The following is a 57,671-nucleotide window of genomic DNA, read 5'->3' as shown; positions in this document are numbered from 1 at the left end:
TACGGTGAGGTGTAAGCTATAAGTTTTTTATCTTCACCAGCAGACTCGGAAAAGAGGTTCATCAGGGAAAACGTACCTGTTCTTTTTTGATAAGAAGAATGATGTGGAGTTTTTGCATGAAACTTCATGGATAGAATAAAGAATCTTTTGGTACAACGTTTAGTATAGGCTACGAACGAGGCGTAGCCTGTACTAACCTGTAATAGTCAAGATATAGTGTAATTGCCACTACTTGACCTGACACTACTGCTAATTTTTGTAGCAGAAGGCTAACAGGTTCATTTTTCTTTCTCAACCCCTCCATGGTTTAGTGAGAGGGGATTATGAAAGAAAAATGTTAAGTGGAGAATGTCAGGTAAACTATTGTTTGATGCCTGAGAATGTCGGCTTACATCCTGACTGTCATAAATAAACTGAGTGAGTTTAACATAAACTCGCTTACCGGCTTCTCATAAGCTCAGTTATGCTAAGCAAAAGAAAGTTTACGGCTTCGGCTTCAGTTTGAGGATCTCTATACTTATACAGCGAAGACCGCGAATACCACACAGTAGCTGTTTTCTCCAGATGTGTTCTGCTGCCTTGTTTCAGCTACCCTTGCTAGACAAGGAACCCCGTGTCTTCAACCTACTGCATTTATTTTGCTGCCACCTTCACCATTCAAGATTTAATTTAAAACTCTGGCTCTAGGGTTTTATTTAAAACTTTGGCTGTTGAAATTGGCACAGTAATTACGAAGTAGTTGGCGCGTTCAGCTTGTTGAGGGTGTATGTTAAAGCTAAAGGAGACGTTCTTTTTAAGAGCGGCTTCTAGCTCGGCTAACTTCTCTGGACTTAGCCTGGTATCCTTCTTCAACAAGAAGCTTATTTCCCTCACCCTACCGTAAGGATTTACATAGAACATTGCCAGGATGATTTTCTCAGGAAGCAATTCTTTTAGATCTTCTTCATTGAAAGTACTCCAAAAGCTATTCAACAGGCTCGCAGGCTGTGTAAAATGCGTTCCTCCTAACACATCTGAACTAACTATCATCCTTGTTCCAGCTAAGGAATTTTTAGCGTTCGTTACTCCGATCATTGGGAAACGCCCTTCAAAAACTTCCACCTTATAAGTTGTTTCCCCTGTTTGTACCTCAGGTTTATCGTACAGACGCTGCGCGTAGCAGTAAGAGGCACTGAAAGGGAGCAGGAGAATAATGCACAGGAAGTATTTCATAGCTGTGGTAGGTTGTATGTAAACATAGAGAGGTTAAACAACACCTGCTAATTAACATATTGTTAAACAGCCTTGTGCCTACTTGTTCTGCTATACTGTATATCTACTTAGACACAATGGTCTGATCGTAAAGCTTTAACTGCTGCTTTGGCATCTTGCGCAAATTCTGCTATAGTGGTACCCGTATAATTTCCGGTAGAGGTTCCTACACCCCATTCATCATAGCGCATTACGGCAAAGTCCCCACGGGTACGTTCATCGGCTAATACGCGAAAGGTTTTATGATAAGTATACTAAGGTGCCTCAGTTATCATAATTATATAACAGTACCCGTACTATCTATTTATTATAGGGCGGGACAACTCAAAAACAAAAAGCCCTTCCATTTGGAAGGGCTTTTTGTTTAGTAGAGCGTGTTTACTATTCCTTCACAAAGACATAGGTTACAACTTCACCTGGCCCTCCGGCAGGCAAAGTTCTTTCCAGTACCATTTGAGTTGGGCTAAGGCCTTGCACGATGTAGTCATGTGTTAAGGTCAATACATTTCCTTCTGCTTGCCATTTAGGGTCATTATAATATGTTTCACCTAGCAAAGCCCCACTGAAGGTGCCATCACTCCTGATGTCAAAGTAAGAGTTGTCCAGTTGATACACCTGGTCATAGGCAGCAGTAAAGTCTGCACCATCTAATTGCACCTGCTGTAACTGCCATACAAGGCCCGTTGAGAGGCTATCGGTTACCAGCATCTCTAAAGGAGAGGGTGCTTCAGGTTCTGGCTCAGGCTCTTCAGTACCTGGAACTGGAAGCATGTCCTCAATTAGTTCGCAGCTTGCAAAGCTAAACATCATTAGTGTGAGAAATAGTAGTGTAATTGGTTTAAGTGTTCTCATGTGTTTTGTAGGATTAAATGAGTAATGAATTTGGACTCTATACTGTATTTTATAATAAGGGTTATATTTTATTAAAAAATATGGCTATACTGTTGCGTTTGGGCACTATAAAATGCAAAATGCTACTTTAATATGTTTTAGGGTGTTTGATGTTATCTTTTCAGGAGAACAAAAAGAATAGCTAAAAACCACCAAAGCCACTTTACTGTCTTGCAGGCGATTCAGAACAGGCAGCAGCAATCCCCTATCAAAATTGGCCTTAGAAATAAGTATAAGGGATAGGGAGCGGTGTCAGTTATTCCTGTATGAATAAACCTGTATCTAAATCCTGTTATTTCTTTGGGTGAGGTTTCGCATAAAAAAAGTTAAAGAACCAGTGTCATTGACAACATCGGTTTAAGATTTCCTAAACCCATCGTAACATAATAGTACCAGTCCTTCTTTTGCTGTTTTGAAAATTATCCTTACATGACCTGCCTCGATATACTGCCTGGATTACTCAGATCCACAGTAAACTGGTAGACAGGTTGAACACATTTTCTATCAGTTGGAATGTAATCTCTGCTAAGTGCAGTTTGGGTACAATATACTGAGCCGGAGAGAGTGATTCTTTCCGAATGTTTTCACTTCTTTTAGTCACCTTTAAGGCAAATTGAACGTAAAAATAAATACGGAGCCCTTCGCTTTTCACCCTAAAAAAAGTCCAATTATGATAATAAACGACTACCAAAATAAGCCCACGGACAGGAAAGAGAAGAAGCGTGGGGGCATCCTTAAGTGGACGTTAATTGGAATACTGATGCTGGGCGTTTGCGTCGCCATAGCTGCTGTGGCTTATGAGATGCATACCTCCAGGTTTCAGTCGGAGGAGTTCTCGCAGTATGCAGCTTCGCTTACTTACAGCGTGAAGCCGGGGCCAAGCGACACTATTACTTATCCGAAGAACGGGCCGTTTGACATGCGCCTTGGTTATGCCCAATTGCCACGGCTGCTGGAACGCGCGCAGCTACAGGGCTTGGAGATAGAGTACCAGGCCCGATTCTCGCCAGCTTTAATGGAATATACGTCTAAAGGGTTCTTCACACCTTATCAGGAGAAATCCCAGACAGGCCTGAATATCGTTGACTGCGGGGGGCAATCTGTTTATCACTCTCCTTACCCGAAGCGCGTCTATGCCTCCTTTGCGTCTGTTCCGCTTCTAACCGTGCAATCACTGGTGTTTATTGAAAACAGGGAGCTTTTAGATACAGACAGACCGTTCATGAACCCGGCCATTGACTGGGGGCGTTTCACCAAGGCTATTATGCAAGAGGCCGCCAAATCCATTGGCCTGGAGTACGAAACAATAGGAGGCAGCACCCTCCCCACCCAAATAGAGAAATACCGCCATTCTCCTGCAGGGCTTACAGCCGGACCCCGTGATAAACTTATGCAAATGGTCTCTGCGAGTGTGCGGGCTTACCAGGGAGGTCCTGAAACACTTCCTGCGCGCCAGGCAGCGCTCCTTTCCTATGTTAACACGGTGCCCCTCTCAGGTGCTCCGGGATATGGTGAAGTGCATGGCTTAGGTGACGGACTCTGGGTTTGGTTTGGCGCTGATTTCGACGAGGTAAATCACCTTTTGAACCTCCCCAGTGCTCAGGGAGACACCCTCGCTGCACAGGGCCAGGCGCTGCGCCAGGTAATTTCCCTAATGATTGCCCAACGCCGTCCGTCTTATTACCTGGGGACACAGGGCCATGCTGAACTGAGCAAACTCACGAGAAGCTACCTGCGCCTGATGGGGGAAAATGGCTACATCAGTCCCGCTCTGCGTGAAGCGGGGCTTGCGCAGGAAGTCACCTTCCGTGACTTCAGCAAAGCGCCGGCAGTAACCCCTGTAGATACAGACAAGGGTGTTTTGATGGTTCGCACCCATCTCTCCGAACTGCTGGGCACCTCGCTGTACGACCTGGACCGCCTCGACCTTGCCGCCACAACCACTTTACAACATGATTTGCAGGAACAGATCAGTTCTTATCTTGATCGCCTGAGCGATCCTGAGTTCGCCAGCACTGTTGGCCTGTTTGGGGAACGCTTGTTAACCCCTAGCAGTACAGAACAGGTGCGTTATAGCTTTACCTTATTTGAACATACCCCGCAAGGCAACCTGGTACGGGTACAGACAGATAACACGAACCAGCCATTTGATATCAACGAAGGTAGTAAACTGGAGTTGGGCTCGACTGCCAAACTGCGGGTATTGGTTACATACCTGGAAATAATGGCGGAAATACATGAACGTTATGCTGATAAGCCTCTGGAAACGCTGCGAAATGCTTTACAGGAACCGAATGATAACCTGACCAGTTGGGTGCTGGTGTATCTGCTTAGGGAAAAAGACAGAAGCCTGCCGGCAATGCTACAGGCGGCACTGGAGCGCCGCTATTCAGCCAATCCGCGGGAAGTGTTTTTTACAGGAGGGGGCCTGCATAAATTCCATAACTTCCGGAACGAAGAAAACTGGAGCAATCCTACTGTGCGGGAGGCATTGCTGAAATCTATTAACCTGCCCTTCGTACGGTTGATGCGGGACCTGGTACGCTACACTACCTACCAGAGCACTGGCAGCAGAGCCCAGCTAATGGGAGACGACCGCGACCCGCGCCGTCGCGAGTACCTGACTCAGTTCGCTGATCGGGAAGGCAAGACGTTCCTGCTGCGCTTCTGGCGCAAGTACAAGGGCAACACGCCTGAGGAGCGTCTGGATAAATTCTTGGACGGACTTCGCCAGAACCCTGTACGTTTAGCCGCCGTGCACCGCTATCTGTACCCTGAAACCGACTCCGTCAGCTTCGCGGCATTTCTGCGCGAGCGCCTGCCCAACGAGAAGATTACGGATGACAGGGTTTTAGAATTGTACCAGCGGTATGGCCCTAATGCCTATAACCTTCCGGATCAGGGCTATATTGCCCGTGTTCATCCGCTGGAACTGTGGGTGCTGGGCTACCTGTTGCAGCACCCCGGTGCGGAGTGGGCTGAGGTAGTGGAAGCAAGTAAGGAACAACGCCAGGAAGTTTACGCCTGGCTGTTCCGCACACGCTATAAGAACGCACGTGATTCCCGCATCAGCACCATGCTGGAAGTGGAGGCTTTTGCCGATATCCAGCAGCGCTGGGAACGGCTCGGTTATCCTTTTGACCACCTGGTGCCGTCTTTCGCCACAGCACTGGGTTCCTCCGGCGACCGCCCGGCGGCGCTGGCAGAACTGATGGGCATCATTCTGAACAACGGTGTGCGCCAACGAACGCTTCGCATCGAAAAGCTTCACTTCGCGGCCAACACACCTTATGAAACTTCTCTCAGGCGCCCGCCCCTGGAGGGGGAGCAGGTGATGGTACCCGAGGTAGCCGTCACCCTGCGGGAGGCATTGTCAGAGGTGGTGGGTTTGGGAACTGCCCGCCGCCTGCAGGGTGGTTTTACCAGAGCCGACGGTCATCCTCTGGCGATGGGCGGCAAAACCGGCACGGGAGATAATCGGCTTGTTACGGTTAACTCCGGGGGGCACCGCATGACCTCCCGTGCTGTTAACCGAACCGCTACCTTTGTCTTTTTCCTCGGCGACAACCACTTCGGCACACTAACTGCCTTTGTGCCCGGCCGTGAAGCGGCAGGGTACAGCTTTACCTCGTCGCTGCCGATACAGGTGCTGCGTGGCATGGCTCCGATACTGGAGCCTTACCTGGAGCCGGGGAGCAGTACCTTATGCGTTGGTGCACCTGAGGTTCCTCCGGTGGCTAAACCTTTGATTACGGTAGGTGGGGATGTCTCTGCTTCAACTGTTGCGCTGCCTGCCCCAGTTCACACAGAGCAATAATGATAATATCATGCTTAACCTGAATTCAACGCCAGGCTGGGCAGTTAAAAGCAGGTCTTTAGAAAAATGCAGCTGGTTTTGAGTTAATCAGAGGGGATATAAAGTAAAAGGGAATAGCCTTCAAGCAGCTATTCCCTTTTACTTTATATCCCCTCTCTTTCATAGCGCGAGCGTCTTCGCTCGTGCTGCCTATTCAGCGGCCTCTGGCCGCATGCAAAAGCTACAGGGGCGGATACACTTCAGAGGCTGCTCTATGCTTCACGGGCCAGAGGCCCTGCGATACCAGACACGAGGGTGGACCCTCGCGCCATAGGTTACATTTTAATGTAACAGCCTGCCTTTAAAGGGGCTTCATGAAGTCTGACAAATGCCTGTTAATAATCAAGTTTATACGCGGCTACCCTGTTTTTGAGGAAAGTAGGAACCAGCACCAGTTGCTCTTCTTCTATGTAATCAATATCCGCTGTGTTGGATTCTTCTCCCTTTGTATCCAGCAGTAACTGCTCATTCCCGTTACGGATCAGGTAAACTTCTCCCTGCCAGCGGCTCGCGATGTAGGTGCTGTCGTCAATAATAACCAGGCCATCGCCGCCGGTAACTGTTTCATTTACAGGTTCAGCGGTTTTATCCTGCATGTTGTACTTTCGGAGTCCTTTTCCGTCCAGCACAAACATTTCACCTGCATCATTAAAGGCAAGTCCGTTAATGCCTTCCATCCCTTCGGCAACAGTATTCACGCTGCCGTTTTCCAGCACATGCACTTTGCCTGTCTCTGAGTCAGTAAAATAAACTTTCTCTCCATCGGTAGCTGCATCGTTCAGGAAGGCAGCGCCCTGCACAGGATAACGGTTCGTGACAGTGCTGTCGGCTATGTTAATTTCAACCAGTTCATCAATATCCGTCACATAAAGTTTGCCGTCCATGATGGCCATACCCTTTGGCGCATTCAGTCCTGTTACCCAATTCATCTGGCTGACAGACCCATCAGGCCGCAGGATGGAAATAAATCCCTCCCCGTCTTTTTCTGAGTGGTTCCCCTGTATGTTGCTGACATAGATAATGTTATTTTCTTCGTCATACAAGGTAGACTCAGCGGTGGTCATAACCGTGTCTGTTTCCCAAACCTTTGTGAGGCTGGGTTCTGTTGCTGTTTCAGTTGCATTCGTTTCTGCGGTTTGCTGGGTTTCTGTTTCACCTGAACAGGAAAACAAAACAGCAGCGAGTAACAGAAGGGAAAAGGTGCTCTTCATAGTCAGAAAGTTTTAGTGTGTGAAAAGATTTTGATATCTAAATTAAGGAATATTATATATAATACGAAAGACAGAATAGTCTGTACATCATCTGTCTGTAAAAGAGTCCATATTTGTCCCGACAGATACTCAAGAAGTGGTTTAAAAGCCAGTGCGCCACTATCCCTGGAAGTAATTATAATATACTTAATTCTTTAATTCTATGGCTGATTTCGATCAGGAGACCTTAGCATACATCAGGAACAACAACCTTATTGGTATCAAAGCCGGAAGTGAAAGAGAAAAATTCCTTCCTATCTGGAAGGTGCTTGTAGATGACAGAGTATTTGCGCGTTCCTGGGGATTTGGTAAACGTAGCTGGTTCAATACCTTCTTAAACAATGCCAATGGGCAAATCCAGTGCGGTGATAAAATTACTGCTATCAGGGCCAGTATTCCCGAAGAAAGTGAAAATCTACAGGAGCGAATCAGCCAGGCCTATTTAGATAAATACGACAAAGGGGAAAATTCCTTCTATGCCAGAGGAATCATCAAACCGGAACATGTCGCTAAAACCATGGAGTTTAAGCCAGTTGATTAAAAGGAATCATTTTACCTCCTCTTACAGCCGTTAAAAGGCAGGAGAATAATAGGGCAGTAGTTGTATTTGTGTGCAGCTGTACATCCCGCTTAATAGCGCTTTTAAAACTGATTTAATGCCTGCTTCGGGATTTGTGCCGTATGCTATCTCAATAAGATTACAATACAGAAGAAATTGACTGAATGAAGCAAATAGAGAGAGTTTTAGTTATAGATGATGATGAAACCAGTATTTTCCTCACGAAGCGTTTGCTTCACAGTGTTGGCGTTGGGAGCCAGATACAGACTGCGCTTAATGGATTAGAGGGACTGAATAGTATAAAGAAAGCAGTTGCTGAGGAGCTGCTTCCGCAGCTTATTCTGCTGGATATTAAAATGCCCGTAATGGACGGCTTCGCTTTTTTAGAAGAACTGGAAAGGCTCCCGAATATGGACTTCAACGACACGAAGATAGCTTTGCTCAGCAGCTCACATAACCCATGGGAGATGGAAAAGGCAAAGAAGTACCCGGTATCCGCGTTCCTGCATAAGCCTTTAACAAAAGAAAAGCTGCAGCGGGTTTTAGAGCATGCTTAAATTAGAGTTTACACCGCAAGGGTAGGAGCTACTCTAACGGTATTTCAATGTAGAAAGTGGTGCCTGTGCCTTCCTTGCTCTCAAAGGAAATCTTTCCGTTATGCAACTCCACAATGGTCTTGATAATAGACATGCCAAGCCCGGTGCTTTTCTCGCCGCGCACGCCCGCTCTTCGCGCTCTCGTAAACCTGTCAAACAGGTATGGTTGCATCTTCTTTGGAATACCGATGCCGTTATCAGCTACCTTCACTAGCACATGGTCCTCTTTGTCTTCCACCGAAACAGTAATATTTCCGTTGTCCTGGGTGAACTTGATGGCGTTGGAAACGAGGTTGTTCATCACCTGCATAAACTTCATCATATCGATGTACATGAAGATGGGTTTTTCAGGTGAAATAAGTTTGAAGTTTTTGGATATCAGCTTTTCCTGCTCTATGTAATTGTCCATCATGATGGCGATTCTACTTGCAATATCCACCCGTTCTTTATGCAGCATTACCTGGGAGGACTCCAGGAACTCGTTATCCACGAAGTCCCGGATCATGTCGGAGCCTCTCATAGCATCCTGCTTTATAAACCCAATTAGTTGCTGTATATCCATATCGCCCTGGTTTACCTGCTCTTCAAGGATATTGATAGTGCCTTGTATATTGGCGAAGGGAGCCGCCAGGTCATGAGAGAGTATCTCCAGCGTAGAGTTCTTTTTGCTGTTGTACTTCATGATGTTCTGGGTAAACACTTTCTGCTCTGTAATATCCATTGCATGCCCGCCTATCAGGTGCCGCGCCTCGTGTTCATCTTGTATGAAACAGGCGGAAACACAAATCCACTTTGTTTCCTGGTCAGTCTGCCTGACTCTGAACTCCACCTGCGTTTGCTCGCGGGTAACCAACAGTTTCCGGTATTGGTGACCTAAGAATTCTAAGTCGTCTTCATGCACGTGAGACAAAAAGGCTTCAGGGTTGGAAAAAATGTTTTCTGGTGTAGTGCCGCAGAGCTGTTCGATGGCAGGGGAAATATAGTTGAATTTACCCCCGATAGTGTCGTAGCTGAAGAATACTTGCCCCAACTGCTGTGCAATCTGTTCTAAGAAGGAGTTATCAGGTAAATTACTGTTTTCCATGGGAGGTGCTAATCTTTAGAGGGTATTAGGTATAGGGTGGTTGCCTATACATCAAACTTCTATACTGCTCCTCATGCTATATTGTTGGTGACTATACCTGCGTTTCAGCAAGACAAGTATGTCAAAGTAGCATCAAATATATTTAATGCTACTTTACCCAAAGTTCAGGCTACGCTGCTTTGTCAGAAAGTAAATTAATTTTTTTAATTAATCTCTGGTAGCCGTATGCAGCAGGCGATGCTGCTAGCTACTCACAGACAGCCTCTCTTCAAGTTCTTCCATCACGATAGCAGCCAGGCCTTCCAGCAACGCTTCTTCATCTTTAGAGAAGGTGCGAGGCTTCTTGTCCACTATAGCCAGTACCCCAATGTTGAAGCCACCGGGTGTTTTTAGCGGGGCTCCGGCATAAAACTGTAAACCAAAGTTGCCATAAACCATAAGGTTCGTTAAAAGGCACGGTTCTTCTCTGGCATTCTCAAAAACAGTAACTTCATTTTTAAGAATTGCCATGGAGCACAGGCTGATGTCCCTGCTAAACTCCCCCGCACCCTCCATTTCTATATTTGCCTGTGCCACCACGTTCATTTCATCAACAAAACTCACAAGGGCTATCGGCACATTAAAAATACGAGCTGCCATACTGACTATATGCTGAAAGGTGCCCGTTTTGTCGTGATTTTCTATGATGTTGTAGCTGTACAGGTTGGCTAGCCGCTCCTTTTCGTTCTCCGGAATCCGTGTTTGTTCAAGTATAGTATCCATGTTCTGAATGGTTTGTATTCTAACTAAAAGCTTTAAAGAACAAGGCTTTTACTCTGTGACCTCTGAAATGAAAAAATGAGTTCAATGTCTTCGCTTTTAATGGGCTTATGAATAAGACCGGACACGAAAGGGTAATTCTGCAGTCTATCAGTGTCTGACGTGTCGAGAGAAGAGGTTAGGATATAGATGCTGCACTTTTCACGAAGTCTGTATTCTAGCGGCGACAGGGCGTCCAGTAAACCCCAGCCATCCATGATGGGCATATTCAAATCCACAAACATGACCTCAGGAATATTGTCCTCATCACTTGCAAATAATACTTCTAAAGCCTCTGCGCCGGAAAGGAACGTTTTAATATCGAGTGTTGCATCTTCAATAGCCAGCATGTTTCTTGAAAGGAATATGCTTAAATGATCATCGTCGATGATAAATATTTTCATCTTAAATTTTTGGTAAATAAATCAGGAACCTTGTGCCGAATCCAATCTTACTGGTTACTTCTACGTGTCCGCCCATTGCTTCTAAATGCGATTTAACTAAATACAGGCCAATGCCCCGTCCTTTTTTGTCGACATGAAACCGCTTGTATAGCTTGAAAATGTTGTTGTTCGCCTTTTTCATGTCGAAGCCGGAACCATTGTCGGAAAAGGAGATAAGTGTGCCTTTGGATGTGTTGCCAAAGCTTTTGACGCGCACCACAAGGGCGCGTTCTTCGGACCTGTACTTGATGGCGTTTGACAGAAAGTTGTAGAAAATGCTGTACACGTATGCTTTGTTTGCCTTCACGCTGATACCTTCTTCAAGACGATTGACAAATTCGCCACCGCATTTCTGAAACGGCTCCTGTAACGACGACAGTACCTGTTCTAAAACAGCGTTGATACTGACCTGCTCCTGGTCCATGTTCCCATTGCTATCCCGAATAGTGAGGATGGTGTTGATGTCTTTTAAGACAGTGTCTAGCTGTAGTATGCTCTGATTCAACACTGACAGCGATTTGTCATACAGCTCAGAGTTCTTATCAAGTTTAGTCAGGAGGTTCGCTAAACCCATTGCATTGGCAACAGGTGCCCGCAGGTTATGAGACACCAGGTACGTAAACTGCTGCTGATCACTATTTTTAGCGTAAAGGTCCTGGGTCATCTTCAGCAGGCTTGTCTCTGCCTCTTTCCTGAAGGTAATGTCTTTAAGAATAGCAATAAATTGCCGCACAGTTCCTACAGTATCATAAACAGGCGTAATATCCATAGAGACCCAGAACTTTTCTCCTGATTTCTTGTAGTTGATGAGCATGGCGTTAAAGTGGACACCCAACTTCAACTTTTCACGCATCATGCTCACTGTTGCTTCTTCAGTTTCCTCACCCTGTAACAACTCTCCTGGCTTTCTTCCCGCTATCTCGGAGAGCGTGTAACCTGTCGTTTTTGTGAAGCCTTCGTTTACCCACTCCGTCAGTCCGCAGGCATCGGTGATGATAACGCCATTGTCCGTACTGCTTGCCACCAGCGACAGCTTTTCGAGCTCCTGTTGCGAATTCACCCTGTCTGTGATGTCAGTCTGTACAGTAACGAACCCTAAAATCCCGCCATTCCCGTCATAGGTTGGGTTTACCTGAACTGAGAGCCACAGTTCTTCACCGTTTTTCCGGTAGTTCAGTATTTCAAAAGACACAGGCTCACCACCTTCCATTTTGTCTTTTACTACTTCAAAAGCCTTTTTATCGGTCTTTTGGCCGTGCAGGAAATCAGAAGGAATCTGCCCTCTAACCTCTTCTAATCTGTATCCCGTCAGTCTGGTAAAGCCCTCGTTTACCCACTCAATTCTACGCGCTCTGTTGGTGATGATGACACCATTGGTCGTTTTGCTGGCAACAAGCGACAGCTTCTCAAGCTCCTGCCGTGCCTTTACTTTTTCCGTAATGTCATCGAAATAAACAGATATGCCTTCTTCTGAAGGGAAAGCCCTCACATCCAGCCACACATCAGTGCCGCTGTAATAGGCTTCAAACTGCACCGCCTTGCCTGTTGCCACCGCGTGGTGGTAGTGCCTGTAAAAGACACCATTTTCTTCGATTGGAAACTTCTGCCAGGCATTTTCCCCTATATAAAAGGCCCGTTCTATTGCCAGAAGCCTTTCCGCTTCGCAGTTAATGTAGGAGAATTTCCATTCTTTGTCCAGTGTAAAAAATGCATTCGTGATGCTTTCAAAGATGTTGCTTAACCGTTTAGCCTGCCGCTTAATGGTGTTATAGGAGTGCACCAGCGACGTAATTTCCTTTGCAATAGTCTGCACACAAACAACCTCATCCTTTACAATGACAGGGTATTTGATGGTGTCGTATATCCTGGTTTCTCCGTTTATCTCAAACTCGAATTCAAACCGCAGAGAGTTTCCCATTAGTGCCTGCTGAAGGTATCTTTCGTTCACAGCAGCCATATCAGGAGGCAGAAAGGACGAGGCAGGACAGTTAATTAACTGCGCTTCGCTAACCCGCAAACTCTTAACGAGTTGCTGGTTAGCTTCTGTTACAAGCCCTTCCTTGTTCTCAATAAATACAACGTCCGGGTTATTATCAAACAAGACCCTGTAACGTTGCTCGCTTTCCTCTAAACGTGACTGGCTTTTTCTTTGCTTTGTCATGTCACGCCCTACACAATAAAGTGTGTTGTCTTCTGACCAGACGCCATACCAGCGTATAGGTACTATATGGCCTTCTTTATGTATATAACGGTTTTCAAAGGAAGTTTTTTCAGGCGTATCATAGAATGTTCGTACAGTTTGTTCGGTATCAAGAAGGTCATCAGGGTGCAGGAAATCAGAATAGTGATGATCTATCATTTCGCTGCTCTGATATCCCAGAATATCTTCGCTTATATCACTCACATACCGGATGTAACCATTCAAATCAATGCTCCCTATGATATCGAGAGAATGTATGACCATTTTTTCAAAATCAAAAAGAGCCTGATCCGGTTTCATCTAATATTCTTAAAAGTATGGCGTATTGCTGTTTGTTGGTTTATTTATAAAAGCGGAAATAGTCGTTATAGAATTTGCTTCTTAAATAAATCAGAAAGCAAATTAAATGAATAATTAGTTCTTACAATATACTTATATTCAAATATTTTTCATATCGAATTAATTCAATAAATTGGGTTGGTTATATTCTTTTAAAAATAAAAACAGTTAAATTCTGGAGTTGTCTTTCTTGTGTTAAAATGAAGCGTCCGCTTTTTCAGAGTGATATAGCTTTTTCGAATCCTGTAAACCAGCAGGCATGCAGCATAAAAAACCCGTATCTGACTTGCGCCATGATACGGGTTTTTTATGCTGCATGCCTGGTCTCTTAATAAGCTTAGCCTGTTATAAAGAATCAATCCATTTCTTCAGATCGCCTTTTGCCTTGCCGGTCTTTTGCTGAAGTTTACCCAGCCACTCGTCCTGCTGTCCCTCATTGTAGGTCAGGTCATCATCAGTGAGGTCGCCGTACTGCTGCTTTAACTTACCCTTCAGTTCATTCCAGTTTCCCTTTGTTCTATATTCTGCCTCGTTCATAATTAGCTATTTGATTGGTTAAAATATATACTTGATTGTACGGGAATGGTGTCTGCTTGTTTCTTTAGTGCCTTTGCTTTACAAGTGCCTGTTCCTAGTTTGTTTAACTTCAAGGATTGAACATTTAGCGGAGTTATCAAATATAAAAGCAGGCACTCCCTCGCAAAATTTTATACGGGTTATGCAGAAAACCGCAAATACTTTTACTTTTACACTTCAATGTATGGTTGCTTCTGATGAGTACCGCAACCCGTTGTCTTTCTAATAACCAAAACACTACATTCTAACATGCCTACCGAAAACGACAAGCAACAGCTTTTCAAGCAAATAGAGCAACAACTAACCGAGCAGGGCTTCTCTATCGACAAGCAGGACCAGACCAGGCCCTGGGGTGGTTTTTTTGTGATTGATGAAAACCAGGCGCAGCAATTCGCCGACACTTACTTTGAAGGCATGTCGGTTGACAAGCTGAAAATATCCGGTAAGCTGAGCCCGAAGATCCTGGTGGTGGCACCGGAGAAACGTTTGTCGTGGCAGTACCATCACCGCCGCGCTGAAATATGGAAAGCAGTGGAAGGCAAAGTAGGTGTGGTAACTTCCGACTCAGATGAAGAAGGCGAACTGAAGACACTGGAGCCGGGCGACTATATCACCCTAAAACAAGGCGAACGCCATCGCCTGGTGGGGCTGAAAGAATGGGGCGTGCTGGCCGAGATATGGCAGCACACTGATGCAGAGAGCCCTTCGAATGAGGATGATATTGTACGCGTGCAGGATGATTTCGGACGTTAATCGTCATAGGAAGCATCTTCTGACATAACTAAAAGAGCCACTCTGGGTCCCAGGATGGCTCTTTTAATTTTGCTGCATATGGAACACGCAGCGCGAGCGTTTTGTATAAATCAGCGTAGACACCATTTTGCCCTATTATGAACTTCTTTTCACATAACCCCCTGAACCGTTTCTCTGAACTACGCCCGGATGAGACACACATGCAGCAGCTCTGGCAACAGCAGGACGCGCGCATTCTTGTAATGCACGATTCCCTGAGCTTAATCAGGGAAACGGAGACAGGCAAGTTGGCTGCCGTACTGCGGCAACAGGAGGCAGAAGAGCTGGCAAAGCTGGCGCAGGTGCAGGTGTATCTCGGTTCAGAGGACGGGGTGCCATATTTTGTGTTAGGTTTTGAGGGGATGCAGGAGCAGTTACACGCCATTTTAGGAGAAAGCTATAGCCTGGCCGACCTCCGGACCTCTGCAATGGAATTGCCGCAGCCGGATAGTGCTTTGCTGGCCTACGCCCGGGGCATGGTGCACTGGAACCTGCGTCACCGGTTTTGCCCCAACTGCGGCAGCCTGACCTATAGCACACACGCAGGGCATGTGCGGCAGTGCACAAACCAAAACTGTAACAGGCATCACTTTCCCCGCACAGATACAGCCATTATCGTTGTTATTTCAGAGGGAGATGCGTGTTTGCTGGGGCGGCAGGCGGTGTGGCCAAAAGGGATGTACGCCACCATTGCTGGTTTTCTGGAGCCCGGCGAAACGCTGGAGCAGGCGGTGGCGCGCGAGGCGCAGGAAGAGACTGGTGTGGAACTGCAAACAGTTACCTATCACTCCTCCCAGCCCTGGCCTTTCCCGAGCTCTGTTATGGTGGGCTTCAGCGCGGTGGCACGTAACCGGAACCTGAAACTGGATAGCGATGAACTGGAGGATGCCCGCTGGTTTACCCGAAGTGAGATCGCAGCTGGCCTGCAGGATGGTTCATTGCGCCTGCCGCCACTCATTTCCATCGCGTACCGCCTTATCCGGGACTGGTTTAATGCTGACCCTGCTTATAAGTTGGAGGAACTAACAGGCTATTAATACAGCCCGGAATACCCGTCAATGCTGGTGCGGCGGGCAGGACTCCAGCAGTTGGTCTACTTCCTGCAAAGTATAGCGCTCGTTGTTGTTGCCGAAGTTGGTCTGGATGTAGTTGAGCAGGTTCGTGATTTTATCGGTGCGCATGGTCTCCAGGCCGGACATTGGCCGGTCATATTCCTGGCCGTTAACCAATATAGGACCTTCTAGGCCGTGGCGGATGAGGCAGGGCAACTCCTCCCTATGCTTTTGTAAATAATCAGCACTTGCAATGGGTGGTATAAGATTACGGAGGCCGCTGCCGTCTTCCATGTGGCAGCTCTGGCAGTTCGCCTCATACAGGCGCTGCCCTTCGTTTTGTTTTTCGGTAAAGCACTGTGTAAGGGTGGTGAGGGCTAAGATACCCGTCACCACCGCTATGCCTTTAGTTTTGCGCATGCTGTTGTTCGTTCAGCAGTACCGGAATATCCTGTAGCAGCTGGTCTACAGAAGCTTCTTCCGTACCATCGTACACGCCCCGTATACGGCGCTGTTCATCCACCAGTATGAAATGGCCACCATGGGTAAAACCACCACCGGCGGCGTCACCATCTTCCTGCACTGCCACAAGGTATTTAGAGGCGATGTCATATATGCTGTCTTTCTCACCCGTCAGGAAATGCCATGTATTGGATTGCACGCCCAGGCGGTCAGCATAATCCTTCAGTACGGCTACGGTGTCGTGCTGCGGATCGATGGAGTGGGAGAGTAGCAGCACATCCGGGTTACCTTTAAATTCCTCGTAAACGCGTAGCATCTGGCTCTTCATTTTAGGACAGATGGAAGGGCAGGAGGTAAAGAAGAAGTCAGTAACATATATTTTGCCCGATACCGTTTCCTGCGTAACCCGCTGGCTGTCCTGATTAACGAAAGCAAAATCGGGAACCTGGTGGTAAAGCGTGTCCACCTCTAACTGGCCGTTTACTTCCCGCTCCACAGCCTCCCGCTCACCCAGGATGGGCAGCGATTGGTTACGGGCTCCACTCTCGCTGCAACTGTAAAAAAAGCCAGCTGAAAGGGCTATAGCGGCAGTGATTATACTTTTTTTAAAATGGAATTTATTTCTGTTGCTCATATTGCTGGTGTGTTTGCCGGGCAGCCTCTATGGTGCTGTCCATTATTGTTTGTACACGTTCAATTTTCTGCAATTCCTGCTGCAGGTAATTCATCGCCTGCTCGTGCTGCAGGGTGTCCGGGGCACTGTAATTCCGCATCCAGACCATCATCACTTCATCCGCCTGGTTCAGCTCGTCTATCTGCTGCTGAAGTGCCTGCAGGGTGGCCGTGTCAGCCTGTTGTGCTGCCAAGGTATCGCGGAGGCTTCGGAAATTACGACGCAGTTTATAAATGTCACCCATTTTAGCCATAGCATCATCGTGTATGACCATCACGTTTGCCTCCAGTTCCTCCTGCTGTGTTGCCTCAGCAGGACCTGTATTGCAACCCATAAGCAGCAGGAACGGCATTACGATGAGTATAAGGTGTTTCATCATCATTCGCTTCAGGTATAAAAGGATTTAGAAGGCAAAAAGGTTTAGTTTTCGTGTAATAAGAGCGGCTTGTTTTCGCCTGCTTTTGAATGTTGTCATTTACCCACCTGTTGCGGGCAAGGAGACGGTGCAAACTGTTCTTTTTTAAAGTGCAAAGGTATGGTTGCATGCTGGCAAGAACAAGCTTAGTTTGCTGTGTTTATAAAGGATAATGAAAGAGAGGAATACTGCCGTATATTTTTGAAGTGCTTTCGACAGCACTATTTGCTATAATTTCAGGTCATAAACCTTTTGCTCTTTGTTTTCTTCAAACCCGAACTTCTGATAAAACTGGTGTGTTTCGAGCCTGGTTGTATTTGTTCTTACCCTGATTTTACTGACAGGCTGTTGTGCGCTCCAAACCATCACCTGCTGAACCAGTTTTCTGCCAACTCCGGTTCCTCTGGCATTTACGTCTACCACCAGGCCACCAATCTCCACAAAAGGTTCTGATTCCAGGCGGATGGCGCAAAAGGCTTGAACCCAGCCAATCACCTCTCCTGAAGCCTCGGCAACAAAGGCACAATGCGTCTTGTCCGCAGTAATGGCGTGTATCCTTTCTGCTGTCGCTTCAACAGTAGGCGTATAGCCCAACTGCCAGGCGAGGTTGTTTATAGCGGTGGCATCTTCTGATGCTGCTTTCCTGATGGTAACATGCATGCGCTGCTCTTCATAAAGTTTACAGCCTGTCCTCCACTTTTAAGTGAAGGATTTTAGCTAAGGCTTGTGCGTCCTGCAAGGCCTCCTTTTTGTTCTCCGTTTTAATTACGTAATCAGGAGTGGCAGCATAAGAGAAGAGGGCAATGGTATAAACTGTGCTTGTGTGCCGCATCGTCGGGGAGATGCCATTGGGAGTGTTTCGGGAGCTGACATTGTTAGAGGTGAAACGGAGCCTTTTCAGGTCTGGTAATTTTTCCCAGTCTCCTGTTCTATAGCCCAACAGGGAGGTGTACTCTCTTATTCTTCCTCTTTCCGGGTCTACCTGGGTGCCGTAAAAGGTGAACCGAAGACACAAGCCTAGCAGTAAAGCAGCAGCACCTATCAGCAGTGTTTTAATGGAGGAGTTTTCCTGCTTTATAAACAAGGGGCTGAGCCAGATGATGAGCGCAATCGCTACAAACAAAAACCAGAAGCTGCTTGCCCCACCAAAGACATAGCCGGTCTTTCTATCGTACCCGTTTTCCATTCTTTGTGCCGGATGCTGCTTTTAGACGACTGCAGCAAACTGTAGTAATTTTACTTAAATAAGTTGAGTACTACAACTATGAAAGGATGTTAAATGCTGCTAACGCCAATCTATCTGACCCCAATAGTTTTAAATTGAACCAGAATACTGCTGCACAATAAAAAAGGTCTGGCGCTAGCCAGACCTCTAAGGTGTCTCTTGGTTTGTTTTGCTGTGTTTAGGCTGGTACGGTAATTTCTGAGTGCAGCGCCTGTGCTACCTGCTCGTACTGGCCTTCTGAAATGTGGTCGCGCAGGAAAGCCATTACATCATGATAGGCATAGTAGGCGTGGTCCAGTGTTGGGAAATCTGCCTCTTCTGCGCCAGCATCTTTGCTGCGGATAAATTCAAGCCACTCGTCTTCGTGGCGTATACGCACGGGCTCGTGTAAGGTGAAGCCGTGGAAGTAAATCCCCTTCCAGATAATAGGCAGCTGTGCTGCTAAATGGATGGCCTCACCAGTCGGAATGCGGTCGCGGATAGCGTGCAGCACCGAGCGGAAGATTCTTCCTGCTTTCACTTCATCGTCTATACCCAGGTAAGAGCATAGCTCATGGAGCCACGTCTTCGAGTCCTTTACATAATCATCAAAATTCATTGCCATAGTTTTACCTCCTTTTTTTATGTTAAACATGTGTCAGCGCCTGTTTAACCTTTATTTATTAGGCTACAAAGGAGTGCTTTTAAAAGCTGCTTTCTGCTGTTTTTTGCTTTTAATCAGGGGGATATACCTGAAATTTCGCCTCTTCAGAATACAGCACTATCCCTTTTCGCCATCAAAATAAAAAATAAACATGCTCTTAAAATTAACGTGAGCAACATAAGAGGGTTTTAATGCTATGGCAAATTGAAGAGGAAAAGCATTTCCTGACCAAGAGATATGCGGTTACCTACCGGGTGTATCTTCTTTGGCAACTTAACAAAGTACTTGATAAGCCACGTCTTACCACTTCTTAAACACAAAGAACACGGCAGCTAAAATGAGGAGGAAACCCACCAGGTAGTTCCACTTCAGGTCCTCGCGCAGGTACAGTACTGAGAAGCCGATGAACACTACCAGGGTGATAACTTCCTGTATGGTTTTGAGTTGAAAGGCGGTGAACTGGCCATGCCCGATACGGTTGGCGGGCACCTGAAAGCAGTATTCAAAAAAGGCAATCAGCCAGCTGATGAGAATCACCTTCCAAAGCGACACCTCTTTGAAGCGAAGGTGCCCATACCAGGCAAAGGTCATGAAGATGTTGGAAATGAGCAGCAGGATAATCGTTCGCATCGCACTAGGTTAAAGCTGCAAATCTGATGAATTTATTCAATGGTAGTATGTGTGCGGCGGTCATTTTTTCTTTTGTTCCGCTTTTCCCAGGTGAAGGCTGCTGCCGTGATATATTGGCATAATTCTCGATATTTAAAAAGTATATATACAAACCCTATATGACTATGAAAAACGTATGTGTGTGGGTGCTGGCGATGCTAGCTGGCTTTGGCACCCTAAGCAGTTGCCAGGTGCATGATGAGGCACAGGAGGATTACCTTGAAGTAATCGGGGAGCATGAACGAAGCATGCCCGATGCAGGTTACCGCCTCAACCTGTCCTACAACGGCCCGATGGGCATGCGCGACAAGTTTATGGAATGGGCCGACTCCCTGCAAAAGCAAGTGCCGAACATGGTGCTCACGAGCGAAAACATTTACATCCATCATATGCCAGAGCAGATGGGGCAGGAGAAAATCAGGCCTGAGATGTACCAGACCAGCGTTTCCTATAACATAACCGTAGCAGACAGTGCCATGTACGGGCGCATTATGCAGGATGTGCTGCGCCATAACTTTCCGTTCAGCGTGAACGTGTCAGGCACAGTTTTAGACCCGGACAAGCGCCAGCAGGTGCAGCAGGAGTTGATGCAGCAAGCGCTCGACAACGCGAAAGCAAAGCTTAACTTCCTGAGCAATGGAGAAGATAGCTACAGGATAGTAGGAGTGGAAGAGTTGGATAACACGGTGCCTTATGGTCCGGAATATAACGACTTTAACCGCCGTATGGTAGCACGGCTAAAGGTAAAGGCCCGGTTGCAATAGTAACTTCCTGCCTGTAGCAGTATCCTGTATAAGATTTTCCTGTTTCTATAGCAACTAAAGGTGACCTGCAGGATCAGGTTGCCTTTTGTGTTTTTCAGGGATGTGTGCATGCCGTGGAGGCACTATTCAGAGGCTTTTCTTGTTCATATAGAAGCGTTTATACCTGTTAGATCAGGGGAGGGTGAGTGGAAGGGTTTTTAAGCTGCCTGTAAGCTCTCTAAAAGTATAGTATAAACGAAATAAAAGTAGTAATTTTACCTAATCAATTTTTCTGATAACACACCATGAGTGACGTAAAAGAAATAGCAAAAGCTAACAACTATTCAGCCAATAGCATTCAGGTACTGGAGGGACTCGAGGCGGTGCGGAAGCGTCCGGCCATGTACATCGGCGATATCGGTATAAAAGGCCTTCACCACCTGGTATGGGAGGTAGTAGACAACTCTATTGACGAAGCTCTTGCCGGCCATTGCGACGAAATATCTGTCACTATAAACGAAGACAACTCCATCACGGTGTCCGACAACGGGCGCGGTATTCCAACAGACTTCCACACCAAAGAAGGCCGCTCGGCCCTGGAAGTGGTGATGACGGTACTGCACGCTGGTGGTAAGTTCGACAAAGACACTTACAAAGTATCCGGTGGTTTGCACGGGGTGGGGGTATCCTGCGTTAACGCACTTTCAACTGACCTGCATGTAACGGTGCACCGCGACGGCAAAATCTACGAGCAGCACTACAACATTGGTGTGCCTGCTTTCCCGGTGCGTGAAATAGGCGAAACTGAGAAGACCGGGACAACCGTTCGCTTTCAGCCAGACGCCTCTATTTTCACTACCACCGAATATAAATACGACACCATCGCAGGTCGTTTGCGCGAGCTGTCTTTCCTGAACAAGGGCATTCGCATTAACCTGACAGACCTGCGGGAGATGAACGATCAGGGAGAGCCTTTGTTCGTATCCTTCCTCTCAGAAGGCGGTTTGAAGGAATTTGTGGCTTATCTTGATGAGACGCGCGAAAACCTGATCCCGGAGCCGATTCACGTAGAAAGCGAGAAGAACGGTGTGCCAGTGGAAATTGCCCTGCAGTATAATACCTCGTACGCCGAGAATATTTTCTCCTATGTGAACAACATCAACACCATAGAGGGCGGTACGCACGTGGCTGGTTTCCGCCGTGCCCTTACCCGCACCCTGAAATCTTATGCCGACAAGTCCGGTATGCTGGACAAGGTGAAGATTGAAATTGCAGGTGATGACTTCCGCGAAGGGCTTACTGCCGTTATCTCGGTAAAGGTGCAGGAGCCCCAGTTTGAAGGTCAGACAAAAACAAAACTTGGTAACTCTGAGGTTTCCGGCGCCGTGGATACGGCTGTAGGCGAAATGCTGACCCAGTACCTGGAGGAGAATCCGAGGGAAGCCCGCATTATTGTACAGAAGGTGATACTGGCGGCGCAGGCCCGTTTTGCAGCCCGTAAGGCGCGTGAGATGGTGCAGCGCAAGAGCGTACTCTCCAGCACCAGCCTGCCAGGTAAACTAGCAGACTGCTCTGATAGCAACCCTGAAAACTGTGAGATATACCTGGTGGAGGGTGACTCAGCGGGTGGTTCTGCTAAGCAGGGTCGTAACCGTAAGTTCCAGGCTATACTGCCGCTGCGGGGTAAAATCCTGAACGTGGAGAAAGCGCAGGAGCACCGTATCTATGAAAACGAGGAAATAAAGAACATGATCACGGCCCTTGGTGTGAGCTTCGGAACAAAAGAAGACGACAAGGCCCTGAACATGGAGAAACTACGCTACCACCGCGTTATCATCATGACGGATGCGGACGTGGACGGTTCTCACATCCGTACACTCATCCTGACCTTCTTCTTCCGTTATATGAAGGAACTCATTGAGAACGGTTACATTTACATAGCACTACCGCCGCTTTACCTTGTGAAGAAAGGCAAGGAGGAGCGTTACTGCTGGAGTGAGCAGGACCGTGTAAACGCCATACAGGAACTGGGCAAAGGCCGTGAAGAAAGTGTGGGTGTGCAGCGTTACAAAGGTTTGGGTGAGATGAACCCGGAGCAGCTCTGGAACACCACCATGGACCCTGACCACCGTAGCTTAAAGCAGGTGTCCATTGATTCTGCCGCTGAGGCCGACCACCTGTTCTCGATGCTGATGGGTGATGAAGTTGGGCCACGCCGCGACTTTATCGAGCGCAATGCCAAGTATGCCCGTGTAGACGTGTAGTTCAGTTTTCAAATAACCATATCCGGCAGCGGCTATATCTTCAAAAGGTATAGCCGCTGCTGCTTTATAGCGTCTCATCAACACCTGTTCCTGTATCTACCAGTAAGATTCTCTCCAGTTAAAGATGCAGCTCATATTTCATCTTGCTAACACACAGGTATTTTTACTTCTGTTTTCATGCGTCAGTTATCATAACCTTTTGCAGGGGCTTAAGTTGAATAAAGAAGGATAGAATATGAACCTTAATTAAAAGCCTATGAAAGCAATCGTTCTAAACAACCCAGGAGGAGTAGAGAACCTGCAACTGCAGGAAGTAGAGAAGCCCAGACCGTTCAAAAACGAGGTACTGGTGAAGGTACACGCCGTTAGCGTAAACCCTGTTGATACGAAGACACGTGAGGGAAAGTCGCTTTATGACAAGCTGAAAGAAGATTCTCCGGTAATTTTAGGCTGGGATATTTCAGGAGTAGTGGAAGCTGTTGGCGACGATGTAACCTATTTTAAAGAAGGTGATGAGGTATTCGGGATGGTAAATTTCCCGGGCCATGGAAAAGCCTATGCAGAGTATGTGGCGGCACCCGAAACACACCTTGCGCACAAACCCGCCAATATTCCGCACCATGAGGCTGCCACCGCCACGTTGGCAGCGCTTACTGCCTGGCAGGTGCTGGTGCATGAAGCTGGTATAAAAGCAGGCCAGCGTGTGCTTATACATGCAGCAGCTGGCGGAGTAGGTCATTTTGCGGTGCAGATAGCGAAATACTTTAGAGCCACAGTCATTGGCACAGCCTCAGCTGAAAACCACGATTTTATCAGAAACATGGGTGCCGACGAGCAGGTTGACTATCACAAGTTTAATGTAGAAGACGTCGTGATGGATGCAGATATTGTACTCGATTCGCTGGGAGAGGAAAATACCCGCCGTTCGCTTGCAACCCTCAAAGAGGGTGGTAAGATTATTTCTATACTAGGTGGGGCAAAGGAAACTGTGCAGGCAGACGCAAAAAAGCGAAATATAGAGGCAAAGAATTACCTGGTGCACTCCAGCGGAGAGGATCAGGAGCAGATAGCCGAACTGATGCGGCAAGGCCATCTGAGGCCACACGTGTCGCATGTGTATGAGCTAAAGGACATGGCCGAGGCGCACAAGCAGGTGGAAACACGTAAAACGAATGGTAAAGTAGTGGTGAATGTAGTATAGAAGCAAGTGCCCCTAAACATCCCAAAGCAAGCATGTGTGTGTCATCGCACATGCTTGCTTTCGTTTTAAGCGTTCTTGTTCACTCTTTTGCCAGAAATGGCGCAGGGTAAAAGCTCGGGTACGTTCTGGTGATCCTGCACATAGATTGTATACTTCCTGCTTTTCCGGACAAGATGCTGGCACAATTAACTATATTTAGTAGCAGGATGATTTTTTGTCATCCCTCTGCCGCTACTGTTGAACCATTAGAAAAAGGATGAGATTTGAAGATAACCCAATGAGCATCAAGTATTATGTAAAAAAATACTTACATAAAAACGCTGCTTTCTATAAAGGAAAAACCGTGATTGATTTCCCTGCGGGAAACGGAATAACATCGAGAATTCTGAGAGAAATTGGAGCTAACCCCATACCAATGGATTTGTTTCCTGAATACTTTAAGATTGAAGGGATCGAATGTTCAAGAGCCAATATACGTGACGGGCTCCCGGTGGAGAATAAAACCGCTGATGCATTAATTTGCCAGGAAGGAATCGAGCATTTCAGTGACCAGTTTAGTGCATTAAAGGAGTTCAACAGGGTCCTGAAAATGAATGGGGTTCTGCTGATTACTACACCTAACTACTCCAATCTGCGGTCGAAGTTAAGTTACCTGCTATCAGAGAGTGAGCGGTTTATCTCTACCATGCCCCCCAATGAACTTGACAGCATTTGGGTCTCAAAGCAGGAGATAACAGATGATATATATTTTGGACATATATTCCTGATTGGCGTTCAAAAGCTAAGAGTCTTAGCGAAACTGTCGGGGTTTCGTATCAAGAAATTCCATTTTACCCGTGTAAAGACCACCTCCTTACTGTTGTTTCCGCTTTTCTACCCATTTATTTTATTGTCGAACTGGATCACTTATAAAAAGAGCCTGAGGAAAAACAAGGAGTTTGACACAGCGACAAAGAAGAAAGTGTATGGAGAGATTTTCAGACTGTCGATAGACCCTAAAATTCTGATAGGAGGCACCTTGATGGTTGAATTCATAAAAGACCAGGACTACGATCAGGTAAGTCAGCAACTGAGAAGCAGGCATCAGGAGTTCGGAATAACATGAGTTGATTTTTGCACACACTGCCTGTAGGCAAGGGGAGGAAAGCCCTGGCTTTTTCAAAGTCAGCACCAAATTGTTCCTGCTGTAGCCCAGCATCAAACCAGCAATGATGGCCTGAATCCGTGTTGCTGTTGCTTTTCCTGTCTCATTTTATTAGAACCTGGTGTCCTGATACGCTTGTCGCTTTACATGATTTAGATAATTACGCAGGAACTGGAGTAGTTTTGTCTGAACTCTTTCGGGGTACTTCCTTTTTCCCGTTTAAATACCCTGTTAAAGTAGGAGAGGTTGTTGAAGCCGCACTTATAAGAGATTTCTGAAATGGTTTCAGTCGTGTCTATCAGCATGCGGGAGGCGTGGCCAAGGCGTATTTCGTTCAAGCTTTCCACAAAGGTTTTACCGGTACGTTTCTTTATGAAACGGCTGAAAGATACCTCCGGCATGTTCACAACTTTAGATATATCCGCCAGCGTAATGTCTTTATCATAATAAGTCTGCATATACTCAAAAGCTTTCTCTATTCTCCTGCTGTAGTAACTGAACTGCTCTGAAGTAAAAGTGCTGTTCGACAGCGTACGCATGTTGCGGGAGTTAGACAAGTCGTGCAGAATAGAGATTAGCTCCAGCACAGAATCGAAGCCGCTCTTTTTTGCCAGTTGCTCCAATCGGGGTTTGAAAGCCTCTTTTGTTTCCTGCGAAAAAGATATTCCCTTAGACGAGCGTTCCAGTAACGTACGGATAAAACTTAACTGATTGCGCCTCAGGAATTTTTCATCAAACAAGTCACGGTGAAACTGAATCGTAATTTCGTTGATGTTTTCACTCTGGCATTGATGGGTAAACCAACCATGGGGCAGATTGCTGCCTACCAAGACCAACTCAAGGTCGTCGATTACTTCAATACTGTCTCCAACAACTCGCTGGGCTCCGGCGGCATTCGAGATCAGGTTCAACTCATATTCCTCGTGGTAGTGTAAGGGGAATTTGAACTCCTTTTTCTTTCTGGAGAATACAGTAAAGCAGTCGTTTTGGGTAAGTGGGGTAATTTCCCTGTAAGCAGCGGTTGTCATGGTTTTTGAAAGTTTTTATTATACAGCTTAAAGTGATTATGTTATACTGCTTATGTTGATAAAACAAGGCAAAAAAGTATTAGTACGTTTTCCTTGTTTATTCCGGCTTTCAGGTACCCAGAACCAAACATAAAGCGGTACTCCAGATCATTCTGTTGATGCCGTTTAAAAGCTTATTACTTTAAAAATATATCTTATTCAATCGTTTTGAACCTGTTTTAATTAAAGTTGGCTTAAGCAATCAAAGAGTTTATACAGCTTTTATGCTTGTGCTAAAGAACATTCTAGCCAGATATAGAAGCACAGAAATTACTTCAGGAAGTAATTTAGGCAAAGATTTGATAAAATTGTATTACAAAGCTGAGAAAAATATATTTAACTTTGTGAGCCTGGTGTCAAGTTACTGAGTGCTTACTTATTTCCAATAAATCTCGCCAAGTTTTATTTACAGAAAGTGTGTGGCTAGATGAGCTTTGGTATGGAATTTTGAAGAGTACTGATACATTATTTAGCAACAGGAAGTTCGCCAGAGGAATTAGGAGACCAACGTTTTAAGTAGACCCGGAGGATTATTTAGAAGTTGGAATAACAAATTTTATTAATCGATTATATATGTCCCGTATCGTTGTCGTTTGTTTGCTTGCGTCACTCTTCCTGCAAGTATCATGTACTCAGAGGCTGCAGGTAGCAGGTTCCCAGATTCGACCTGTAGATCCGGAGGCAACGCAGGAAACAAAAAATCTTTATGCCAATATGAAAAGACTCTCACAAGAGGGGACCATGTTTGGGCACCAGGATGATTTGGCCTATGGCATCGGGTGGGAGTATGAGGACGGGCGCTCTGATGTAAAGGAAACGGTGGGGGAGTATCCGGCTGTAGTAGGCTGGGACATTGGCCACCTGGAATTGGGCAATGTAGTAAACCTCGATAGCGTGCCTTTTGACAGGATGCGATCGTATGCGCAGCAGGTGTATGCGCAAGGCGGACTGAACACCTTTAGCTGGCACCTGAACAACCCTTTAGATCCTTCTAAAACCAGCTGGGATAGAATGGACTCTACCATTCAGCGCATGTTTAACGACCCGGTGGCACTGCGGCGCTATGACTCTTGGTTAGACAGGGTGGCCGATTTCATGGTAAGCCTGAAAGGACCGCAGGGAGAATTAATCCCGGTGGTTTTCCGCCCCCTGCACGAGCACACCGGCAGTTGGTTCTGGTGGGGACGCGAGCATGTTTCCCCTGAGGACTATAAGAAGATGTGGCGCTACACAATAGATTACCTGCGCAACAAAGGAGCCAATAACCTGCTGATAGCCTATTCCACTGATAGGTTTACATCTCGCGAAGATTACCTGGAGCGTTACCCCGGCGATGACTATGTAGATGTGTTGGGCTTCGACCTTTACCACCGCCCTCAAATTGACACGACGGTTGTTTCGCCGGATCCGGACACTGCTTACATCAGAGAAGCCCGCCGCATGGTGGAAACAGTGCGCCAGTTAGGGCAGGAGAAGGAGAAAGTATGGACGTTTAGTGAAACAGGCCTTGGCAACCTTCCGCTGGCGAACTGGTGGACGGGTGTTCTGCTCCCTGTAGTACAGGATGCAGGCCTTTCCTATGTGCTGGTGTGGCGCAACTTCGACCTGAATCATTTCTTTGCACCGTACCCAGGGCAGAAGAGTGCCGAAGACTTCAAAGCCTTCTATAACCACCCGGAAACTTTCTTTTTGCAGAAAGTGGCGTCAGAAAACATTTACAGTGATCCTCCCTCAAATTAAGAAATTCATGTTCCCGGCTATGAGAAGGCAGGACGTATGGGCACAGCCTTAGATTATTAGCCTTAGAAACACCTTATATAGTAGCATTAGATAACTCAGTTTAATATTATCAAATGAAATTAACCGCAATAGACGTCGGTATAGTTGCCCTATACCTGGTAGCCGTGGCAGTGATAGGCCTGGTGATGCAGCGCAGGGCGAGGGAAAACAAAAACGCCTACCTCTTAGGTGGTAACACGCTGCCATGGTATGCACTCGGGCTTTCCAACGCCTCCGGCATGTTTGACATCTCCGGTACCATGTGGATGGTGATGCTGGCCTTTGTCTATGGCCTGAAAAGTATATGGATTCCGTGGCTCTGGCCTTCATTTAACCAGGTTTTCCTGATGATGTTCCTGGCTGCCTGGTTGCGCCGGTCTAACGTAACCACCGGTGCCGAATGGATGCTGACCCGCTTCGGAAGAGGCAACTACGCCAATCAGTCCCATGGTATTGTCGTGGTTTTTGCCCTTATCAGTTGCCTCGGCTTCCTGGCCTACGGCTTTATCGGACTTGGTAAATTCGTGGAGATTTTCGTGCCATGGTCTTTCGTGCAGCCTTTCCTGCCGTTTGATCTGCCTCCTGAGTTTGTGCCGCACTTTTATGGTTTGATATTTACTTCCTTCGCAGTTTTTTACTCTATTCTGGGTGGTATGTCCAGTATTGTATGGGCCGACGTACTGCAGTTTGTGATCATGACAGTGGCTGCCGTCGTGATTGGCGTTATGGCGATGAATAACCTGGAAACAGCCACACTGAATGTGCCGGAAGCCTGGAAAACACCGTTTTTTGGCGCCACGCTTGACGACCTCAACTGGACGGGTATCATAGATGAGGTAAATGAGAAGATTCAGGCGGATGGGTATACGATGTTTGGTATATTTTTCTCCATGATGGTATTCAAGGGTATACTGGCCAGTATAGCCGGGCCAACACCGAACTACGACATGCAGAAGATTCTTTCTTCCCGCTCACCACAGGACGCCGCTAAAATGAGCGGTTTTGTGTCGCTGGTGCTGATTCCGACGCGCTACCTCATGATTATTGGCTTTTCGGTGCTGGCCTTGCTGAACTACGATCAGCTCAACCTGGATTCAGCCAGCGGTATTGACTTTGAAAGGATACTGCCGTCTGCCATTCAGAATTTTGCCCCTACCGGTGTCATGGGCCTGATACTGGCTGGCCTTCTTGCCGCTTTTATCGGCACGTTTGCCGGAACACTCAACGCAGCCCAGGCATACCTTGTAAATGACATCTATCTTAAGTATGTGAACCCGACGGCATCCAACGTGACGGTAACCCGCATGAATTATACCACCGGTGTGGTAGTAGTGCTGGTGAGTGTGGTGATTGGCTTCTTTGCGGAAGACGTAAACAGCTTGTTGCAGTGGATTGTGGCCGGCCTGTATGGCGGCTATATTTCAGCCAATGTGCTGAAGTGGTACTGGTGGCGCTTTAACAGCAGTGGCTTCTTCTGGGGTATGCTGGCAGGTATTGTGCCTGCGCTGATCTTCCCTTATATCTTCGACGGCCTTGATTTATACTATTTCCCGCTTCTGCTGGTGATATCCCTGGCAGGTAGCCTCATCGGTACTTTTACAGCACCTCCTACAGATGAAGAAACCCTGAAGATCTTCTACAGGAATGTACGTCCCTGGGGATTTTGGGGGCCGATAGCAGCGAAGGTGAAAGCGGAAAACCCGGAAGCCACCGAAAACAGGAACTTCAAGCTCGACGCCTTTAATGTGGTAATCGGGGTGCTGGGCCAGATGTGTTTAACAGTAATTCCGATATACCTTGTCATTGGCATGGAAACGGAAATGTACATAGCCCTTGGAATTCTGCTGGTAGTGTGTGTCATCCTGAAGAAAACATGGTGGGATAAACTGGATACGCACAATGCCGCCATTCCGAAATCTAAAAAGGAACCGCTTGTCACACATTAGTTCGCACTACAGAAAGCCACTTCTTTCTTGCTGTATCTAACAATCAGCAAGTCTATAGTGATAGCCCTGCAGCGGAGTTTCAGGCTAAGGAGCTTGAAATGCTGATACTTGTGTAAACCAGATTATTAAAATAAAGGGGATAGCCCCGGTAGATAGATTAAACAATAGCATAAATTTCCGATGAACACTGCATTTAAAGAAAGACTCAAACAATTAGAAAAAGCACATAAAAACCTGATTACGCGGCAGAACGAAAAGGAGTCGTTAGGCAATGGGGTTTATGAGCGCTATACGTTCCCCATCCTGACCGGGCAGCATGCCCCCCTTTTCTGGCGCTATGACCTGAACCCGGACACAAACCCTTACCTGATGGAGCGCATCGGAGTGAATGCCGCTTTCAATGCAGGTGCCATCAAGCTGAATGGTAAGTATCTGCTGGTGGTGCGTGTAGAAGGTGTGGATCGGAAGTCTTTCTTTGCTGTGGCGGAAAGTCCGAACGGCGTAGACAACTTCAAATTCTGGGACCGCCCCATATCCTTGCCGGAGACAGACGAGCCGGATGTAAACGTGTACGATATGCGCCTGACGCAGCACGAGGACGGCTGGATCTACGGCCTGTTCTGCACCGAGCGCAAAGATCCTAACGCACCGCAGGGAGATGAATCTGCTGCCAACGCACAATGCGGTATTGCCCGCACAAAAGATTTGGTGAAATGGGAGCGCCTGCCAGACCTGAAGACCAACTCGCCGCAACAACGCAACGTGGTGCTGCACCCGGAGTTCGTGGATAGAAAATACGCTTTATACACCCGCCCGCAGGATAGCTTTATCGAAGCAGGTACACGTGGTGGCATCGGCTGGGGACTGGTAGATTCAATGGAAAATGCCGTGGTGCCAGAGGAAATCATCATCGACGAAAAGCGTTATCATACGGTTTATGAAGTAAAGAACGGCCAGGGCCCTGCTCCGCTTAAAACAGAGAAAGGCTGGTTACACATGGCCCACGGTGTGCGCAATACAGCTGCTGGCCTTCGCTATGTGCTGTATGTGTTCGTGACAGACCTGCATGATGTGACGAAGGTAATACACAAACCTGCCGGTTACTTTATTGCACCGGAAGGAGAAGAGCGTGTAGGAGATGTGTCTAACGTTGTGTTTGCCAACGGTTGGATACTGGATGAGGATGGCACGGTGTTCATCTACTATGCCTCTTCTGATACCAGAATGCACGTGGCCACTTCCACTATTGACAGGTTGCTGGATTATGCCATCAACACACCGGAAGACCAGTTCCGCTCAGCTGCCTCTGTCAACCAAATAAATGAGCTTATCGACAAGAACCTGGCTTACCTGAAAGAGCAGGGGAAGGTATCGGAGGTGAATGTTTAAAGAATTGTTTGATGCATAAACACGAAGAAACGGAAGTCGAAAGAAAGCTGAAGTCTTACCGGCAAGAGGCAGAAGCTGAACTTGAAAATATACTGGCTTTCTGGATGCAGTATGCGCTGGATGAGGAGCAGGGCGGCTTTGTGGGGAAGATGGATAACAAAGGAAATAATGTGCAGGACGCTCCGAAGGGTGGCGTCCTGAATGCCCGTATCCTGTGGTCTTTCTCTGCAGCATACCACCATACAAAAAAGGAGGAATACCTGAAGATGGCGGATCGGGCATATGACTACCTGATGCAGCACTTCTGGGACGAAACCTATGGCGGCACCTACTGGTCTGTGGATGCAAAAGGAAAGCCTCTGAGTACGCGGAAGCAAATCTATGCCCTCGCTTTCGTGATATATGGCCTGAGTGAATATCACATGGCCACACAAAATCAGAAGGCTTTAGAAAGTGCCAGGGCACTGTTTTATTGGATTGAGAAGCATTCTTTCGATCCGGAGCAGGGTGGTTACTTCGAGGCTTTTAGCCGTGAAGGAGACTTGCTGGAAGATTTGCGCCTGAGTGAGAAAGATCGCAATGATCCGAAGACCATGAACACCCACCTGCACATATTAGAGGCTTACGCCAACCTGTACCGGGTGTGGCCGGACCAGCACCTGGGACTGCAGTTAGAGGCGCTGCTAGAGGTTTTCCTGCAGCACATTGTGGAAAAAGACGGCCATATGAAACTGTTCCTGACCAAAGACTGGAAACCTACCGCAGACCTTGTTTCCTTCGGGCATGACATTGAAGCCTCGTGGCTGCTGCAGGAAGCAGCCGAAGTATTAGGTAAAAAGGAACTGACGGATAAAGTGAAGGCTGTGGCTGTAGCAATGGCAAAGGCTACAGCCACAGCGCTGCAATCGGATGGCAGCCTCTACCATGAGCTGAACCGCGACGGGAATCACTACGACAAACACCGTGAGTGGTGGGTGAGTGCCGAGGCGATGGTGGGCTTCCTGAATGCGTATGAGGTGACAAACGATACTGTTTACCTGGGGCACTCCTGGAATGCCTGGCAATTCTCCAAAGCCCATCTTCTGGACAAGGCGCAGGGCGAGTGGTTCTGGGGCGTAAACGATGACTACAGCCTGATGGAAGCAGAAGATAAAATCGGTTTCTGGAAATGCCCCTATCACAACACCCGTGCCTGCCTGGAGGTGGTGCATCGCTGCGATAAATTAGCAGGCAATATGTATTAAGAGATAGCAGGCGATTTGCTGGAAATTAATGTGCAATTTTAATTGGCTTAGAAGAGCGGCTCAGGAATCAAATCCTGAGCCGCTCTTTTTTTATGCAAAGTGTTCAGCTGCAAGCCACTGAGTAAGTGACAACTTGACTTTATAACAAACTAATTGCTGTTTAGTAGAGTGTTTTGTAGAAGTTAGTTAATAATACGTAAAGTAAAGGTTAAAAAAGTATTAGTTTATTATGCGGGTAAATGCTTAAATTTGATTTCTATCAGCAGGTTGAGAAGATAAAATGTTTAGACATTATTAGTAAATATGCGGTTAAATGGCTGTTATATTATAAATAATGCAATAAATTAACTATAGGTACAGATCTTTGTTATATGATAGCTATGTTTTTTTAAAACCTCAAAAAAGCAAATTCATTGATGCGATTTTTTTTTGTGAAATGTGTGGTAAATTAGTGCTATATAATTAAAAAAATAATATCCTTAATTTATAATATGCTTACTAGCGCATAATTACTTGCTTTTTAAAAGAAAGAGTCTGGTACAGTAGTGGAAATGGAAGCACTGCTTGGGAAAGAATTCAATTAAATTAACTAATATAAATCCAGTTTATGTCTAAGAATGAAAGACTCACAGACGGAGATTTCTGCGAAAAGAAATCTTTGACTAAAAAAAGAGTCGCTACAAGATTGGCAGCTTTACTACTGGCCGCAGGTGCTTGCCAGGCAAATGCTGCAGTAGTGCCAATGGAAGGAGGTAAAGCATATAGCACACCTGGCATTAGTGTTAAGCTGAGCAGCGGATATGTGAAAGGTTTCCAAACACAGCAGGTAACAGGTACTGTAACAGATGCTGCAACCGGGGATCCGCTTCCAGGCGTAACAGTGCTCGTCGAAAACACAACCACTGGTACTGCAACAGGTATAAACGGAGAGTTTCAGATTGCCGTGCCAAATCCGGATGCAACACTGGTGTTCTCCTTTATCGGTTACGAATCGCAAAGCGTGCCGCTTAATGGCAGATCGACTGTGAATGTGCAGCTAGGAACTGATGCACAGGCATTAGATGAAGTAGTAGTAGTGGGGTACGGTACAGTCAGGAAAAGCGACTTAACAGGTGCTGTGTCTACAGTAGAAACAGAGGAAATCCAGCAGGTGGCCACAGTGGACGTGAACCAGGCCATACAAGGTAAGGTGGCCGGTGTGCAGGTGACGCCAAGTTCCGGTGCCCCGGGTACGGGTGCAAAAGTAAGGATTAGGGGTATCGGCTCTTTTGGTGCCAGCGATCCATTGTATGTTGTAGACGGTTATCCTACTAACAGCATAGAATACCTTTCGCCGAATGATATCGCGTCGATGGAAGTGCTGAAAGATGCTTCTGCTACTGCTGTTTATGGTAACAGGGGAGCAAACGGTGTGATCATCGTTACGACAAAGCAAGGTAAATCCGGAGCTCCTACCTTTAATTTTAACATGTATGCCGGCGTTCAGAACCCCTGGAACACTTTAGACCTGACGAATGCAGCAGATTATTCCAGACTGTTCTTAGAGGCCTATACAAATGATGGAGTTGATGTTACTGACCCTGAACAATTCAATGCGGCTAATTATGCTGTCATGAGAGATGCGATCAGCAGTAACTCAGAAGGAACCGATTGGCAGGACGCAGTTATCAACCGCAATGCACCTATTCAGAATTATAACTTCTCAGTAAGTGGCGGAGGCGAGAATTCCAGGTACAATGTGTCAGCTACCTATTTCAACCAGGAGGGTACGGTTATTAATACCGGTATGAAAAAGTTCCTGATCAGAGCGAACAACGACTATACTTTTAACTCCAGATTCAAGGGAGGCTGGAGTCTGAACTATGTGAATGCGAGGTTCAACAACTATCAGATAGATCAGTATGCAGGTGTTTTACCTACTGCCGCAGTAACATCCCCGCTTACGCCAGCATGGGACCCTGCAACAAACAATTACGGAGAAGCTACCCGTTTTAGTACCGGTAACAACCCGCTTCGGATAGCCAATGAAACAGAAAACCTGACCACGCAGCAAAACAGAGTGGTGGGTACGGTGTATGGAGAAGCGGAAATCAATGACGGTTTAACGTTCCGGTCTACCTTTGGCGGAGATATGAGCTTTAACAGTATCAGGGAATACTTACCTGAATTCCAGATAAGCGCGAATGAGAGAAGAACACAAAGCAGCCTGTATGACGAAAGACAGAATGGCTGGCAGTGGACCTGGTCAAACGTCTTTAACTACAACAAAGTTTTTGGTGACCACAGCATTAACGCTATGCTGGGGCAGGAAGCTCAAACGCAGCGTGCAGACAATGTAGATGTTACAGGTTATGATATACTGAATGATCCGACGCAATTCTATATTGGTGCTGCTCAGCAAACAGCTTTTCAGGCAGGTAGCTTTGCAGAAGAAAGCAGTTTGTTTTCGGTATTTGGCCGCCTGAACTATAGCTTCCGGGATAAATACCTGTTAACAGCTACCCTGCGTCGAGATGCTTCTTCCAGATTCATTCCTGAAAACAGGGTAGGGTACTTTCCTTCATTCTCCCTGGGCTGGAACGTAATGGAGGAAGCTTTCCTTCAGGATGTAACATGGCTTTCCAATTTAAAACTTAGAGCCGGATACGGAGTGGTAGGTAACCAGGGTATTGTTACGCCTACATCTACCAGTTATGTTGTGCAGCCACAACAGCGCTATGTGTTTGGTGGTGAGCCTGTAGAAGGCAGGGCAAACACGACTCTGCGTAACAAAGACCTGGTTTGGGAAGAATCTACAATGATTAACTTCGGTGTTGATGCGGGCTTACTGAACAACAGGCTTAGCCTGTCGCTGGAGTACTTCGACAAGAGAACACGTGACCTGATTGTGACGATACCAATTCCATCTTATGTTGGTGCGCTTGCTCCTGCTGCAAATGCTGGTGATATGTTAAACAGGGGCTTTGAAGCTGCTGTTAACTATAGACAAAGCGAAGGAGACTTCAGATATGACCTTGGCGTAAATGCCTCTTTCATTCGAAACAAAGTGTTAAGCCTTGGTGGAGGAGAGCCTTTTGGCGCTGCTGATGTGAACCGTTTAGGTAACGTGACCAGGTTAGAAGAAGGTGAAGAGTTTGCTTATTTCTATGGCAGAAAAACAGACGGCATCTTCAACAGCCAGGAAGAATTAAACGATTATACCTACACTGACCCTGAGACAGGCGAGGTAAGCCCTATTCAGCCAAATGCGCAGCCGGGTGATGTAAAGTTTGTAGACCTTAACAACGATGGTGTCATCAATGATGAGGACAGAACAAAACTTGGAAGTGCATTGCCTGATTTCACTTACGGTTTCACCGCATTTATGGAGTATAAAAACTTCGACCTTAGAATTTTCTTCCAGGGCGTGCAGGGCAACGAAACAGTGAACGCCATGTCCGTTTTCACTCAAAACCCACAAGGTATCTGGAATTCTCATGTCTCCCGTCTTGACAGATGGACGCCGGAGAATCAGAATACAAATGAGCCAAGAATGACTGCTGCTGACCCGAATGTGAATATCACGTTCTCAGACAGATATGTAGAAGACGGGAGCTACCTGCGCCTGAGAAACATACAGTTAGGTTACAATCTGCCTGAAAGCTTAACAGGCACAATTGGAGTGAAAGGCTTGAGGGTGTATGTTTCTGCAGATAACCTGCTCACCTTCACAAACTATAAAGGCTATGAGCCTGAAGTAGGTGATTTGTGGAACAATCCTTTCTTTTATGGTGTCGACCTTGCGACGTATCCGCAGGCCAGAACTTTTATCGGTGGCTTAAACGTCACTTTCTAATTAACGATTTTGCATGATGAATTTTAAAATGAGATTTATAAAAAATATCCTGCCCATTTTAGCTTTAGCTTTTGCAAGCCAGGCGTGTGAGGATTTTCTGGATAAGGAGCCACTTGGGGTAGAAACAGACAGAACCTTCTACGAAAACGCCGGCAATGCCGAGTTAGCGGTTAACGGAATCTATGATGCCGTTAGCTGGGACGCAGGTGGTGTTATTGGGTCTGGTAATACCTTCGAGTGGATGTACGGTGACATACTATCAGATGACGCCAGAAAAGGAAGTACCTCTGGTGATTACATTGAGATTAAGCAGATGGAAAGATGGGAGACATTAACAAATGCACCCATTCAATCCAGTACCTGGAACAACATGTTCACCGCCATCCACAGGGCGAATCAGGTGCTGTCTTATCTTCCAACATCTTCTATAGATGAAGAGCTGAAAGCAAGATTATTAGGAGAAGCGCATTTCCTGAGAGGGTACAGCTACTTTAACCTGGTTATAAAGTTTGGAGGCTTACCTTTAATGGAAGAGCCTACTGCTCCTGCTGAGTGGGGCCAGCTTCAAAGGGCTTCTATCGCTGAAACCTATGCCTTTATTGAAAATGATTTACAGCAGGCCATAGAAATGCTGCCGCAAAGAAGCGAGTATGCCGCTGCCGACTTAGGACGTGCCACACAGGGTGCAGCAAGAGCCTTTTTGGCCAGAGCTTACATGTATCAGATTGGTACGGATAACTCAAATGGCGTAACATGGCAGGATGTTTATAACCAGACAGAGGCGATCATCAACTCAGGTGAATACTCTTTGTTCTCTAACTATGCAGGGCTGTTTGAAATCGAGAATGAAAACAATGTAGAGTCTATCTTCGAGATTCAGTTTTCAGAAGCTGCCACTGGCTGGGGCCCTCCTAAAACAGGATCGGCTAACAGCGTAATTCAAAACAACCGTTCTACCTGGGGCTGGGGCTTTAATAACCCAACGCTGGACTTTGTAGGTGAGTTTGAAGAAAGAGACCCACGCTTGCCAGTAAGTGTTTATTCCGATGGCGATATTGTAGCAGGTGAGTTGCAGGAGATTGATTATCCCGGGCAGAATGAGACAGGTTACCTGAACAGAAAAGCTTTTGTAGAGCCAGGATTCAGACCAAGCGACGCGCAGAACAGCCCAAAGAACATTATCAAGTTCCGTTATGCTGATGTGCTCCTGATGCATGCGGAAGCGGCTTACCACTTAGGGAATGAATCTGAAGCCAGAGAACTGGTAAACCAGGTGCGCCAGCGTGCCAGAAACAGTACCAGACCAAAAGGCTCAACCGAAGTTGGTGCTACAGGCTACGTGCCGTACCAAAATCTATCTGGTGTGCTTCCTGATGTAACAGCATCAGGTCAGGAGTTATTACAGGCTATCTGGCATGAAAGAAGAGTAGAATTAGGTATGGAGGCATTACGGTACTATGATCTGGTAAGAACAGGAAGGTATCTTAATGCCCTGGAGCAAAAGTATTCTGCTCAGGCACGTTCAAATGCTGAACGTCATCTTGTGCAAGGCACAGATAATCCTTTCCCGGTTTTACCTATTCCAATCAACGAAGCGCAAGCTTGGGGAATACAACAAAATCCAGGTTACTAATAAACATATTCTTTTAAGTGAAAAAGCTGGTTCTATGACCAGCTTTTTTCTTTTCTTTACACAGGAAAGGTCTCAATCCTGCGGCTAGTGTATAGTCCACATTATCTACCAATATCATCGAAAACGTACAGGCATAGATGAAAAAGAGCCAAATCATCCTTCAGGTATTTTTAGCTTTAAGTTTAAGTATAGTGAATGCAGCATGGGCCGTAACCGTTCCGGCTATTTTCAATGACCATATGGTACTGCAGCAAAACGCAGAAGTCACCATCTGGGGATCGGGCAAGTCCGGGGAAGAAGTGACCGTTACAGGAAGCTGGGACAACAAGCCTGTGAAGACGAAGGCCAGTAACCTGGCGAAGTGGTCGGTGAAGCTGAAGACACCTGCTGCAGGTGGTCCTTATACAGTCACTATCAAAGGGTATAATACCATTGTGATAAATGATGTGCTGACGGGCGAGGTATGGCTTGCTTCCGGCCAGTCGAATATGGAATGGTCAGCAGCAGCGGGTATCGACAAAGCCGAGCAGGAAATACCGAAGGCGAATTACCCTGAGATTCGTTTCTTCAGTGTGGCCCACCAGACGGCAGACGGACCGCAACTCGACCTGAAGGGGGAGTGGGTGGTGAGCACACCTGAAACCATGAAGCACTTTAGTGCCATCGGTTACTTTTTCGGAAGAGAATTACATCATGAACTGAACGTGCCGGTAGGGGTGATTAACAGCAGTTGGGGCGGTACTCCGGGAGAAGTGTGGGTAAACCCTGAAGTTATTGCAGGTGACCCGGTGCTAACGAAGGCTGCAGCACAGCAGAAAGAAGTGGAGTATGGCCCTATACAACCAGGTAAAGCTTATCATGCCATGATTGCCCCCTTAATCCCGTACCGCATCGCCGGAGCGCTCTGGTACCAGGGCGAATCGAACACAAGTGCTCCTGAGGCCTACGCTACCTTGCTACCGGCGCTCATCAATAACTGGCGCAGCGAGTGGGGCTATGACTTCCCGTTCTACTTTGTGCAAATTGCGCCCTATAAAGACTATGGTCCCTATGCCGGCGCTTTGTTGAGAGACTCGCAGCGGAAGAGCTTAAACACACCCGGCACAGGTATGGTGGTAGTGAGCGACATCGGCAATAACGACGACATCCACCCACGAAATAAACTGGATGTGGGCAAACGGCTGGCTAACCTGGCGTTGAATAAAACCTACGGTAAAACAGAGCGACCTGCCTCCGGACCTTTATTCCGCGACATGAAAGTAGAAGGCAGAAAAGTGAGGCTCTTCTTCGACTATGCAGAAAATGGGCTGGTGAGCAAAGGCAAGGCATTAACAAATTTCGAAATTGCCGGAGAAGACCAGAATTTTGTAAAAGCAGATGCCAGAATAGAAGGAAACACTGTAGTGGTGCAGGCGAAGTCAGTGAAGAACCCAGTGGCAGTACGGTATGAGTGGAGCAATGCAGTAAATCCAAACTTATACAATAAAGCAGGCCTTCCTGCTTCTTCCTTTAGAACAGACAACTGGCCAGTGAAGCAGCAGCTTTAAATATTGCTAAAGAGTGCAGTAAAACAGAGTCAAATAGAAATAAGCCATCAAGCAGAAGAGCCATTCACTTTCATGAATGGCTCTTCTGCTTGATATCAGTAATGATGCTTATTAAGCTGTTTTCGTTTTTCTACTCATCATCTTCCTCATTCACCCACTTCTGAGCCAGAAGCCCTCCAAGCACAACACCACCCAGAGCCAAAGCACCTTTCAGAATTGAATCCCGGTGAAGGCTTAGCCACACCTGTGGACTGGAATAAGTGGCCTGGTCGTCGAAACTTCCGTGTGCGCCATGGTCTCCCGGAATTGGATCCCAAAGGTTGTGGTCCCGGTTTGGATCCTCTGGTTCCTCTGTTTGCTGCCCCTCAATGGCATTGTTCGCCAGCACAAAGTCAGCATACCAGGGAGCTATTTTGTTGCCAATTATTGCCTCTAAAGTAGAATATCCTACCCTGTACTCACGGCGTTCATGCTCAGCGGCGTAAGCGATTACTTCTGCAGCCACCTCTGGCTGGTAGATAGTGCCCATAGGCCTTGGCTTGTTTGGTAAGCGGGTTTTCACGAAGCCAAATTGGGTCGTGTTCATGGCTGGCAGCTGCACCATCGTTATCTTTACATTGCTTTTGTCATGCATCAGTTCGGTGCGCAGCGAGTCGTAAAAGCCTTGAATAGCATGTTTGGAGGCGCAGTAGGCAGACTGTAGCGGAATGCCCCGGTAGGCAAGCGCCGAACCAACAAACACAATGGAACCACGGTCGCGGGGAAGCATGCGCTTGAGTGCTGAAAGTGCGCCATACACCTGGCCAAGGTATGTCACCTCCGTTACACGCTTGTATTCATTCGCCTTCATTTTCTTTACGGGGCTAAACACACTGTTCATGGCGTTATTTACCCACACGTCAATCTCTCCAAGCTCTTCTTCTATTTTAGCGGCTGCCTCTTCCACGGCATCTGCATCGGCTACATCCACCTGTACATAGACTGATTTACGCCCTAAGGCAGCTACTTCTTTCTTGGCTCCCTCCAGTCCGTCTAAACCACGTGCAAGCAGGCCCACGTCGTAGCCTTGTTTGGCGAACTCACGGACGATGGCCCGCCCCAGGCCAGCGGATGCACCGGTTACTACCGCGACACCCTTGTAGTTACTGTCGTTGTTTTCATTCATAGTTATGGCAGGTTAAGTATAATTCTCTCCTCCTGATGGTACGCCTCCTTCCGAGACTTAGTTTTACGCAGAGCAGGTCTTGCCCATTTCAAAAGCCTGTCTAATGATATGATTTGCAGTAGATTGTTTTAGGAACCCACCCAGTGCTGGCGCGTAAATGAGAGACAAAAGAAAAGCTATGAAAAAAGAAAAAACAATTATTGATAAAATCAGAAAAGACGCTTCAGAGGCAGCAGCTTACCGCCGTCGGATTGCAGCGCTATCCGCTTTAGGCCTGATTGACTTCAGCCTGATATCTCTTTTCCAACTGGGCTTCATAAAGGATATGCCTGATTTGCCCGGTAAAGTGTTCGATACAGAAAAAGTAAACAGCTCGAAGGATGCGGTGCTGCTGGGCATGCCGGACGGTGTTATCAGCTTGAGCAGCTATGCTGCTACCATACTGTTGGCAACCGCAGCCACACGTTTCAAAAAGCAGTCACGCATATTAGATGTGGCAATGGGCGGCATTATCCTGGGGCAGGCTGCAGGTGCTGCGCAGTACCTCTACAAAATGGCTTTTGTCCAGAAGAAAGTCTGCATCTATTGTGTGGCCGGTGCTGCTATAAACTTTGCCACTCTGAGCCCACTGCGCAAGCTGTTTAAGCGCCGCGATTAAGCCATTCTACCCGTTCAAGTGGAGTGTATTTGCAAAAACTTCAGACTCAAAGACTTTTCAAGAAGAGGATGATATCTTAACTCAAGTTGCGATTCTCACATTTCCCTGTTTCGCTACGGTTGAATACCCACCCCTAACCCCTCCGAGGAGGGGAATTTTGGCCTAAAAGGAAGATTCCCCTCCTCGGAGGGGTTAGGGGTGGGTTCATATCAGATACAAAGAAATAATCGAAACTTGAGTATCTTGATTTCCTTGTTGCCTCACGCATTACAGCTTGTTATATCAATAGGTAAGTAATTCTGTGTTATCATATGTCACTTGGCAAAGCTACAGTCCCTTATAACTTAATCGTTTTTACAATTAGAAAAGGATGGCTTACTAAAAGAGTTTAACATCTGTCTGTGTGAGGAGTAGAACTTTAATAAGTGGTTTATACTAAATATGAATTATGACTCAGGCACCTAAGTTTATTTTGTTTAACACTTTTAATTTACTCGCCTATGTCAACAGCAAGTATAATAGCTGTCATTCTCATTGCCTTAATTATTGCGGCAATCTTTTATTACGGTTTAAATAGCAGAGGCCCATGGGGTAGCTTCTGGACGTTTGTTCTAGTGGTAGGTTTTGGTGTGCTCATTGCAGCTGTATGGGCCCGCCCGGTAGGCCCGGTCTGGTATGGCATTGCCTGGTTTCCTTTGCTGTTTATAGGGCTCCTTTTCGCCCTGCTCCTTGCAGCTGCCACTCCAACCACCCGCAGAACGGATTACCCTACACGAAGAACGGGTTACGTAGAAGAAGATCCCAGAATGAATGAACCTATAACGGAAGAAGGAAACGCGGCAGAAGATGCTGTAGCCGTGGGTATACTCTTCTGGACAATGCTCACACTATTCCTTCTCATTGTGGTATTAGGGATTATCTTTTAGAAAGCAGGGAGAGCAGTACCTTCGCAAGGCTTAGGATTCTATAGGGAAATTTGACAAAGAAGAAAGACTGAGACTACCTGTAGTTTTTCCTGGCATATTGTGAAGTATCGGACAGGTAAGCCAATCCCATCAGAATTCCCGTTATATGGTTGCCAATGCTCTTTATCAAAATAAAAGCGGACGCTTAATCTAAAACGTCCACTTTTATTTTGATAAAGAGCAGTTCTTACGATAGTAAGTCTGGCATTTTATAGTACGGTATACACAGAATTGCAGGCATTTTGTAAGAGTTGCTGCTATTGATGGGCAATCCTATGAGTTGCAACAAACACTAGGCGTTTATAAACGGTACCTAGTCTGGCTGCTCTAGTTCATCCAAATGCACAAGGTAACGTGTTAGCCTGCCCCACTGCAAAGCCTGCACCCCGGCCCAACCACCTTCGGCCACCAATGTGTTTAGCAAAGCCCGGTCACCGGCTTCATCCCCCCGGTTGTTAATGCCTTCGTTCCTGCCGATTTCGTATGCGTGCAGTGTTTTGCCTTCACGCATTACACGGAAGGTGCTGCTGGCCTCCTTGATAAAAAAATGCTCTATCACTTTTTCCTCCTGGCCACGCTCCTGTGGCTTCTCACTGGGGTGTACCACAAACTCCGCCAGGTTTGCCTCTTCCCGAATCGCTGTTACTTTCACCCAGTTGTCTATAGTTGAGGCAGGGAGTATGATTTCAATATAATATCCAATTTCAGGCTTTTCTGCCGTGGTGCGGCGACCACGCTCGTCGTAAAGACGAAATTCAGAGTTAGAGCCAGCAATCTTAGACCATGTGTTCACGGCAAAGAGCTTTTTCTTCGACCGTTCAAACTCCTTAATGGCTGTGGCCTCATCAGCAAACTCATTGTGGTTGCTGTATTCTTTGTCTTTGGTCTCCTCGCCCTGCACCACTTTCACTTCCTTCTTCAGGTCCTCAAACATATCCTTTAATCCCATATCGCTACGCTTCCTCCTTTAAACTTTAAATTCTAAATTATGCTATTAATCTCAGATGGAATACGGCGTTGAAGAAGAGATGTTTGTGCCTGAACCTGCTTGATCAGCTTAACATGCGAAAATGATGAAGTTCCTCTGAGAATAAATTATATGGCGGAGTCTCAGTCTGCTTGATGTTATCAGCACATGCTGCTTCAGTATCCGTCAGGTAATGATATATGGAAAAGCAAAGCATGTAAACACTTGTCATACCATCCGGTCTTTTTACACATTAGTATCGCGCTAATATATTGGTAATTAACCTAAACCAGAACGTGTTCGTTAGAAAATAAACAAATGCGTGTATAACAGATAAAGCTTAAATACTATGGAAGAGACACTTTTGGGATTTGGTATTTTCGGACTTATACTAGGGCTGGTGGTGCTGGTTCTGTATTTCTGGAGTATTATATGGTCGTATAAAGATGCGGAACGAAGAGGTAAACCAGGCTGGCTTGTAGCCATTGTCGTAGCGTTTCTGGCCTGGCCCGTCGGGCTACTCTTGTGGCTGCTCATACGGCCAAGCGATACAACACCGTACCAACGTTAGGCAATAATCATGATGACACAAAGTAGCGCCTTCCTGTGCTGTAAAAGCCCGGGCAGGTGCTACTTTTTATTTATAAGATAGGCTTCTAAGATTAAGCTATCTCACCTATCAGCCGTGTAAATGTAACAGGACTTTACTCCAAACCCATCTGTCCGGGATGATCGCAGAGAAGTGCAATTAACAATTGACCGACCACTATCAGCGCAAACGTGTTAGCCCCACTTATTAGAGGGGCAGAGAAAATGACATTGATGATGAAAAAGCACCCAACAGCCCGCCGGCATACTTATAAAGCTCCACTTCAGACAAAGTTTAGGTGATGCCGATGGCAAAGGAGTTAAGAGTAGCCACAAGAAACGGGCGAATTACAAAATTGTGTGCCATCAGAATCAGCATGCAAGTTTTATTCAGAAAATGAACAAGGACTAAATATTGCTGGTAAAGCTTAAATAATCCGCAACGGAGAATCCTTTTTCGCCAAGGCTAAATTAAGAAAGGTTTTACTTGTTATTTATAACTTTTTTTATTTGAGCATTTTGGGGTTGTGGGCAGGCAATATCATTGTGCCTTGATTTTTTTTGATAAACAATTTCTAAATTTTTATCATGGGTTGTTATATATCTATAATTCAAAGAGTTATATGTGTATTTTGATGGACTATAGGAGGCGGAGCAGGTGCTTATGATGTAGGCTAGCTTTTTATATGAAAATGGATTTTGTACTTTTGTGGTTCAGTAAATAAATTTTTGTGTAAGTGCTCTGAAAGCAGAGCCGTTAAACTCTAGGAAAAAAACAGAAGAATGAATAATAGCAACGTAGCTATCCTCGGAGCAGGAAACCTCGGAATCGCAATTGCAGAAGGCCTTGTAAGCAATGGTCAGTTTAAGCCGGAAAACGTTTTTGTAACCAGAAGAAACACCAAATCCATACAGTTTCTGAAAGACAAAGGCCTTCAGGTAACAAATAGCAACAGCGAGGCCGTGAAGCAATGCCGGTGGATCATGCTGTGTGTGCAACCAGCGCAACTCGATAATGTACTCAATGACATAAAACCACACCTGAACCTGGAGCAGCATGTGTTGCTAAGTGTGATAACCGGGGTGACTATTGATAAAATTGTGCAGTCTGTAGGCGACTTCCCAATCGTGCGCAGCATGCCAAACACAGCCATCGCTGTGCAGCAATCCATGACTTGCCTGGCCTTCAACGACAGGGCATCGCAGGTGGAGCAAGAAATAGTAGATATTTTTAATTGCTTAGGCGAAACTCTGATCATTGAAGAAGAGCTAATGGCTGGAGCCACCGCACTTTGCTCCAGTGGCATCGCCTTCAACATGCGTTTTATACGTGCGGCTACACAGGGCGGCATTCAGTTAGGTCTTGATGCCGAGGATGCCCAGAAGATTGCTGTGCAGGTAAGCAAAGGCGCCTCTACCTTGCTTGCAGTAAATGAGTCACACCCGGAGCAGGAGATAGACAAAGTAACAACCCCTGAAGGCTGCACCATTGCCGGCCTGAACGAGATGGAACACCAGGGGCTGAGCTCTGCGGTTATCAAAGGTTTGGTCACTTCCTTCCAAAGAATTCAGATCCTGAAAGAACAACGGGAAAAAGAATCCGCATAATTCCTTTTATATGTTGCTGCTCGCAGGCTATAGCAAGAAATCTATAGCCTGCGAGCAGCAACATTTTTATTTCAGGCGTTTTGCCTATAAGGCAGTCCCACGTCATCTACAAGAACCTTTCATTTTTTGCTACTCAGCCATTTTAAACGATCGTTGAAGTATGGTCGTGCGAATTTGCCTGACATTGCACGAAGGGAAGGGATGAGTACGTGGCCTGCCTAAAGAATTTATTTTTAACAAGAAACAAAACAATAATAAATGGATCATCAAGCGCAGCTTGTTGTCGTAAAAGTAGGCTCTAATGTTCTGACAAAAGCCGACGGCTCACCAGACAGGGAACGCATGGCGTCTCTCGTGAAGCAACTGGTGTTTCTAAAGGAGCAGGGGTTGCAGGTGGTATTGGTTTCTTCAGGAGCAGTAGCCTTCGCGAGAAAACACATCACCTTCGAAGAGAAAACAGAATCAGTAGTAAGAAAGCAAATTCTTGCCTCAGTAGGCCAGATAGACATTATACATGCCTATAAGGATCTTTTTCAGAAAGAGGGGCACCAGATAGCCCAGATTGTAGTAACACCTCAGGATTTCCGTTCGCGGAGGCATTACCTGAACATTAAAGACTGTCTCCTGGGCCTGCTCAACCATGGCATCATCCCGGTTATCAATGAGAATGATGCGGTAGCGGTTACGGAACTCATGTTCACAGATAATGATGAACTTGCCAGCATGACCGCCGCCATGATAGATGCCCATACCCTTATCCTGTTAACCAACGTGGATGGTATCTACAGGGGGCATCCCGATGACCCTGCTTCACAACTTATTGAGCTTGTAAGCCGCAAAACATCCGGAGTAAGCCGTTACATTTCCACCTCAAAATCTTCCTTTGGCAGAGGCGGAATGCACAGTAAAATGAAGATGGCCAAGAAAGCTGCTTTTCTGGGTATACACGTTTATATTGCCAACGGTAACCGTGAGGACGTGCTGCACGACTTCTATAATAAGAAACTGAAGGCAACTTACTTTGAGCCGGACTCCTCCAAGCCAAATCTGCGGAAATGGGTAGCCCACAGCGACAACTACACCAAAGGTGAAGTACACATCAATGAAGGTGCTAAAGAAGCTTTATACTCTGATGAAGTGACCAGTTTGCTACCCGTAGGCATTGGGTCTGTAATCGGTGACTTTGCCAAAGGAGACATTGTCCGCATCAGGGATGAGCACGGGGAGAAGATAGGGCTTGGTAAAGCAGAATATAGCTCCAAAAAAGCCATTGAGCGAATAGGCCTGAACAATCAGAAACCGCTCATTCATTACAATTACTTATATTTATTTAAATATCATAACGTCTAAAAATATGGCATTGCAACAGGTTTTCGAAAGTGTAAAGCAAGCGAGCAGGAAACTAAACCTGCTTTCTGAAGATAAGGTAGAAAAGGTGCTGCAAGACCTTGCCAAAAAGGCCGTTGAAGCCACTGATAATATTCTGGCAGAAAACCAGAAAGACCTGCAGCGCATGGACGCCGGCGACCCGAAATTCGACCGGCTGCAGCTGACAAGGGAGCGGGTGGAGAGTATAGCCGCCGACATCCGGAATGTGGCCAGCCTGCCTTCTCCACTGGGGAAGGTGTTGGCCGAGCGGAAGCTGGAGAATGGGCTGGAGCTTAAAAAAGTATCGGTTCCCCTGGGCGTTATCGGTGTTATTTATGAAGCCCGGCCAAACGTAACCTTCGATGTTTTCAGCCTGTGTCTCCGCTCAGGAAATGCGCTGCTGCTAAAAGGTGGCAGCGATGCAAAAGACTCAAACACGGCCATCGTAAAGCTGATACATGAGGTGCTGGAAAGTAACGGCGTTGACAGAAACATAGTGCAGCTCCTGCCACCAGACCGCGAAGCCACACACGAGATGCTGCATGCCGTGGGCTATGTGGACATTATCATTCCACGCGGCAGCCAGGGATTGATCAACTATGTGCGCGAAAATTCGAAGGTGCCGGTTATTGAAACAGGAGCAGGAATCGTGCACACCTATTTCGATGAGTTTGCGGACCTGGAGAAGGGAAAGGAAATTATTGTGAACGCCAAAACAAGAAGAGTAAGCGTATGCAATGCCCTGGACTGCCTGGTAATCAACAAGAACCGTGTTCAGGATTTGACAGAGATAGGAAAAGGCTTAGCACAGAAAGAAGTGGACATATATGCCGATGCACCTGCTTATGAAGTGCTGAAGGGTAGCTACCCGGAGGAAAAACTGCATCAGGCAACGGATAAGCATTTCGGAACAGAATTCCTTTCGCTGAAGATGTCTGTAAAAACAGTGGCTGACTTAGATGAGGCTATTGAGCATATCAATAAATACAGCTCACAGCACAGCGAGGCCATCATTTCTGAAAACGAGGCAAACGTAGACCTTTTTCTGAAAGCAGTGGATGCCGCCGCTGTATATGCCAACGCCTCTACCGCCTTTACCGACGGTGCCCAGTTTGGCCTTGGTGCTGAGATAGGCATCAGTACCCAAAAGCTGCATGCCCGCGGCCCCATGGCATTAGACGAGCTTACCAGCTATAAGTGGATTGTGAAAGGGAACGGGCAGGTAAGGGCCTAAGTATAGCCGGAGATTCAATAAATTTCAGAAAACCGACTGTTGTACTATAGCAGCAGTCGGTCCTTTGGTTTTCAAAAGGCTGTCAGGCTGTAGCCGGGTATTTTGTCTACAGATGCTTGAAAGCTGAATCCAGGGCCAGCTTCCAAGCCTTTGGGAGAAAGCGTTTTAGATTGAGTACAAAAATTTTTGTTGCCTTTTTGTACACTTCAGCATCAAATTATAGTTATATTTTGTGGTAAGGCAGGATATAGCAGCGCATAGCGCTTCTTTATCCTTTAAAATTGATGCAAGCATGCTTATAAACAAAGTTTCTGACCAAATAAAAAGGAGTAAGTACATTAGCCGCGACCTGAGCTGGTTGCGTTTCAACTACCGGGTGCTGGACCAGGCGCGCGATACCAACAAAAGCTTCTTCGACAGGCTGAAGTTTATGGCTATCACATCCTCCAACCTGGATGAGTTCTTCATGATCAGGGTGGGAAGTTTGTACAATTACCTCGACTACGGTAAGGAGCGCACTGACTATTCCGGCCTGCGGGAGCTGCCGTTCCGTAAAAAGCTGCTGGATTATGCCCATCGCTTCGTCAACGACCAATACCTGACCTTTAACAACGAGCTGAAACCAATCTTTGAAAAGCACGGCTGCGATATTCTGAAGGTGAGCGAACTGACAGAAATCGAACAGAAGAAAGTTGATTCCTTTTTCAAAAATACCATTTACCCGCTGCTCACGCCCATGGTGTTCGACAACTACCATGGCTTCCCGCTGCTGATGAACCAGTTGCTTACCTTTGGTGTGGTAACCCGCACCACAGAAGAGCTAAAGGCGCAGGATAGGGTAACTTTTGTGCAGATACCCCAGAACCTGGCTCGTTTCTACGAGATAAACCGCAAGGACAGGATTGTTTTTGTACCGATAGAAGATATTATCCGCTGGAAGATTAAAAAGCTTTTCCGGAATGTGGAGATTGTGGCGGTTAACCTGTTCCGGATTACCCGCAACGGCGACTTTACCCTCGAGGAGTCGGATGACCTGGAGGCAGACTTTATACAGGAGATTAAGTCGAAGCTGCGCACACGTAAAAAAGGCCGGGTAGTGCGACTTGAAGTGGAAAGAAATCCATCGCAGTTCATGATGAAAATCCTGAAAGATCGCTGGACAATCGATAATGCCAATGTGTTCACCATCAACTCCCTCATAGATCTGCGGGGGCTGTGGCAGATTATCAACCACCGGCATTTTAAGGACAAAGGCTTTAAGCAACCATCGGCGGTGCAGCCACTTAGCCTGCCCAGCGATGGCGTGGATATGTTCGAGTACCTGAAGGAGCATGATGTGTTGCTGCACCACCCTTACAACAGCATGGAACCGGTTGTGAGCTTATTGGAGCGTGCCGCCGAGGACCCGTCGGTGCTGGGAATCAAGCAAACCATCTACCGGCTGGCAGACCAGTCGCGGGTAACGGCAGCGCTGCTGAAGGCCGCCGAAAACGGCAAGCACGTATCGGTGCTGTTTGAGGTGAAGGCGCGCTTTGATGAAGAGCGTAACTTAAGAGAAGGGGAGCGGCTGGAGAAGGCGGGCTGCTTCGTGATCTACGGCATCAGCAAGTATAAAACACACACCAAAATGCTCATGATCATCCGGAAGGAAGGGGAGAAGGTGACGCGTTACATACACATCGGAAGCGGAAACTACAATGAACAAACCGCGCGCCTCTATACTGATGTGAGCCTGCTGACAACAAATGAAGTGTATGCGCACGACGTGTCAGAGTTCTTCAACGTTATCACAGGCCACTCCAGGCCAAACGAGTACAAGTGCCTGATGACGTCGCCGAAAGGCATGCGGCATCAATTAATTGAGTTAATCCGCAACGAAGCGCGCAATGCTAAGAAAGGCCTAAAGAGCGGCATCGTGATCAAGATTAATTCGCTGGAGGATAAAGAGGTGATTGATGAATTTTACAAGGCATCTAAAGCCGGCGTGCCTATCAAGTTGATTGTGCGCGGAATCTGCTGCCTTCGTCCTGGCCGCGAGGAACTGAGCGAGAACATTACGGTGAAATCTATTGTGGGAGAGTATTTAGAGCACTCACGACTGTATTACTTCCACAACAACGGCGACCCTAAGGTATACAGCGGCAGCGCCGATATTATGGTGCGCAGCTTCGACAGGCGAATAGAAGCCCTTTTCCTTATCACGAATGAAGAGTTGAAAAAGGAAGTCATCAACATCCTCTATTATAACGTGCAGGACAACCAGAACTCTTATATTATGCGGGAAGATGGCACTTACGTGAAAAGGCGGGTAGGAGCAAACGAAGAAGTCATAGACATTCATAAGTTGTTTTTTTACAAAGCCTGTGAGGTGCAGGAGATAGAACTGGTGTAGACATATACCAGGTATCCTTTAACATTTATCAACACAAGTGAAAGCAAGCGCGGCTGCAGTTATCTTCCTGAGAAGAGACTGCAGCCGCGCTTTTTTTAATGGCCAAGAATAAATCAGCTATACGCTACGAATGAAATTTGCTGGCTGAAAAGGTTAAAAGATACTTAGAAAGTGACGTTACGCAAGAGCCCAAGCGGGACGGCTGTTAATAGAAAAGGAGTCTCACTATTTTTTAGCTCCAGCGGAGCGACCTGTTGGGGATATATTGACAGGCCGCTCCGCTGGAGCTAAGGGTGGCGTCTGGCCATCTGGCTATCAACAGGTCGTCCCGCCGGGACTTAAAACAAATCATAAACTGGTGTAGCGAAACGTCAGTAAGTAAATAAAATCTTAATTGATTTTCTCAATAACGAAGGGCTCCGGGTGGTAACGCTCGTAGAGGGCGTGCAACATACCGTCTTTCAGGCCAACGGCAGGTACGAGCATTGTTTCCAGCTTAGCCCATTTCATCGCAGAAAGGTAAATCTCTGAAGCCGGCACGATTACGTCAGCACGGTCTGGGTTTAGAAGCAGGTTTGTAATACGATCCTGCATGGGCATGCAATTAATGCGTGCCGCAACTTCTTCAATTTGCTTCCGGAAAATAGCCTTACCGGGCGTTTTACCTGCAATCTCAAAAATCTTATTGATGTTGCCGCCAGTTCCGATAGCACGAGACAAATGGTACTTCCTGGAATTTGTCTCAATCCAATCGCGCATCTTGTTCCACAGTTCCATGGATTCGTCGCCTTGCATGTGGCGGATAGAGCCCTGCTCAAATGACTGACTTGCTTTTTTCTGCCGGTTCACATAGATGTTAAACTCTGTGCTGCCGCCACCAACGTCAATGTGCAGGTAATTGCGTTCATCCAGAAAATTAAAGATGACTTTATTAATCAGGTCAGCTTCTCTTTCTCCGTCTATCACCTGTATTTCCATTCCTAACTCTTCGTCTACCCGCTTCAGTATTTCGGGCGCATTCACTGCGGAGCGCATGGCGGAGGTGGCGCAAATCATGTAGTGGTCCACGTCGTGCACGTCCAGTAGCAGTTGGAAGGCTTTCAGAAGCTTTACAAATTTTTCGATTTTATTTTGAGGGATATAACCGGAGTTGAACACATCCTCGCCAAAACGGATAGCATAGCGTATGTACTCCACCTTTTTAAAAAATACATGACCGTTCTGGTTCAGCACACTGGAGATCTGGCATCTCACCGCATTTGAACCGATGTCTATGGCTGCTAACTTCAAGGGCTTGTCTGTTTATGTTGTCTATAGGGTAAATATAAGCAGAAAATATTTTTGGGCAGGCACCGAGGTAAACAGCCTGGCCTCTGAGGTAAAAATAGCCGCTCCTAAAGAAGCGGCTATGGAAAAATAAGTTGAAAAGGCTGACAGGCTTAGCGCGCGCTCATGTTGCCTTCGGGATTTATCCACCCAAGAAGGCCGGCATCATTCCGAACCAGCCGATAGCCATTGTAGTTGCCCAGCACGGCCACGTTGCTTCCGGGTTTTAAGCTGTCTTTTGCCGCTGCAAGCGGGTGTGCCTCATCCAGCAGGTCGGTTTCAGCGGCTATCTTCTCGTACCTGACAGGCTTGGTGGTGGCTTCCACTAAACTGCCTGCAACATAAGCTTCGGTACCATTGGGTAAAGCAATACGGTACCATGTATCAACGCCGCCTGTTACCTGCAGGGGGGTGTGCTGTGGCAGTGTGGTATAAACCGTCGATTTGGTGGTTGGCTGCAGCCTGATGTTTGCTGACTTTGCCGATATCCGGACCCAATTGCCCACCAGCGAGGCATCAATCTTTACGTCAGGCACTTTTTGGATTGACTCGTACAGGTACGGGAATGGGTTTGTGGCACCACGGCCAAATCGGTAAATGCCAAAGTGCAGGTGTGGGTTTGTGGTGATGGCGTTACCTGTATTGCCAACAAAACCCAGTGTGTCGCCCATCTGCACACGCTGGCCGGCTGCTACTGCCTGGCTGTCCAGGTGGGCATAGTAAAGGCTCTGTCTGCGGTTTACGTCTGTCAGCCATACAACCTTTCCGCCCCGAGGCGTTACGCTTACTTTTGATACTACGCCTTCAGCGGAGGCGATAGCCGGCGTTCCCCGCTTTGCAAATATATCAACACCTTCGTGCAGCCGGACACCGCCGTCGCGCGGGTCGCCCCAGATGCTGGCAATGTTACGGCTGGTTTTGCCTTGCACCGGAAAAGCCAGGGTTGGTTCTGCCTGAATCGTTACCGTGTACTGGCCACTGCGCAGCAGCTCTGGCTGCACACGCAGGATATGCTGCTGGTCTTCGTCTACTTCATAGCTTAGCGAGGTTGAGGCGGTGTCGGCAGAAGCTACCCGACGGGGTTCCTCCGTAGGTATGGCGGGCGCCTCAAACAGATCCATAAACACCTGTGCCTGCTCTCTTGCTCTCATTTCGAGATTCACCACAAGGCGCTCTCCCCGCTTTGCAGTTACCCGGTACCCGAGGGCTTTGGGCTTGTCCGCAGAGAAGTAGCCTGTTTCTTTGAATGGGAGCGTCACGGTAATCGAATCCCTTAAGGCCTGTTGTCCCGCCTGCAGCCACTCCTGCCCTAAAGCTGTCTCGTCTAGTTTGGCATCTTTCAGTTTGGCTGCATACTTCTCATAAGGGGTCTGTTCTTTGCTGAACACGCCCCGCAAGGTTTGCTTGCCGCTACATCCGGCGAGCAGTAGTGCCACGAAAATGTACGATATGTAACTATGATAAATTTTATCTCTTGATTTCATTGCTCTCTTCAGAAAAAGGTATTGCTGTTATAACAGCTTCAGAGTCAAAAATGATGCCTTTTACCGTTAAATATTGATAGATTTAAGATTGGTGCTAACAGAGAGTGCTGGTGAGAACTAACCGTAGAGGCTGCAATACGTACAAAGAAGGTGAACCAAAGAACTGATGGAGATGAAATTATATTCCTGGAGATATACCCGACGTAAACTGGCCCGAGGATTGTTGCCGCTGTTTGCACCCCTGGTGCTAGTACCGTTTGCAACTCCTGTGAACAAGGGTTCTGCTATGTCCAAGCCAGATCAAAAGAAGATCAGGGACCGGGTTACCAATTATAAACTGATGCGGTTTAACCAGGTTTCATACAATCTGTATAGCTACATGGACCTTCAGGAAACAGGGCTGAAGTTTGAGGTGTTCGACAAGGCACTGACAGGTTATTATAACATGAAGCGTAACCAGAAAGTCTCTGAAAAACCCATCATCACCATCATTGACTTTACAAAATCCTCGAACGAGAAAAGACTTTGGGTCGTGGACGTGGAGAAGAAGGAATTACTCATCAATACGTATGTATCCCATGGCCGCAACTCCGGGGATGAGTTTGCCGAGTATTTCTCTAATGAAAACGAATCCTTCATGAGCAGTATCGGCTTTTATGTGACCGATGAAACATACCAGGGCAAGCACGGCCTTTCGTTGAAACTGGAGGGGCTGGATGAGGGCTTCAACACCAATGCAAGAGACCGTTGTATTGTAATGCACGGTGCTGAGTATGCTACAGAAGATTTTATAAAGCAGGCAGGCCGCCTCGGGCGCAGTTTAGGTTGCCCTGCCGTGCCGATGGAGCAGCACGATGAGATAATCAAAACGGTGATGGGCGGTACAGCGCTGTATGCACATGCCGCGCATGATGCCTACACCTCACAGTACCTCGACCACATGACAGCCATGGCGGAGTTGGTGAATGAAAGTAAAAAGGAGATTCCGGTTCCGGCTAAGTCTTAAGAATCCCGCCATTTAATACTGCAGCCTACGCTGGGTACCTGCTCCTGCGGCACTGGCTCTTTAGCCAGCAAAGCATCGAGTGCTGTGCGCAGATCGCGGCCCGTTACCGGCTTTCCGTTGTTGGGGCGGGAGTCGTCGAACTGCCCGTGGTAGGCGAGGCCCATTTTACCGTCATACACAAAGAATTCAGGCGTACATTCTGCCTCATAGGTGCGGGCTACCTGTTGTGTCTGATCATAGAGGTACGGAAAAGAAAAGTCATAGTCCAATGCCAGTGCTTTCATCTGCTGTGGTCCGTCCTGCGGGTAGGTCATGGCATCGTTCGAGCTAATAGCCACAAAATTGACGCCTTTGGTCTTGTACTCAGCCGCTACTTCCACTAGTTCATCTAAAATGTGCTGCACATAGGGGCAGTGGTTGCTGATGAACATGATTACAGTAGCCTTGGCAGAGGCGACATCCGTGAGGGAAACCAGTGCGTCAGAAGCAGTGTCTAAAAGCGCAAAGTTATGTGCTTTGGTGCCCAATTCGATTTGGGTGTTGGAGTATGCTGCCATAGTTTTATTTTGTTTTGGGGATAAGCCCGGAGCAGAAGGCTCCAGGCTATAATTTCTAAAATAGGTATTTTTACGGCAGATAGCAAACGCACTCACAGGCTAATGCTATTCCTCCTTGTCCACAAATCTGCCGTAGAGCTTTGTTAACTCTAATAATTCTTTCGCATTTTTTTTTGTAAACTGGTCTTTCTTGAGTCGCCATGCCCAATTTCCCCGCGAAGTGGAGGGCTTGTTCATAGTGGCTTCCTTCCCAAGTCCCAGCACATCCTGCACCGGTAGCACAGCCAGCTGTGCTACAGAAGCCAGTGCCAATCGGCCCATCACCTCATGTACATTTTCTTCCGAGAGCTCGTGAAAAGTGTAGTCGCTGAGGGCTTTCCTGTCACCTTTCTTTGCGTCGTGGTACCAGCCTACTACCGTGCTGTTGTCGTGGGTGCCGGTATACACAATGCTGTTACGGGTATGGTTGTGCGGCATAAAGGATCCTTCAAACGCTTTCTCATCCGAGACAAAGGCAAAGAGCAGCACCAGCATGCCCGGCAGATCGTACTCCTGCATCAGGTCACGCACCGGCTGGTCTATCTCGCCCAGGTCTTCGGCGATAATCGGCATTTTAGGGTATTTCTTCTGCACAAGGCTCAGAATTTCGGCACCCGGTGACTCCTTCCACTTTCCGTTCATGGCAGTATCTTCCCCGGCAGGCACTTCCCAGTAGGCAGAGAAGGCGCGGAAATGGTCGAGGCGCAAGAGCCCAAACAGGCGCAGGTTGTGGTCGATGCGGCGGATCCACCAGTCGTAATTGTGTTTGGCCAGCTCTTTCCAATCAAAAACCGGCGTGCCCCACAGTTGCCCGGTCTCGCTGAAGAAGTCCGGTGGCACCCCGGAAAGCCCGGTGGCGTTACCTTCCTTATCCAGCTTAAAATACTCCGGGTTCTGCCATACATCGGCGCTGTCGTGGCTCACGTAAAACGGCATGTCCCCGAAAAAGGCAATGTCTTTCTGGTGGCAGTACTGCTTTAACTCTTCCCATTGCCTGTAAAACAGGAACTGCATGAACTGCTCAAACCGCACCTCATCCTCCATCTCTTTTTCAAGGGCCTTTACGGCATGCTCCTCGTGCTGCTTTATTTCTTTGGGCCACTCCACCCAGCTTCTGCCTTCGAAGCGTTTCTTGAAGGCAGCAAACCGTGCAAAGTCCGGTAACCATGCTTTTTGTTCGCGCATGAAGGCTTTGTATTCCTGCTGCAAATCAGAGTCGGCAGTCTCATTAAATTTATCAAAAGCCTTCTGCCATAGCCTCAGCTTCAGTTTAACTACCTTCGGGTACTCTACCCGGTCCTCTCTAAATTCCTCATCTGTTTCAAGGTCGCTTTTTTGTAGCAAACCATCCTGCACGAGCAGCTCAGGGCTGATGAGCAGCGGGTTTCCCGCAAAGGCAGAGTGGCTGCTGTAGGGGGAGTGGCCGTAGCCGCCTTCGGTTGGGTTGAGCGGGAGTATCTGCCAGTAACGCTGGCCTGCTTCTTCTAACAGGTCAGCAAAATGATAGGCTTCCGGCCCTAAATCCCCGATGCCGAAGCGGGAGGGGAGAGAGGTAATATGCAGTAAAAGGCCTGCACTTCGTTTTGATATGATCATAAAGTATTTGTTGCGGTTAAAAATGCTACCGGGAATGTTTTTAGTACACCGGCTAAGGGCAGTATATTCTCTTCTGCCTGCAGCGTGCCTTTTCCAAGTACGTGCTGCCAGGCTACCGGTGCTCCTTCAGGCAGCGCGATAGCGGTGTCTTCCCAAACTTCTTCCCCTATTGGTAATTCGTGTTCGCCAATGAGGTTTACGAGTAGAAGCGGTACCACCACCACGCCCCACTGCCCCTCATGGTGGCGGGCAAATGCCAGGATACGGTGCTTGTGTGTTCCCTGCACATGGAGCGGTACATAATCCCCGAAGTTGAACAGCGGCTGCAAATCGCGGCGCTTGTTCAGCACCTTGTACAGCAGGTATAGTTTCACTTTTCCGTCGTCGGGATTCTGAAGCAGTTGCTGGTGCAGGCCTTCCGGGTCTTTCTGCTCCTGTTCTTTTAACTCCGTCAGGTACTGCTGGCGTAGTTCGTAGTCTACAGGTCGTCGGTTGTCGGGGTCTACGAGGCTCAGGTCCCACAGTTCACAGCTCTGGTAAATATCGGGCACACCGGGGCAGGTTACTTTCAGCAAGGCCTGGCAGAGTGCGTAAACCCAGCCGTAGTGTGATACCTTCTGGAAGAAAGGCCGGAAAGTATCCATGAAATCTTTATCGTCGAGCAACAGCTGCTGCACCAGGTCCATCATGGCCTGCTCATACCCTTCGTTCGGCTCCGACCAACCAGTTTTGACTTTTGCCTCCCGCAGTGCCTTTTGCAGGTATTCCTGCACCCGCTCCACAATCGACTCATCAGCCTGGCCATTCAGCGGCAGTACGCCAATGAGCGTCTGGAAAAAGAAATAGAGGTCGTTGATGCTCGGTTTAGTGGTATACTTTTTACTTCTCTCAATCCAATCCTGCACATTTCTTTCCCACTCGTCCGGGAGTTCGCTTAGCACGTTCAGGCGGATACGGGCACCCTCACCACGCTTAGTGTCGTGGGTAGCCGTGGCGTTGATGGAGTGCGGGTACACCCGCTGGCGGTACAGCATGCGCTCATGAAACTCATCGTCGTTGAGGTGGAAAATATCCGGGCTGTTGCCAACTTCGTTGAGGGAGATCAGGCGGTTATAGTTATAGAAGGTGGTATCCTCCACGCCTTTGGCGGCA

The 57,671-nt window shown here is 47.2% G+C and carries 47 protein-coding genes and 1 pseudogene (1 of these 48 only partly in view); 24 read left to right on the top strand and 24 right to left on the bottom strand.

What is annotated here, in order from left to right:
• Positions 1–669: 669 nt before the first annotated feature.
• Entirely contained in the window at positions 670–1,212 is a 543-nt protein-coding gene (locus DXT99_RS12075; protein ID WP_115565807.1) for a hypothetical protein, read from the bottom strand.
• Between the two features lie 420 nt (positions 1,213–1,632).
• On the bottom strand, positions 1,633–2,022 hold the full coding sequence (locus DXT99_RS12070; RefSeq protein ID WP_181885110.1) for a hypothetical protein: 390 nt from the start codon (positions 2,020–2,022) through the stop codon (positions 1,633–1,635).
• Between the two features lie 790 nt (positions 2,023–2,812).
• Here DXT99_RS12070 and DXT99_RS12060 point away from each other — a divergent pair.
• A complete protein-coding gene (locus tag DXT99_RS12060; RefSeq protein ID WP_115565804.1) occupies positions 2,813–5,959 on the top strand; it encodes a transglycosylase domain-containing protein in 3,147 nt (1,048 codons plus the stop codon).
• A 374-nt stretch (positions 5,960–6,333) separates the two neighbouring features.
• Here DXT99_RS12060 and DXT99_RS12055 read toward each other — a convergent pair whose 3' ends face one another.
• Positions 6,334–7,209, bottom strand: coding sequence for an SMP-30/gluconolactonase/LRE family protein (locus DXT99_RS12055; RefSeq protein WP_181885109.1), 876 nt, complete (start codon positions 7,207–7,209; stop codon positions 6,334–6,336).
• Between the two features lie 202 nt (positions 7,210–7,411).
• Here DXT99_RS12055 and DXT99_RS12050 point away from each other — a divergent pair, with 202 nt between their 5' ends.
• Both DXT99_RS12050 and DXT99_RS12045 read left to right on the top strand, forming a co-directional pair.
• The gene (locus DXT99_RS12050; protein WP_115565803.1) at positions 7,412–7,789 is read left to right on the top strand and encodes a DUF2255 family protein; all 378 of its coding nucleotides are present in this window, start codon (positions 7,412–7,414) and stop codon (positions 7,787–7,789) included.
• 182 nt (positions 7,790–7,971) lie between these two features.
• Positions 7,972–8,364, top strand: coding sequence for a response regulator (locus tag DXT99_RS12045; protein WP_115565802.1), 393 nt, complete (start codon positions 7,972–7,974; stop codon positions 8,362–8,364).
• Positions 8,365–8,392: 28 nt separating this feature from the next.
• Here the strand turns inward: DXT99_RS12045 and DXT99_RS12040 are convergent, their stop codons facing one another.
• The 5 genes from DXT99_RS12040 to DXT99_RS12020 all read right to left on the bottom strand — a co-directional run bounded on the left by DXT99_RS12040 (position 8,393) and on the right by DXT99_RS12020 (position 13,804).
• Complete coding sequence (locus tag DXT99_RS12040) at positions 8,393–9,487, bottom strand: PAS domain-containing sensor histidine kinase (RefSeq protein WP_115565801.1); 1,095 nt, start codon at positions 9,485–9,487, stop codon at positions 8,393–8,395.
• A gap of 243 nt (positions 9,488–9,730) precedes the next feature.
• Positions 9,731–10,249 carry a GAF domain-containing protein gene (locus DXT99_RS12035; RefSeq protein WP_115565800.1) on the bottom strand — a complete coding sequence of 173 codons (519 nt, stop codon included), beginning with the start codon at positions 10,247–10,249 and terminating at the stop codon, positions 9,731–9,733.
• A gap of 32 nt (positions 10,250–10,281) precedes the next feature.
• Entirely contained in the window at positions 10,282–10,689 is a 408-nt protein-coding gene (locus DXT99_RS12030) for a response regulator (protein WP_115565799.1), read from the bottom strand.
• Position 10,690: 1 nt separating this feature from the next.
• The gene (locus tag DXT99_RS12025; protein ID WP_181885108.1) at positions 10,691–13,192 is read right to left on the bottom strand and encodes a PAS domain-containing sensor histidine kinase; all 2,502 of its coding nucleotides are present in this window, start codon (positions 13,190–13,192) and stop codon (positions 10,691–10,693) included.
• A gap of 420 nt (positions 13,193–13,612) precedes the next feature.
• Positions 13,613–13,804: a CsbD family protein gene (locus DXT99_RS12020; protein ID WP_115565797.1), complete on the bottom strand. Its 192-nt coding sequence runs from the start codon at positions 13,802–13,804 to the stop codon at positions 13,613–13,615.
• 288 nt (positions 13,805–14,092) lie between these two features.
• On the opposite strand from DXT99_RS12020, the gene DXT99_RS12015 reads away from it, so the two are divergent.
• Positions 14,093–14,596 (top strand): cupin domain-containing protein, encoded by a 504-nt coding sequence (locus tag DXT99_RS12015; protein ID WP_115565796.1) that lies wholly within the window; start codon positions 14,093–14,095, stop codon positions 14,594–14,596.
• Positions 14,597–14,733: 137 nt separating this feature from the next.
• The gene (gene nudC, locus DXT99_RS12010; protein ID WP_115565795.1) at positions 14,734–15,672 is read left to right on the top strand and encodes an NAD(+) diphosphatase; all 939 of its coding nucleotides are present in this window, start codon (positions 14,734–14,736) and stop codon (positions 15,670–15,672) included.
• An 18-nt stretch (positions 15,673–15,690) separates the two neighbouring features.
• Here nudC and DXT99_RS12005 read toward each other — a convergent pair whose 3' ends face one another.
• The 7 genes from DXT99_RS12005 to DXT99_RS11975 form a co-directional block, all read right to left on the bottom strand.
• Positions 15,691–16,107 (bottom strand): c-type cytochrome, encoded by a 417-nt coding sequence (locus DXT99_RS12005; protein WP_115565794.1) that lies wholly within the window; start codon positions 16,105–16,107, stop codon positions 15,691–15,693.
• Positions 16,094–16,783 carry an SCO family protein gene (locus DXT99_RS12000; RefSeq protein WP_115565793.1) on the bottom strand — a complete coding sequence of 230 codons (690 nt, stop codon included), beginning with the start codon at positions 16,781–16,783 and terminating at the stop codon, positions 16,094–16,096. The genes DXT99_RS12005 and DXT99_RS12000 overlap by 14 nt, the downstream gene beginning before the upstream one ends.
• Positions 16,767–17,204: a hypothetical protein gene (locus DXT99_RS11995; RefSeq protein WP_246000676.1), complete on the bottom strand. Its 438-nt coding sequence runs from the start codon at positions 17,202–17,204 to the stop codon at positions 16,767–16,769. Before DXT99_RS11995 ends, DXT99_RS12000 begins: the two co-directional genes overlap by 17 nt.
• A gap of 261 nt (positions 17,205–17,465) precedes the next feature.
• On the bottom strand, positions 17,466–17,897 hold the full coding sequence (locus DXT99_RS11990) for a GNAT family N-acetyltransferase (RefSeq protein WP_115565792.1): 432 nt from the start codon (positions 17,895–17,897) through the stop codon (positions 17,466–17,468).
• A gap of 19 nt (positions 17,898–17,916) precedes the next feature.
• Positions 17,917–18,423, bottom strand: coding sequence for a hypothetical protein (locus tag DXT99_RS11985; RefSeq protein WP_115565791.1), 507 nt, complete (start codon positions 18,421–18,423; stop codon positions 17,917–17,919).
• Positions 18,424–18,640: 217 nt separating this feature from the next.
• The gene (locus DXT99_RS11980) at positions 18,641–19,066 is read right to left on the bottom strand and encodes a DUF2267 domain-containing protein (RefSeq protein ID WP_246000674.1); all 426 of its coding nucleotides are present in this window, start codon (positions 19,064–19,066) and stop codon (positions 18,641–18,643) included.
• A 339-nt stretch (positions 19,067–19,405) separates the two neighbouring features.
• Positions 19,406–19,735, bottom strand: a complete 330-nt coding sequence (locus DXT99_RS11975; RefSeq protein WP_115565790.1) for a DMT family protein — start codon at positions 19,733–19,735, stop codon at positions 19,406–19,408.
• Positions 19,736–19,899: 164 nt separating this feature from the next.
• Between DXT99_RS11975 and DXT99_RS11970 the strand changes: the two genes are divergently transcribed.
• The 4 genes from DXT99_RS11970 to DXT99_RS11955 all read left to right on the top strand — a co-directional run bounded on the left by DXT99_RS11970 (position 19,900) and on the right by DXT99_RS11955 (position 25,087).
• On the top strand, positions 19,900–20,538 hold the full coding sequence (locus DXT99_RS11970; RefSeq protein WP_181885107.1) for an SIMPL domain-containing protein: 639 nt from the start codon (positions 19,900–19,902) through the stop codon (positions 20,536–20,538).
• A 284-nt stretch (positions 20,539–20,822) separates the two neighbouring features.
• Positions 20,823–22,781, top strand: a complete 1,959-nt coding sequence (gene gyrB, locus DXT99_RS11965) for a DNA topoisomerase (ATP-hydrolyzing) subunit B (protein WP_115565788.1) — start codon at positions 20,823–20,825, stop codon at positions 22,779–22,781.
• A gap of 256 nt (positions 22,782–23,037) precedes the next feature.
• Complete coding sequence (locus DXT99_RS11960) at positions 23,038–23,982, top strand: NADP-dependent oxidoreductase (protein WP_115565787.1); 945 nt, start codon at positions 23,038–23,040, stop codon at positions 23,980–23,982.
• Between the two features lie 256 nt (positions 23,983–24,238).
• Complete coding sequence (locus tag DXT99_RS11955) at positions 24,239–25,087, top strand: class I SAM-dependent methyltransferase (protein WP_115565786.1); 849 nt, start codon at positions 24,239–24,241, stop codon at positions 25,085–25,087.
• 191 nt (positions 25,088–25,278) lie between these two features.
• Here the strand turns inward: DXT99_RS11955 and DXT99_RS11950 are convergent, their stop codons facing one another.
• Entirely contained in the window at positions 25,279–26,154 is an 876-nt protein-coding gene (locus DXT99_RS11950; RefSeq protein ID WP_115565785.1) for an AraC family transcriptional regulator, read from the bottom strand.
• Between the two features lie 612 nt (positions 26,155–26,766).
• Here DXT99_RS11950 and DXT99_RS11945 point away from each other — a divergent pair.
• From DXT99_RS11945 to DXT99_RS11915, 7 genes are all read left to right on the top strand, one after another.
• Positions 26,767–27,933 carry a glycoside hydrolase family 26 protein gene (locus DXT99_RS11945; protein ID WP_115565784.1) on the top strand — a complete coding sequence of 389 codons (1,167 nt, stop codon included), beginning with the start codon at positions 26,767–26,769 and terminating at the stop codon, positions 27,931–27,933.
• 113 nt (positions 27,934–28,046) lie between these two features.
• Complete coding sequence (locus tag DXT99_RS11940) at positions 28,047–29,918, top strand: sodium:solute symporter family protein (protein WP_115565783.1); 1,872 nt, start codon at positions 28,047–28,049, stop codon at positions 29,916–29,918.
• Between the two features lie 180 nt (positions 29,919–30,098).
• Positions 30,099–31,307, top strand: coding sequence for a glycoside hydrolase family 130 protein (locus DXT99_RS11935; protein ID WP_115565782.1), 1,209 nt, complete (start codon positions 30,099–30,101; stop codon positions 31,305–31,307).
• A gap of 11 nt (positions 31,308–31,318) precedes the next feature.
• A complete protein-coding gene (locus DXT99_RS11930; protein WP_115565781.1) occupies positions 31,319–32,551 on the top strand; it encodes an AGE family epimerase/isomerase in 1,233 nt (410 codons plus the stop codon).
• 607 nt (positions 32,552–33,158) lie between these two features.
• The gene (locus tag DXT99_RS11925; RefSeq protein WP_115565780.1) at positions 33,159–36,386 is read left to right on the top strand and encodes a SusC/RagA family TonB-linked outer membrane protein; all 3,228 of its coding nucleotides are present in this window, start codon (positions 33,159–33,161) and stop codon (positions 36,384–36,386) included.
• 28 nt (positions 36,387–36,414) lie between these two features.
• Positions 36,415–38,019 (top strand): RagB/SusD family nutrient uptake outer membrane protein, encoded by a 1,605-nt coding sequence (locus DXT99_RS11920; RefSeq protein ID WP_181885106.1) that lies wholly within the window; start codon positions 36,415–36,417, stop codon positions 38,017–38,019.
• 137 nt (positions 38,020–38,156) lie between these two features.
• The gene (locus DXT99_RS11915) at positions 38,157–39,566 is read left to right on the top strand and encodes a sialate O-acetylesterase (RefSeq protein ID WP_115565778.1); all 1,410 of its coding nucleotides are present in this window, start codon (positions 38,157–38,159) and stop codon (positions 39,564–39,566) included.
• Positions 39,567–39,696: 130 nt separating this feature from the next.
• Here DXT99_RS11915 and DXT99_RS11910 read toward each other — a convergent pair whose 3' ends face one another.
• The gene (locus DXT99_RS11910; RefSeq protein WP_115565777.1) at positions 39,697–40,731 is read right to left on the bottom strand and encodes an SDR family oxidoreductase; all 1,035 of its coding nucleotides are present in this window, start codon (positions 40,729–40,731) and stop codon (positions 39,697–39,699) included.
• A gap of 178 nt (positions 40,732–40,909) precedes the next feature.
• Between DXT99_RS11910 and DXT99_RS11905 the strand changes: the two genes are divergently transcribed.
• Both DXT99_RS11905 and DXT99_RS11900 read left to right on the top strand, forming a co-directional pair.
• Positions 40,910–41,389 carry a vitamin K epoxide reductase family protein gene (locus DXT99_RS11905; RefSeq protein ID WP_115565776.1) on the top strand — a complete coding sequence of 160 codons (480 nt, stop codon included), beginning with the start codon at positions 40,910–40,912 and terminating at the stop codon, positions 41,387–41,389.
• A gap of 500 nt (positions 41,390–41,889) precedes the next feature.
• The gene (locus DXT99_RS11900; RefSeq protein WP_115565775.1) at positions 41,890–42,315 is read left to right on the top strand and encodes a hypothetical protein; all 426 of its coding nucleotides are present in this window, start codon (positions 41,890–41,892) and stop codon (positions 42,313–42,315) included.
• 352 nt (positions 42,316–42,667) lie between these two features.
• Here the strand turns inward: DXT99_RS11900 and DXT99_RS11895 are convergent, their stop codons facing one another.
• On the bottom strand, positions 42,668–43,303 hold the full coding sequence (locus tag DXT99_RS11895) for a hypothetical protein (RefSeq protein ID WP_115565774.1): 636 nt from the start codon (positions 43,301–43,303) through the stop codon (positions 42,668–42,670).
• Positions 43,304–43,670: 367 nt separating this feature from the next.
• Between DXT99_RS11895 and DXT99_RS11890 the strand changes: the two genes are divergently transcribed.
• Positions 43,671–43,892, top strand: coding sequence for a hypothetical protein (locus DXT99_RS11890; RefSeq protein WP_115565773.1), 222 nt, complete (start codon positions 43,671–43,673; stop codon positions 43,890–43,892).
• Positions 43,893–44,025: 133 nt separating this feature from the next.
• On the opposite strand, the pseudogene DXT99_RS27970 reads toward DXT99_RS11890, so the two are convergent.
• Positions 44,026–44,151 (bottom strand): annotated as a pseudogene (locus DXT99_RS27970) (DMT family transporter); the annotation flags it as partial.
• Positions 44,152–44,692: 541 nt separating this feature from the next.
• Here DXT99_RS27970 and proC point away from each other — a divergent pair.
• From proC to ppk1, 4 genes are all read left to right on the top strand, one after another.
• The gene (proC, locus tag DXT99_RS11880; protein WP_115565772.1) at positions 44,693–45,517 is read left to right on the top strand and encodes a pyrroline-5-carboxylate reductase; all 825 of its coding nucleotides are present in this window, start codon (positions 44,693–44,695) and stop codon (positions 45,515–45,517) included.
• 258 nt (positions 45,518–45,775) lie between these two features.
• Positions 45,776–46,867, top strand: coding sequence for a glutamate 5-kinase (gene proB / locus DXT99_RS11875; protein WP_115565771.1), 1,092 nt, complete (start codon positions 45,776–45,778; stop codon positions 46,865–46,867).
• Positions 46,868–46,871: 4 nt separating this feature from the next.
• Positions 46,872–48,119, top strand: a complete 1,248-nt coding sequence (locus DXT99_RS11870) for a glutamate-5-semialdehyde dehydrogenase (RefSeq protein ID WP_115565770.1) — start codon at positions 46,872–46,874, stop codon at positions 48,117–48,119.
• Between the two features lie 292 nt (positions 48,120–48,411).
• Complete coding sequence (gene ppk1 / locus DXT99_RS11865) at positions 48,412–50,511, top strand: polyphosphate kinase 1 (RefSeq protein WP_115565840.1); 2,100 nt, start codon at positions 48,412–48,414, stop codon at positions 50,509–50,511.
• 390 nt (positions 50,512–50,901) lie between these two features.
• On the opposite strand, the gene DXT99_RS11860 is transcribed toward ppk1, so the two are convergent.
• Together DXT99_RS11860 and DXT99_RS11855 are read right to left on the bottom strand one after the other, a co-directional pair.
• On the bottom strand, positions 50,902–51,801 hold the full coding sequence (locus tag DXT99_RS11860) for a Ppx/GppA phosphatase family protein (RefSeq protein WP_115565769.1): 900 nt from the start codon (positions 51,799–51,801) through the stop codon (positions 50,902–50,904).
• A 149-nt stretch (positions 51,802–51,950) separates the two neighbouring features.
• Positions 51,951–53,273, bottom strand: a complete 1,323-nt coding sequence (locus DXT99_RS11855; protein ID WP_246000670.1) for a peptidoglycan DD-metalloendopeptidase family protein — start codon at positions 53,271–53,273, stop codon at positions 51,951–51,953.
• Positions 53,274–53,487: 214 nt separating this feature from the next.
• Between DXT99_RS11855 and DXT99_RS11850 the strand changes: the two genes are divergently transcribed.
• Positions 53,488–54,327, top strand: coding sequence for a murein L,D-transpeptidase catalytic domain family protein (locus DXT99_RS11850; protein WP_246000669.1), 840 nt, complete (start codon positions 53,488–53,490; stop codon positions 54,325–54,327).
• Here DXT99_RS11850 and DXT99_RS11845 read toward each other — a convergent pair.
• From DXT99_RS11845 to treY, 3 genes are all read right to left on the bottom strand, one after another.
• On the bottom strand, positions 54,324–54,884 hold the full coding sequence (locus tag DXT99_RS11845; RefSeq protein ID WP_115565767.1) for a thioredoxin family protein: 561 nt from the start codon (positions 54,882–54,884) through the stop codon (positions 54,324–54,326). The genes DXT99_RS11850 and DXT99_RS11845 overlap by 4 nt on opposite strands.
• Positions 54,885–54,989: 105 nt before the next feature.
• The gene (gene malQ, locus DXT99_RS11840; protein WP_115565766.1) at positions 54,990–56,519 is read right to left on the bottom strand and encodes a 4-alpha-glucanotransferase; all 1,530 of its coding nucleotides are present in this window, start codon (positions 56,517–56,519) and stop codon (positions 54,990–54,992) included.
• Positions 56,516–57,671 carry the final stretch of a malto-oligosyltrehalose synthase gene (gene treY / locus DXT99_RS11835; RefSeq protein ID WP_115565765.1) on the bottom strand. It continues 1,559 nt past the right edge of the window, so only the last 1,156 of its 2,715 coding nucleotides appear in the window; its start codon lies beyond the right edge, outside the window; the stop codon is at positions 56,516–56,518. The genes malQ and treY overlap by 4 nt, the downstream gene beginning before the upstream one ends.

The organism is Pontibacter diazotrophicus (assembly GCF_003367245.1).
GTDB classification, from domain to species: Bacteria; Bacteroidota; Bacteroidia; order Cytophagales; family Hymenobacteraceae; genus Pontibacter; species Pontibacter diazotrophicus.
The sequence above is the reverse complement of the archived record's forward strand: the minus strand, read 5'-3'. Positions and strand labels throughout refer to the sequence as shown.

Coding starts and splice junctions, on each gene's coding strand:
- DXT99_RS12075 (WP_115565807.1), bottom strand. CDS start 1,212: ATGAAATACTTCCTGTGCATTATTCTCCTGCTCCCTTTCAGTGCCTCT.
- DXT99_RS12070 (WP_181885110.1), bottom strand. CDS start 2,022: ATGCTTCCAGTTCCAGGTACTGAAGAGCCTGAGCCAGAACCTGAAGCA.
- DXT99_RS12060 (WP_115565804.1), top strand. CDS start 2,813: ATGATAATAAACGACTACCAAAATAAGCCCACGGACAGGAAAGAGAAG.
- DXT99_RS12055 (WP_181885109.1), bottom strand. CDS start 7,209: ATGAAGAGCACCTTTTCCCTTCTGTTACTCGCTGCTGTTTTGTTTTCC.
- DXT99_RS12050 (WP_115565803.1), top strand. CDS start 7,412: ATGGCTGATTTCGATCAGGAGACCTTAGCATACATCAGGAACAACAAC.
- DXT99_RS12045 (WP_115565802.1), top strand. CDS start 7,972: ATGAAGCAAATAGAGAGAGTTTTAGTTATAGATGATGATGAAACCAGT.
- DXT99_RS12040 (WP_115565801.1), bottom strand. CDS start 9,487: ATGGAAAACAGTAATTTACCTGATAACTCCTTCTTAGAACAGATTGCA.
- DXT99_RS12035 (WP_115565800.1), bottom strand. CDS start 10,249: ATGGATACTATACTTGAACAAACACGGATTCCGGAGAACGAAAAGGAG.
- DXT99_RS12030 (WP_115565799.1), bottom strand. CDS start 10,689: ATGAAAATATTTATCATCGACGATGATCATTTAAGCATATTCCTTTCA.
- DXT99_RS12025 (WP_181885108.1), bottom strand. CDS start 13,192: ATGGTCATACATTCTCTCGATATCATAGGGAGCATTGATTTGAATGGT.
- DXT99_RS12020 (WP_115565797.1), bottom strand. CDS start 13,804: ATGAACGAGGCAGAATATAGAACAAAGGGAAACTGGAATGAACTGAAG.
- DXT99_RS12015 (WP_115565796.1), top strand. CDS start 14,093: ATGCCTACCGAAAACGACAAGCAACAGCTTTTCAAGCAAATAGAGCAA.
- nudC (WP_115565795.1), top strand. CDS start 14,734: ATGAACTTCTTTTCACATAACCCCCTGAACCGTTTCTCTGAACTACGC.
- DXT99_RS12005 (WP_115565794.1), bottom strand. CDS start 16,107: ATGCGCAAAACTAAAGGCATAGCGGTGGTGACGGGTATCTTAGCCCTC.
- DXT99_RS12000 (WP_115565793.1), bottom strand. CDS start 16,783: ATGAGCAACAGAAATAAATTCCATTTTAAAAAAAGTATAATCACTGCC.
- DXT99_RS11995 (WP_246000676.1), bottom strand. CDS start 17,204: ATGATGATGAAACACCTTATACTCATCGTAATGCCGTTCCTGCTGCTT.
- DXT99_RS11990 (WP_115565792.1), bottom strand. CDS start 17,897: ATGCATGTTACCATCAGGAAAGCAGCATCAGAAGATGCCACCGCTATA.
- DXT99_RS11985 (WP_115565791.1), bottom strand. CDS start 18,423: ATGGAAAACGGGTACGATAGAAAGACCGGCTATGTCTTTGGTGGGGCA.
- DXT99_RS11980 (WP_246000674.1), bottom strand. CDS start 19,066: ATGGCAATGAATTTTGATGATTATGTAAAGGACTCGAAGACGTGGCTC.
- DXT99_RS11975 (WP_115565790.1), bottom strand. CDS start 19,735: ATGCGAACGATTATCCTGCTGCTCATTTCCAACATCTTCATGACCTTT.
- DXT99_RS11970 (WP_181885107.1), top strand. CDS start 19,900: ATGAAAAACGTATGTGTGTGGGTGCTGGCGATGCTAGCTGGCTTTGGC.
- gyrB (WP_115565788.1), top strand. CDS start 20,823: ATGAGTGACGTAAAAGAAATAGCAAAAGCTAACAACTATTCAGCCAAT.
- DXT99_RS11960 (WP_115565787.1), top strand. CDS start 23,038: ATGAAAGCAATCGTTCTAAACAACCCAGGAGGAGTAGAGAACCTGCAA.
- DXT99_RS11955 (WP_115565786.1), top strand. CDS start 24,239: ATGAGATTTGAAGATAACCCAATGAGCATCAAGTATTATGTAAAAAAA.
- DXT99_RS11950 (WP_115565785.1), bottom strand. CDS start 26,154: ATGACAACCGCTGCTTACAGGGAAATTACCCCACTTACCCAAAACGAC.
- DXT99_RS11945 (WP_115565784.1), top strand. CDS start 26,767: ATGTCCCGTATCGTTGTCGTTTGTTTGCTTGCGTCACTCTTCCTGCAA.
- DXT99_RS11940 (WP_115565783.1), top strand. CDS start 28,047: ATGAAATTAACCGCAATAGACGTCGGTATAGTTGCCCTATACCTGGTA.
- DXT99_RS11935 (WP_115565782.1), top strand. CDS start 30,099: ATGAACACTGCATTTAAAGAAAGACTCAAACAATTAGAAAAAGCACAT.
- DXT99_RS11930 (WP_115565781.1), top strand. CDS start 31,319: ATGCATAAACACGAAGAAACGGAAGTCGAAAGAAAGCTGAAGTCTTAC.
- DXT99_RS11925 (WP_115565780.1), top strand. CDS start 33,159: ATGTCTAAGAATGAAAGACTCACAGACGGAGATTTCTGCGAAAAGAAA.
- DXT99_RS11920 (WP_181885106.1), top strand. CDS start 36,415: ATGAGATTTATAAAAAATATCCTGCCCATTTTAGCTTTAGCTTTTGCA.
- DXT99_RS11915 (WP_115565778.1), top strand. CDS start 38,157: ATGAAAAAGAGCCAAATCATCCTTCAGGTATTTTTAGCTTTAAGTTTA.
- DXT99_RS11910 (WP_115565777.1), bottom strand. CDS start 40,731: ATGAATGAAAACAACGACAGTAACTACAAGGGTGTCGCGGTAGTAACC.
- DXT99_RS11905 (WP_115565776.1), top strand. CDS start 40,910: ATGAAAAAAGAAAAAACAATTATTGATAAAATCAGAAAAGACGCTTCA.
- DXT99_RS11900 (WP_115565775.1), top strand. CDS start 41,890: ATGTCAACAGCAAGTATAATAGCTGTCATTCTCATTGCCTTAATTATT.
- DXT99_RS11895 (WP_115565774.1), bottom strand. CDS start 43,303: ATGGGATTAAAGGATATGTTTGAGGACCTGAAGAAGGAAGTGAAAGTG.
- DXT99_RS11890 (WP_115565773.1), top strand. CDS start 43,671: ATGGAAGAGACACTTTTGGGATTTGGTATTTTCGGACTTATACTAGGG.
- proC (WP_115565772.1), top strand. CDS start 44,693: ATGAATAATAGCAACGTAGCTATCCTCGGAGCAGGAAACCTCGGAATC.
- proB (WP_115565771.1), top strand. CDS start 45,776: ATGGATCATCAAGCGCAGCTTGTTGTCGTAAAAGTAGGCTCTAATGTT.
- DXT99_RS11870 (WP_115565770.1), top strand. CDS start 46,872: ATGGCATTGCAACAGGTTTTCGAAAGTGTAAAGCAAGCGAGCAGGAAA.
- ppk1 (WP_115565840.1), top strand. CDS start 48,412: ATGCTTATAAACAAAGTTTCTGACCAAATAAAAAGGAGTAAGTACATT.
- DXT99_RS11850 (WP_246000669.1), top strand. CDS start 53,488: ATGGAGATGAAATTATATTCCTGGAGATATACCCGACGTAAACTGGCC.
- DXT99_RS11845 (WP_115565767.1), bottom strand. CDS start 54,884: ATGGCAGCATACTCCAACACCCAAATCGAATTGGGCACCAAAGCACAT.
- malQ (WP_115565766.1), bottom strand. CDS start 56,519: ATGATCATATCAAAACGAAGTGCAGGCCTTTTACTGCATATTACCTCT.